Source organism: Streptosporangium sp. NPDC001681 (assembly GCF_040298085.1).
Classification (GTDB): Bacteria; Actinomycetota; Actinomycetes; order Streptosporangiales; family Streptosporangiaceae; genus Streptosporangium.
Map to the genome: position 1 here is coordinate 1 of NZ_JBEOZN010000016.1, position 56,113 is coordinate 56,113.

The window sequence follows — 56,113 nt, forward strand, 5'->3', positions numbered from 1 at the left end:
TATCTCCGGGCTTTCGATCACCTCTGCGACCCTGCTCTGAGCCCTGACAAATCAGATTCCTTTCTCAGGGAAATAGCCGTTACGCTCTAATTAGCCCGGGGACGAGAACGGGTCAGAGCGGCAGGTGCACCAGGGTCGCGGGCCGGTCGCGGGTGGCGCCGGTGGCGTCGTCGGGGCGGTGCAGGCAGAGCAGGCCCGTGGCGACCCGGACGACCGGCTCGAACATCCCCGGCGTGCGATGCACCTCCCGCGCTCCGCCCGGGGTGATGTGCAGCAGCCTGCTGCGGCCCGCGTCCTGCATGGTCATCCACATCGAGTCACCGTCGGCGACCAGCCTCGGCCGCTCCCAGCGGTGGCGGGAGGTGAGGTGGCCGGCCAGGGTCGCCGACTGCTTGCCCATCAGGAACTCCAGCGTCTGGGAACGCTGGTCGAAGATCCCGACCGACCAGCCCCTGACGGGGCTCACCTGGTCGGTGCCGACCGCGTAGATCTCGTTGCCCGCGGAGAACCAGCGCAGCGCGCCGCCCCGGGGACGCGGCATGACCAGCCTGGTCCTGCCGTCCGCGGTGTCGGCCTCCAGCCCCGCCGAGCCGGAGGTGAACCACCGGCCCCGGTGCAGGACCACCTGGTGCAGCCAGCCGCGCCCCGGCTCGCGCACCGTCGGGCGCACCACGCCGCCGGGGTCGACCAGGCACAGCACCTGCCATGGCCGAAAGTCCTGGTGCCGGTTCTGGAACATCGGCTTGTTGCTGCTGAACTGCCCGAGCACCACGGTGCAGCCCGGCGCGCCCACCGAGGAGGACGGCTCGGTGCCGCTGGGCGCCTCCTGGTCGAGCAGCCGGCGCAGCCTGTTGTCCTCGTTCAGGAACCACTGGGCGTAGGGACCCAGCTCGCGCGGCTGGGGGGCCTGGAAGGCGAAACCGCCGCCCAGGTCGAGCTCGATCATGGCCAGCTGGCCGGTCTCCCCCCAGGGCAGGCCCATCGAGGTGTCGACACCGACGACCTGGCGGGAGTGGAAGAAGACCCACGCCGTACGGCCGTGGGCGATCACGGTGGGGTTGCCCCACATCTGCAGCGGGTGGGTGGCGCGGATGGCGAGGTCGCGGGTGAGGGCGCGGACCAGCACCTGCGCGGGCCCGACCTGCTCCACCGCCACGACGCCCTCGCTGGAGGCGGCCCACTCCACGAGCCTGCCGAAGCCGAGCTCCCGGTCGTAGCGGCCCTCGATCCCGTCGAGTCTGCGCAGCAGGTGGCCGTGCTCGAAGGCCTGGTGGACGAAGACCTGGCCCGCCTCGATGCGCGCCTCCAGCACGCCGTCCATCACCTTCTCGATCCCCTGGACGCTGGGGCCGTCCCCGCCCGCCGCGCCCCCTCGGCCCGCGGGCCGGCCACCGAGCCCCCGGTGTCCTCCGGTGGCGTCGTCGCCGGGACCGGTGAGCACCCGGTGGCCGCCGGTGGCACCGCCCTCGGGACCGGTGAAGGTCCGGTGTCCACCGGTCGGAACAGCCATCGGCGCACCGGGCACACTGGGCGTGTGGTGGCCCACCGCCGGTCCGGCCGCCACCGGGCCGGTGAAGGCCCGCTGCCCCGTTCCGGCGACGCCGGGAGCGCCGGGAGCACTGGGGGCGCTGGGGGCCTGTCCCGTGCCGGAAACACCCGCCGCACCGGCGGGCACCCGGTGGCCGCCGGTGGGGGGGCGGCCCGCACCGGGCTCGTGGTGCTCGACCTTGAGCTTCCAGGCCAGCTGCGCGGCGCCGTAGGCGACCACGATCTTCGGGTCGTCGTAGGTCCGCACCCGGTCGCCGAAGCGCTCGCGTACGGCCTTCTGGACCAGCGGCATCCGGCTGGGGCCGCCGGTCATGAACACCGCGGCCAGTTCGCCGGGCTCGACCCCCGCGCCGCGGATCGTCTCGTCCAGGATGTCGACCGTCTTGACGATCTCCTCGCCGATGAGATCCTCCAGATCGGCCCTGGTGATGTGCACGTCCTCGTTGATGCCGACCACGTAGTGCGAGGAGGTGTCGAACTTCGACAGCGTCTCCTTGGCCTCCCTGGCCATCTTGAGCAGGTCCGCGGCGTAGCTGACGTAGCGGCGCTCGGGGTTGGTGGTCACCTGCTGCCACCAGTCGGCGTCGAGCCGCTCGATCTGGGCTCCGAGGAACGCGAAGACCTGTTCGTCGAACCCCTCGCCGCCAATCTCGTCGCTGCCGCCCGGCTCGCCGACGACCGCGAAGTCACCGCCGTCCACGGTGAGCACCGCGGCGTCGAACGTACCGCCGCCGAGGTCGTAGACGGCCAGCCGCGACCCGCCGTCCGCCCGCCCGGCGGAGGCGAAGTAGCGGGCCGAGGCGACGGGCTCGTCGATGAGCACGATCCGCACGCCGCTGACGACCTTCCTGGCCGCCGCCAGCAGCACCGCCTTACGGTCGGCGTCCCAGGCCACCGGGTGGGTCAGCGCGATGCAGTCGGGATCGGCGCCGTCGAAGCGCCGCCGTCCCTCGCTGACGAACAGCTCCAGCAGCGCCGCCATGGTGTCGGCCACGTCCACCGGGACACCGCCGAGCAGCATCCGGCCCCGGCCGACGTAGCGCTTGGGGTTGCGCTCGACCCGCTCGGGGCTGATCGCGATGCCCCGCTGGGCGATCCTGCCCGCCACGAGCGTCCCCCGCTCGTCCAGCATGACGGCGGAGGGGATGCGCCGCTCTCCCTCGACCTCCAGGACGTCGAAGCGCCCTTCGGCCGCTATCACCCCGGCGGAGAAACTCGTCCCCAGATCGACACCGAGGCACCACTGCGCCATGTCCCACTCCTCGTAGATCCAGACCTCATCATGCCCCATCTCGCGACCACGGCCAGGGCGCGGGCGGGGGCGCCGGCCGATCCGGGAAGGGGAGCGGCGGCCACCGAGGTGGGCGTGGAGGGGCGGGACACATCCTCTCGCGTCCGCGGTCGCCATGGCGAACGGTCGGCGGTCGACATCGTCCCCGTACCGGAGGAAGGTGAGGGGCTCCCGGTGCCGAGGTGTGCTCACGCCACCTCGGCTTCGGGTGGCCGGCGGATCAGCCGACGCCGGACCCGCCGTCGGGATGGCTCTCCGGGCGGGCGGCCATCGCCGCCAGGACGCGCGCGAAGTCCGGCGGGGGCGCGACCACCAGCCGGGTCTGTCCGTCCTGGCTGACCAGGTCGGCCCTGATCAGGGAGAGGCGGCCACCGTGCCACCAGTAGACCTGCGGGCTGAGCGCCTCGTCACGCAGATCGAACTCCCGCTGGGCGAACAGCCGGAGCCGCTCGATCGCGCGGACCACGCCAATGCCCTCGACCGGATGGACGATCAGCGTCGCCGGGTCGGGCAGCGCGACGAGGACCCCGTCGGAGGGGACGGGCAGGTAGTCGCCCAGCCTGCGCAGGTGGGCGGCGGCGCCGGCGGTGGGTCCGGTCAGCCTGCGGACCGCCACGCCACCGAGGTCGCCCTCCGTGACCGAGAGCCGCTCGTCCTGGCGGGCGTTCTCCAGGGCCACATCGAGCGCCTGGGCGGCGGTGATCGGCCAGCAGCCGACCTCCTCGGGGCGGACCGGGCGACCGGCGGGGCCGTAGCCGATGGTGAGCACCTCGACCAGGTCGGCGGTGAGGTGACGGCCGACCACGCGGGCCGAGTCGAGGTCGTCGTCGAGCTGGATGCGGGTCCGCAGCATCGGGCGCACCTGCTCCAGGTCGCAGGCGTCGAGCGGCTCGTCCGCCGTGGCCAGGACGTGGGCCAGGTGCTCGGAGACGAGCACCGGCCAGTCCTCGCGGGAGCGCCTCAGCGCCTCGGCGCGCAGCCCCGCCAGTCGCACCACGACCCGGCGCGGGCCGGTGAGCGTCAGGACGGCGCCGCCGGGGTCGAAGGCGCAGGCATAACCGAGACTGTCCGCGACCAGGGCGAGCAAGGAGTCGAGATCGACCTCTTCGATCGGGCGCGGTAGCGCCTCGGTTCGCCGGTCACGGTGCCGCCGGAACAGTCTCACGCGTGCGCCCCCTCTGCCGGTTTCCTCCTAGGTTCGCACCTAGAGTGCCTTGTCGACGCCCCCTGTTGAGTAGGTCAGAGAGCACGATTTTGCATCAATAGCACCAAGTGCCCCAAGCAATACTGAAAATTGTGGCGCTCCATGCCCTACCGGCAGCCCCGCGATGACGGGTACCCCGAGCGGCGCGAGCAGCTCCTCCAGCACCGGGTAGGGGTCACCGCAGTCGACCCAGGAGCCCAGGACGAACCCGGCCGCTCCGTCGAGCGCCCCCGACTGCAGCAGCTGGGTGAGCATCCTGTCGATCCGGTACGGCGCCTCGTCGACGTCCTCGAGCAGGACGATCCGCCCCCGGGCCGACAGCGCGTACGGCGTGCCGCAGAGTGCGGCCAGCAGGCTGAGGTTACCGCCGGTGACCGGTGCCGTGACCGCACCGGGAACGATCACCCGGTCACCGGTGATCGGCGGCGGCGTCCCGGCGAGGGCGGCCGTGAAGTTCTCGAAGGTGCGCGGCTCGGGCCCTTCCGGGTCGCTGATCGTGGCACAGGCCGGCATCGGCCCGAACCAGGAGGCGACGCCCAGCTCCACGGCGAACGCGCTGTGCAGCGCGGTGACGTCGCTGGAGCCGACGAGCGCCTTGGGGTCGGCGGCCCGCATCGCCTCCCAGTCCAGCAGGCCGAGGAGCCGGGTGGCACCGTAGCCGCCGCGGGCGCAGAACACCGCGCTCACCGCGGGGTCGCACCAGGCGTCCTGCAGGTCGCGGGCGCGATCGGCGTCGGAGCCCGCCAGGTAGCGGTCCCTGTCGAGGACGTGGGCCCCGATGACGACCTTCAGGCCGAGCCCCTCCAGGACGCGGACGCCACGCGCCAGCCTTGCGAGATCGGGAGGTCCCGACGGGGCGACCACCGCCACGGTGTCACCCGGGCATGGCGAGGGCGGGACCGGTATGCCGGCCGGTTCGTTCACTCCCCAAACGGTGCCACACTGGGCTTTCATATGCGACCTCCGCCTCACATCCTGGTGGTCAACGGCATCAAGGTCCGCCACCCGGTGTTCGTGCTCGCCGCCCCGCACTCCGGCGCGGACCTGCTGGCCCGTGCCCTGAAACGCTCCCCCGGGTTCCACGTCACCATGGGACGTGCGGCGGTGGCGCACGTCGTCTACGCCTTCGCCCGGCGCCCCTCGATCGCGGGGCGGGGCATGGGCGCGACCCGCGTGCTCCGCGACGCCATGGCCGAGTCCTGGCAGATCGTCCCCGGCGTCTGCGAGGAGTGCCCGGCCCCGTGCCGGGAAGCGGGCGGCGTGACCGGAGCGGGCCCCTGCGTGGTCTCGGGTTCGGTGGCCCGCTTCGGCGATGCCAGCCCCGACCTGCTCTACAGCGCCTCGGTGCTGTTGCAGGCCTTTCCGGACGCCCGTTTCGTCCAGTTGATCAGGGACGGCCGGGACGTGGCCGCCGACATGCTGGCCGACCCCGCCTCCCTGACCTGGTTCAAGCCGGCCATGCTGAGCGACGAGACGGAGTTCCCCAACCCCTTCCTCGGCGTCAGCTCCGGCGAGCACCGCGAACGCTGGAAGGCGATGCCCACGGCGGGAAAGTGCGCGCTGCGCTGGCGCAGCGCGGTCCGGCTCGCGGCCTCGCTCCACCAGGAGCTGCCCCGCGAGCAGTTGCTGACCCTGCGCTACGAGGACCTGGTCTCCTCCCCTGCCGAGGCCATGGGCGAGCTCTCCCGCTTTCTGGAGACGCGGGTCCCCAAGATCGCCCTGCTGGGCCGGAACATGCCGAAAGTCGGCGTCTGGCGCACCCGCCTGCGCGGCCAGGACGCCGAACTGGTGGCCAAGGTCGCCCGCGAGGAGCTCACCCGCCTGGGCTACGTCCCCTCATCCTGACGCCGGCCCGCGTTCCCCTCCGTCAACCGGTCACCAGTTGGCGACCTCGAACATCGCACCTGGACGGATGTCCCCGGGCGGGGCCGGCCGCCGGGCGGGAGCGCTCGGCAGCGCGTCCAGGATCGCCTCCCAGGTGCCGTCCCGGCACCAGCGGCGATGCCGGTTGTAGACCGTCTTCCACTTGCCGTAGGCCTCGGGCAGCTTCCGCCAGGGGCAGCCGGTCCTGGTCCGGAAGAACACTCCGTCGATGATCGTGCGGTGATCGGCCCACCGGTTCCCCTGCCTGGCGTGAGCGGGCAGTAACGGCGCCAGCCGTGTCCACTCGTCGTCGGTCAGGTCATCACGTCTAAGCCGGTCTTCCACGCCCCCATGATCTACACCATCCGCGCTGGAAGAGCCACTCGAAGGCGTGCCGCCGGCACCGCTGACGCGGTCAGGACGCCTGACTGAACTGAGTCCGGTAGAGCTCGGCGTAGACCGCCCCCCTGCTCAGCAGTTCCTCGTGCCGGCCCCGCTCGACGATGCGGCCGTCCTGGACCACCAGGATCTGGTCGGCCTCGCGGATCGTGGACAGCCGGTGGGCGATGACCAGCGAGGTGCGCCCGGCCAGCGCGACCTTCAGCGCCTGCTGGACGGCGGCCTCGGACTCGGAGTCCAGATGCGCGGTGGCCTCGTCGAGGACGACCACCCGGGGCGCCTTGAGCAGCAACCTCGCCAGGGCCAGCCGCTGCTTCTCGCCGCCGGACAGCCGGTGCCCCCGGTCGCCCACCACGGTCTCCAGCCCCTCGGGCAGGTCCAGCACCAGCTCGGCGATCTGGGCGGCCCGCAGCGCCTCCCAGATCTCCTCCTCACTCGCCTCGGGCCTGGCGTAGCGGAGGTTGGCCCCGATGGTGTCGTGGAACAGGTGGGCGTCCTGCATGACGACCCCCACGGTGTCGCGCAGCGAGGCCAGGGTGGCGTCGCGCACGTCCAGGCCGTTGATCCGTACCGCGCCCTCGCTGACGTCGTAGAGGCGCGAGACCAGGCCCGTGATGGTGGTCTTCCCCGCTCCCGAGGGGCCGACCAGGGCGACCATCTGGCCGGGGCGGGCGGTGAAGGTGACGCCGCGCAGCACCTCGTGACCCGGCCCGGTGTCGGGACGGGCCACCGCCTCCAGCGAGGCCAGCGACACCTCCGAGGCCGTGGGGTACCTGAACCGGACGTCGTCGAACTCCACGGAGACCGGCCCCTCGGGAAGGGGCTTGGCATCGGGCCGCTCGGCGACCATGGGCCGCAGGTCGAGCACCTCGAAGACCCTGTCGAAGCTGACCAGCGCGGTCATCACGTCCACGTGCACGTTCGACAGGCTCGTCAGCGGGCCGTACAGGCGCATCAGGAGGGCGGCGAGGGCCACCAGGGTGCCGAGCTCGAAGACGCCGGAGACGGCCAGCAGGCCGCCCAGGCCGTACACCAGGGCGGTGGCCAGCGCCGCCACCAGGCCGAGCGCGACCCGGAAGACCGTCCCGTACATGCCCACGGTGACGCCGACGTCGCGCACCCGCCCCGCCTTGCCGCCGAAGGTGGCCGCCTCGTCGGCCGGGCGGCCGTACAGCTTGGCGACCATCGCGCCGGCGACGTTGAACCGCTCGGTCATCATGGAGCTCATCTCGGCGTCGAGCTCCATCTGCTCACGGGTGAGCCCGGACATCTTCCTGCCGACCCACTTGGCGGGGAGGACGAAGATCGGCAGCAGCACGAGGGCGACGAGGGTGATCTGCCACGAGAGCACCAGCATGGCGCCGAGAACCAGCACCAGCATGACCACGTTGGCCACGACCGACGACAGCGTGCTGGTCAGGGCACGCTGGGCTCCGATGACGTCGGTGTTGAGCCGGGAGACCAGGGCGCCGGTCTGGGTGCGGGTGAAGAAGGCCACGGGCATGCGCTGGACGTGGTCGAAGACCTCGGTGCGCAGGTTGTAGATGAGACCCTCGCCGATCCGCGCGGAGAACCAGCGCTGGGCCAGGGTGAGCACCGCGTCCGCGACCGCCAGGCCCGCGATGACCAGCGCGAGGGCGATCACCACCCCCTGGCGCCTGGCGACGATGCCGTCGTCGATGATCGCCTTCATCAGCAGCGGGTTGGCGATCACGATGACCGAGCCGACCACGACCAACGCGAGGAAGGCGGCGATATGCCGCGAGAAGGGCCTGGCGTAGCGGGCGATACGCCGGACCGTGCCCGGCGTCAGACGCTCCTTGGTCACCGAGCTGTCCCGCCGGAGTGAACGCATCATCTGGGGGCCGAAGCCCCCACCCATCATCGCCATCTGGCCTCCTCTCCCGATGCGAGCACCGGAAGAGGCGCGCTCATTCCCCCGTCAGCTTGAGGCGAACACCGGTGGCTCGCCCGGGAGAAGAGCGGCTTCTCGCCTCCCCCGCCGAGACGGGCCCCGGCCGCTTCGCAGCCGGGAGCCGTGGCGGGGAGGCGATTCACCTGCCCGGCGGTCTCCTCGCCGAACATGACGGACCGTTTGGCAGCTCGATGACCTACCCGAAAATCGCCTTGATGCGCGCCTCCTGTTCGCGCGCCTCGGCCGCGGCCTGCTCCTCCAGCGTGCGCCCCGAAGCACCCTGGAGCAGCCGCTTGGTCGCCGTCGCGGCGTCGCGGTTGGTCGCCAGCAGCGCGGCGGTCAGGTCGCGCACGGCCTCCGTCAACTCCCCCGGTGCGACGACCAGTTCGGCCAGGCCGATCCTGGCCGCCTCCTGCGCCCCCACGACGCGGGCGGTCAGGCAGATCTCGATGGCCCGGGACAGGCCCACCAGATCGACCAGCGGCTTGGTGCCGGTCAGGTCGGGAACCAGCCCGAGAGCCGGCTCCTTCATGCACAGTTTGGCGTCGTCCGCCAGGACCCGCAGGTCGCAGGCGAGCGCCAGCTGGAACCCCGCACCGACCGCGTGGCCCTGCACGGCCGCCACGGAGACGATGTCGGGACGTCTCAGCCAGAGAAAACCCCGCTGGGCCGCCGCCACCCGGTCGACGAAAGCCGTCTCGTCGAGTGTCGCCAGGGACGTGAACGCCCCCTGCCCTGGCACCCCCTCCGGGGTGAACATCCTCAGATCGATCCCCGCCGAGAAGGACGGCCCCTCACCTCTGATCACGACGACCCTCACCTGCTGCGGCAGGTTGTCACCGATATGAGCCAGAGCCGACCAGGTAGCGAACGTCTGAGCGTTCCGCTTCTCCGGACGGTCCAGCGTGATCGTCGCGATCTCGCCGTCCACCTCGTAGCGCAGACCGACCTCCTTCAGAGAGATCTCCTCCGCACTCCCCCCGAACGCAACTTCCACCATCGCCCGTTCTCCCACCTTCCGTTTCCGCCTCGCCCGAGCCTATCGACCCTCCAGAATGAGGTTCTATAGGCTCGGGCGGGAACGGCTTCGGCGTGTGGGGGACGAGCGGCTGCGGTCGCGCGTTCCGAGGCGGAGTCAGCGCTTGGACTTGCCTCGGGTGGCGCCACCGCGCCCGCGCAGAGTCACACCGGACTCGCTCAGGATGCGGTGGATGAACCCGTACGACCTGCCGGTCGAAGCGGCCAGAGCGCGGATGCTTTCACCCGCGCTGTAGCGCTTCTTGAGATCGGAGGCCAGTTTTTCACGGTCGGCCCCGGTAACCCGGGTGCCCTTCTTGAGAGTCTCGGCCACGAGTACCTCCTGTAGTGCCAGACTTCCGCAGCGTTACACACGCCATGATCAGTCATTTCAGCGAGATCGGCTACCTACTCCACGGGAAAAGATCCGTACCCGCTCAAATTAAGATCAGGCAAGTGCCACAAGATCGGAAAATTCGTCGCTCCATGCGTCTTCAACTCCGTCAGGTAGCAAGATCACCCTATCGGGTCGTAGAGCCTCTACAGCACCCTCATCATGCGTGACGAGCACAATCGCCCCAGAATAGGACTTTAGTGCCGAAAGAACCTGTTCCCGACTGGCTGGATCGAGGTTGTTCGTGGGCTCGTCGAGGAGGAGGACATTGGCCGCCGACAGCACCAGCGTGGCCAGCGCCAGCCGCGTCTTCTCCCCGCCCGACAGCACCCCCGCGGGCTTGTCCACGTCGTCGCCGGTGAACAGGAACGAGCCCAGAACCTTGCGCAACTCCACGTCGGGGAGCTCTCCCCCGGCCGAGCGCATGTTCTCCAGCACGCTACGGCCGGGGTCGATCGTCTCGTGCTCCTGCGCGTAGTAGCCCAGCTTGAGCCCGTGGCCGGCCTTGACCGCCCCGGTGTCGGGCTCCTCGACACCCCCCAGAATGCGCAGCAGGGTGGTCTTCCCCGCGCCGTTCAGACCCAGGATCACGACCCGGCTGCCCCTGTCCACGGCGGCGTCGACGTCCGTGAAGACCTCCAGGGAGCCGTACGACTTCGACAGCCCCTCCGCCATGATCGGGGTGCGCCCGCACGGAGCCGGCTGGGGGAAGCGCAGCTTGGCGACCTTGTCGCCGCGCCGCTCCACCTCCAGGCCGGAGAGCAGGCGCTCGGCACGGCGCTGCATGTCCTGCGCGGCCTTGGCCTTGGTGGCCTTGGCACGCATCTTGTCGGCCTGCGACATCAGGGCGGAGGCCTGCTTCTCGGCGTTGGCGCGCTCGCGCTTCCTGCGCTTCTCGTCGGTCTCCCGCTGGGCCAGATAGGCCTTCCAGCCGACGTTGTAGGTGTCGATCACCGCACGGTTGGCGTCGAGGTGCAGGACGCGGTTTACCGTCGCTTCAAGAAGCCCCACGTCGTGGCTAATAATGATCAAGCCGCCCTGGTGAGATCGTAAAAAATCACGAAGCCACCCGATTGAGTCGGCATCTAGGTGGTTTGTCGGCTCGTCAAGAAGGAGAGTCTCTGCCCCGCTGAAGAGAATTCGAGCCAGCTCCACCCGCCTGCGCTGCCCGCCGGAGAGCGTCTCCAGCGGCTGGCCGAGCACCCGGTCCGGCAGCCCCAGGCTGGAGGCGATGGAGGCGGCCTCCGACTCGGCGGCGTACCCGCCCAGCACGTGCAGCCGGTCCTCCAGGCGCCCGTAGGCGCGCACGGCGCGGTCTCTGGTGCGATCGTCCGCCGAGGACATGCCCAGCTCGGCCTCGCGCAGCTCACGCAGCACCTCGTCGAGCCCGCGAGCCGACAGGATACGGTCGCGGGCGAGCACGTGCAGGTCACCGGTGCGCGGGTCCTGCGGCAGGTAACCCACCTCCCCGCTGATGGAGACCGTGCCCGAAGCCGCCGCCCCCTCTCCCGCGAGCACCCGGGTCAGCGTGGTCTTCCCGGCCCCGTTGCGGCCGACGAGCCCGATCTTGTCGCCGGGGTTCACCCGGAACGACGCGCCCTCGATGAGCAGGCGGGCCCCGGCCCGCAGTTCGATGTCAGAAGCTACGATCATGGTTGGAGAACACTCCCAGCAGGAAATACACAGGCTCACTTCACTGTGGCCGAACCCGCCGCGCCCTGTGTCTCCCGGCTCTCGGCTCGGCCGTCTCGCCTTCATCGGGACGACGGTCAATCGGGAGTGCGCATACCGATCAGTGTACGGCGCGGCAAGGGCCCGGCTCTCCTCGATTACGTGGGATCGCTCACCCTGATGCGGACCGCGCGGAACTGGGCGGGGGTGTCCCGCAGGACCACCAGCCTCGGATCGGGAACCGTCAGGAAGGGCTCGGCCTCCAGCGCGAAGACCGGGGCGAGCCTGCGGTCCGAGCGCAGCGCGTCGACCGCGCGCCGGTCTCCACCGAGCACGACCGCCTCCAGCTCGTCCACCCGCGGCCCCAGGACGCGCAGCGCCACCTCGGCCGCCGCCTCGTGCGCCTGATCCACCTGCTTCTCCCTGCGCCGGGCGAAGCGCCGCTGTGACCAGCCGCCCGCCGCGCTGCGCCCGTGCACCGGCCGCGAGCCGACCTTGGAGGAGAGCAGTTCCTCTCCCTGGAAGATCCCCGCCGCGTGTCCCCCCAGCCGCACCAGCAGCACCCCGACCCTGCGCTCGGTGCGCACGTGGGTGACCAGACGCGCCAGCGGGCCGCCCCCGGCCTGGACGAGCGGCGGAAACGGCACCTGGCACTCGGCGACCGCGCCGTCCGCGCCGTCGAGGCGTACGACGGAGGCCGAGGCCGTCACCCGCGGCGGCCCGTGCCTGTCGACGAAACCGTCGATCCAGCGGTTCAGGCGGTCGGGCGCCACCGAGACCCAGCGGCCTCCCCCCTTGGCCGGTCGCGACGTCATGAAACGCGACACTACCGGCTGACCTCGCAGAACACACGATCACGCTGGACAAATCCAACGGATGGCGAAATATCAGTGAACATCCCTGCACGTTGCTTCTATGGCGCCAAAGGAGCCCCCATCCTTTTGAACGTGACGACCAGAGCGCACGTCAACCCGCAGGACCCCACAGCGGCCCCCGCGGGCCTCACGCCTGTCGTCGACCTCGACACCGGAGGCGTCATCGCGCTCCAGGCGGGAGGCGCGGGCCGGGGGAACATCTCCACCACGATCCAGACCGTGCACGACGCCGCCGCCGGCGAGACCCTGCTGCCGCTGGTGCTGACCCTGCCGACGGCCGCGGTGATCGGCGGCACGGCCGCGCTCGCGCCGCTCCACGAGGCCCTCCGCGCGTCCGGGCGGCGTCCCCGCGAGGTGATCCTCACCGTGCGGGGTGACTTCGCCCAGTTCGAACGCCGCTCCCTGATCGTCGGCCTGGACGGCCTGCGCGCCATCGGCTACCTCATCGCGGTGGGCGACCTGGGCACCGGGCACATCCCGCTGGACCTTCTCGCCGACGCGGCACCGTACCTGGCGGTGATCTCCCCGGACCTGATCGCCCAGGTGCCCCGCGACCCGCGCCGCACCGCCATCGGCGAGGGTCTGGCCCGGCTCGCCCGGGAAGCGGGCGCGCACGTGCTGGCCCCCGGCGTACGCGACGAGGCACAGCTCTCCGCGCTCCGCGGCTGGGGGGTCCGGCTCGCGCAGGGCCCGCTGCTGGCCCCCGGCCCGTCCGGCCGGGTGCGCGTACCACTCCCGGTCGTCGAACAGGAGCCGTCCCGCTTCACGCTCGGCCCACGCGTCCAGGAGTTCCTGCTGCCCGCGGTGACCCTCCCCTACGAGGCCACCGCCGAAGCCGCGATCGACGCCTTCGGCAGTGAGCCGTCCATCACCAGCGTGGTCCTCGTCGACGAGTACCAGCGCCCCAAGGGCAGCCTCGACCGCAGCCGTTTCCTGCTGTCGATCTCCGGCCGGTTCGGCCACGCCCTGCACGGCAAAAAGCCCGCCGGACGGCTGGCCGACCCCGCCCGCGCGGTCCCCAGGACGACCACCGCCATCGCGGCCATGCAGGTCGCGGGCCGCGACGCCGAGCGCGTCTACGACGACCTGGTGGTCACCGACGAGGTCGGCCGCTGCATGGGCATCGTGCGGGTCTCCGACCTGATCCGCCAGGTCGCGTCCATGCGGCACTGAGGCACGGACACCCGAGGCCGGAGGGTCTTCGCGCCGGCGCCATCGCCTTTACGATGTAGATTCATAACAGCGGCCACCGGCTCCGCGACGGCGGGCCACGGGATCATCGCCGCTCCGGAACGGGCAGGCCGGGTGGCGGACCCCATCACTACGCTTCGGTGACGTATGGTACGAGTTAGGTTCACCTAACTTTGACTCCCCCGGAGTGGCATATGGCAGACGAGAAAGCCGCACGCAAGGTGACGAGCGGCCGGGTCCAGCGGGTCGAGCGGCTCACCCCGCACATGATCCGGGTGGTGCTCGGCGGCCCTGGGCTCGCCGGTTTCCGCGCGGACGAGTACACCGACCACTACGTGAAGCTGCTGTTCGCCCCGGCGGGGGTGAGCTACCCGCAGCCGTTCGACCTGGAGGCGATCCGCCGCGACCTGCCCCGCGAGCAGTGGCCCACCACCCGCACCTACACCGTCCGCCGCTGGGACGCCGACGCGGGCGAGCTGACGATCGACTTCGTCCACCACGGCGACAGCGGCCTCGCCGGGCCGTGGGCCGACCGGGTCCAGCCGGGTGAGGAGATCTGTTTCTTCGGTCCGGGCGGGGCCTACGCCCCCGACCCGGAGGCCGGCTGGCACCTGTTCGCGGGGGACGAGAGCGCGCTGCCGGCCATCGCCGCCTCCCTGGAACGCCTCCCCGCCGGGGCGCGGGCCTGGGCCTTCATCGAGGTCGAGGACGCCGGGGAGGAGCAGCGACTCGACTCACCGGGCGACGTGAAGATCGTCTGGCTGCACCGCACGGGTGGCCCGTTCGGTGCGCGGCTCGTCCAAGCGGTCCGCGAGCTGGACTTCCCCGACGACGCCGTGCACGCCTTCGTCCACGGCGAGGCGGGCTTCGTCCGCGAGCTCAGACGCCACCTGCGCGCCGAGCGCGGCATCCCGCTGTCTCAGCTGTCCATTTCGGGCTACTGGCGCCTGGGCCGCGACGACGAGGCCTGGCGCTCCACCAAGCGCGAGTGGAACGAGCAGATCGAGGCCGAGGAGGCCGCGACGCTCTCCTCGTGAACCCGGCTCAGAGCCAGCCCTGGGTGCGGGCGCGCTCGACGGCCTCGATGCGGTTGCGGGCGTGCGTCTTGCGGATGGCCGAGGAGAGGTAGTTGCGGACCGTACCCTCCGACAGGTGCAGGCGCGCGGCGATGTCGGCGATGCTGGTACCGCCCGAGGCGGCGACCAGGACGTCACGCTCGCGGGGCGACAGCGGGTTGGGGCCGGCACTGAGCGCGGCGGCGGCCAGGCCCGGGTCGATGACGCGCTCGCCGCCGCGGACCCGCCGGACGGCGGCGGCCAGCTCCCTGGCCGGGCTGTCCTTGACCAGGAAGGCCATCGCGCCCACCTCCATCGCCCTGCGCAGATAGCCGGGGCGGCCGAAGGTGGTCAGGATCATGATCCGGCAGCCGGGCAGCGCCTCGCGGATCCGCGAGGCGGCGGTGATGCCGTCGTCGCCGGGCATCTCGACGTCGAGCAGCGCGACATCCGGCCGGGTCCGCAGGGCCACGGCGAGCGCCTCCCCGGCGTCGGCGGCCTCTCCCACCACCTCGATGTCGGGCTCCAGGCCGAGGAGCGAGGCCAGGGCGCCCCGCACCATCGCCTGGTCCTCCACCAGCAGCACCCGGATCATCGAACCCCTCTCGTCGTCGGCGGGCGAAGGGGCTCGGCATGCGGCACCGTGACCCTGAGCGCGAAGCCGGTCGGCCGCGGCCCGGCGGACACCGTGCCGCCGGCCGCCCGCACCCGCTCGGTGAGCCCGGTCAGCCCGCTGCCCGGCCCGTACGAGGCCGCGCCGCGCCCATCGTCCACGATCTTCAGGGCCGCGACCTCCTCGTCCATGGTCACCTCGATCTCGCACCGGGTCGCCCGCGCGTGCCGGATGACGTTGGTGACGCCCTCCCGCACCGCCCAGCCCAGCAGTTCGTCCAGCGCGTCCGGCAGCGGGGTGCCCGCGAGCCGGATCGTCAGCCTCGTCCCGGCGGCCTCCAGAGCGGCGCGGGCACCGTCCAGCTCGCCGGAGAGGCCACGCTGGCGGTAGCCGGTGACGGCGTCGCGCACCTCGACCAGCGCCTGCCTGGCCACCGACTCGATGTCGCGGATCTCCGCCACGGTCCGTTCCGAGCCGCTCTCCGCCAGCCGCCCGGCCAGCTCGCTCTTCAGCACGATCAGTGACAGGCTGTGGCCGAGCAGGTCGTGCAGGTCCCTGGCGATGCGCAGCCGCTCCTCGCTCGCGGCCAGCCGCGCCACCTCCTCCTGCGCCTGGCGGAGCCTCGCCACCAGCATCCGGGTGTTGCGCACCCCCATGAACAGGACGCCGAGCGTGATGACCTGGAAGACGAGCACCAGGGTGGTACCGGGGTCGTGCTCCTTCAGCAGGCCGATCAGCGCGACGGCGAGGCCCATCGCGAGGATGCCGGCCACCGAGAACCGGGGACGCAGCGCCATGCCGTAGATCACGGCCAGGTAGATCGGCAGGGTCAGCCAGCCGCCGCCGAAGGCCACCGCCAGGCCGACCCCCAGGAGCGTGGTCATCCCCAGCAACCAGTACGTCAGGCGGGTCGGGTCGCCGAAGTTCCTCGGGCTCAGCACCGTGGCGATGTAGAGGGCGACGAAGACGGCCAGGCCGGCGCCTCCCCAGACGGCCCTGTCCCCGGACACCTCGCCGGTGACGATCTCCAGGACCGGGAAGCACAGGTAGACCAGGCCGATGGAGATCCCCGACAGACGCCGGAGGCGGGACGGGCGCTCGCCCGTCCCGCCGAAGGTGAGCGCGGAGACGCGCATCATGCGCGCGCGAGTGCCCTGCGGTAGGCGAACACCGCGGCGGTGCCGAGCAGCGCGGCCCAGGCCACGACGATCACCACGGCGGACGTCGGCACCGCGCCGTCGGCGACGAGGTGCTGGCCGATGTCGGCGTAGGAGAAGGAGGGCATCGCGTGCACGACACTTTTCATGGCCTCGGGCATGATCTCCACAGGGAACCACAGCCCGCCCAGGATCGCCAGCCCGAATGTGCTGATCATCGCGGCCGACTGCGCGGCGTCCGCGGGCAGCAGCGAACCGAGGAGCAGACCGAGCGCGGCGAACGGCACGGCGCCGATCCACAGGGCCGGGATCAGCGCGAGCCACTCCCCCACCGGCAGCCGGACGCCCTGGGTGAGGACCGCGGCCAGGCAGACCAGCACCATGGACGGCAGCACCAGCAGCAGCGAGGCGATCAGCTTGGTGACGATGATCGCCCAGCCGGGCAGCGGGGTGACCTGGAGCTGGCGGAGCCAGCCGGACTGCCGCTCCTGCGCCCACGGCACGGCGGTGCTCATCAGACAGGCCGCGATCGCCCCGTACGCGGCCATGGAGACCATGAGGACGACGGCGGCCCGTACCCCGCCGGAATCCGTCTGGGCGCCCCAGATGCCGGAGAAGATCAGGTAGAACACCACGGGGAAGCCCACCACGAAGATGATGTAGCGCTTGTTGCGCAGCATCCTCAGGACCTCGATTTTGACGTAGTTCGGCATCAGGACTCCCGGGTGAGGGCGAGGAAGGCGTCTTCGAGGTCGGCGCCGATGATCCTGAGGTCGCGGATCTCCAGCGAGGTGCCCCGGTACAGGGCCGCCACGGTGGCGTCGGGGTCGGCGGTGCGCAGCGTGGCGACGCCCTGGGAGATCTCCGCGGCGGAGACGCCCGGCAGGCCGTCCAGCCCCGCGACCGGCTGCCCGCCCAGGGTGAAGCGGACGACATGGTCACCGATCCCCGACTTGATCTGGGCGGCGGTGCCGTCGGCCACGACCCGGCCCCGGGTGATCACGATGACCCGGTCGGAGTTCTCGTCGGCCTCCTCCAGGTAGTGGGTGGCGAACAGGACCGTCCGGCCCTCGGCGGCGTAGTCGCGCATGCTCTTCCAGAACCGCAGCCGCGACTCCACGTCCATGGCCGCGGTGGGCTCGTCCAGCACCAGCAGTTTGGGCGCGCCCGCGATGGCCAGGGCGAACCTGACCCGCTGCGCCTGCCCGCCGGACAGCTTGTCGGCGCGCCGCCGCGCCAGTTCCGTGAGGTCGGCCACCCGCAGGATCTCGTCGAGACCGAGTGGCTCCGGGTAGAGCCGCCGGACGAAGTCGACCAGTTCCCTGACCGTGAGCTCACCGATGAGCTCACCGCTCTGCAGCATGGCCCCGATCTCGCCCCGGGCGACGGCCGCCTCGGGGGAGCCTCCCAGGATCTCGACGCGGCCCCCGCTCGGGCGGATCAGGCCGAGCATCATGTTGATCGAGGTTGACTTGCCGGCCCCGTTGGGGCCGAGCAGGGCGACGGTCCGGCCCGCCTCGACTGCGAGGTTCAGGCCGTCGACGGCGAGCACGTTGCCGTAGCTCTTGCTCACGTCTGTGAGGGCGATGGCGTCCATGCCCCAACGCTAGGAGCGCCCGGCGGGAATCCTCAGTGCCGCTTCTCCGGGTTTGGAGATGACATTTGTCAGATATGCGGACACCGCCGCGGGCCGGACCGGTGGCGCGGAGGGGCGCGGACGACGGGTCAGATCCGGCAGGCGAAGATGGCGGTCACCAGGATGGCCTTGGCGCCGATCTCCCAGAGCTGGTCCATGACCTGCTGGTGCCCCTTGCGCGGGACCATGGCCCGGACCGCGACCCAGCCCTCCCGGTGCAGCGGAGAGACCGTGGGGCCCTCCATGCCGGGGGTGAGGGCGATGGCCTCCTCGATCCGCTCGGCGCGGATGTCGTAGTCCATCATCACGTAGTCACGTGCCATCAGCACGCCCTGCAGGCGGCGGACGAGCTGCTGCAGGCCCTGGGCCTCCACGGCGCCGGTCCGCTTGATCAGCACGCCCTCGGAGCGGGCGATCGGCTCACCGAACACCTCCAGGCCGATGTTGCGCAGCGTGGTGCCGGTCTCCACCACGTCGGCCACGGCGTCGGCCACGCCCAGCCGGATGGCGGTCTCGACGGCGCCGTCCAGCTTGATCACCCGGGCGTCGACGCCCTGTTCGGCCAGGTAGGACTCCAGCAGGCCCGCGTAGGAGGTGGCGACACGCTTGCCCTTGAGGTCGGCGACGGAGGCGAAGTCCCCCGGATTCGCGGCGAAGCGGAAGGTGGAGCGGCCGAAGCCGAGCGGGATGATCTCCTCGACCTGCGCCCCGGAGTCGTGGAGCATGTCGCGGCCGGTGATCCCGGCGTCCAGGGTGCCCTCGCCGACGTAGACGGCGATGTCCTTGGGCCGCAGGAAGAACAGCTCGCAGGAGTTCTCCGGGTCGACGACCACGAGTTCCTTGCTGTCCTTGCGGGCGCGGTATCCGGCTTCCTTGAGTATCGTCTGGGCGGCCTCGGTGAGGGCGCCCTTGTTGGGTACGGCGAGACGGAGCATGGCTGGGTTCCTTACGTGTGGACGGGATCTGCCTACGAGACCGGGAGCCGGGCGCACCGGCTCACAGATGCTTGTAGACCTCGTCCAGTCCGATCCCCCTGGCGATCATGAGGACCTGCACGTGGTAGAGGAGCTGGGAGATCTCCTCGGCCGCCCGCTCCTTCGACTCGTGCTCGGCCGCCATCCAGCTCTCGGCGGCCTCCTCCACGACCTTCTTGCCGATGGCATGGACTCCGGCGTCCAGCGCGGCCACGGTGCCCGAGCCCGCGGGCCGGGTGCACGCCTTGTCGGACAGCTCGGCGTACAGCTCTTCGAAGGTCTTCATGATCTCTCTCGGCGTCGTCGGATGTGCGCGTCAAGCCTAACGGGCTCGCCGACCCCGGCGTGTGCGGGTCCACCCTCGCCGGACGCGAGCCGCCGGGTGATCTCCGGAGGTCACCGCTCCATTTGACCGTCCCGTGACCGGGCCGCCCATCGGGGCGGCCCGGGGGGCGTTCAGTCGTTGACGCAGCGGAGCACCGGGCGGGTGACGAGGGCGGCCGGATCGGGCGAGCCCGTCACGTGCAGGGTGACGCTCTCACCGGGAAGCAGGGTCAGCAGCATGTCATCCACCCAGGAGGCCGGATCGAGGCGATCGGGGAACAGCGCCAGCTCGCGCAGGAGAGTGCGGGCGGTGACGGTGACATCCAGACCGCCGGCCGCGGGGACGACCTCGGTGTCGTAAGCGGCCACCGGGAAGGCGACCCGCGGGTCCTCGACGAAGAAGCGAAGCACCCGATGCTCGCCCAGCCCTACCGAGAGCAACTCGGCACACGGGTCCCCGGGGACGGCCACCGAGTCCGGCAGCCCGACCCTGGCCACCGAACGCGCCGCCACCTCGATTGCGACCCTCTCCTTGGCCAGCACCTCCCCGCCCAGGCCGAGCCGCGACAACTCCAGCTCACCCACCCACGGCTGCGGGCCGTCGTTGACCACGGCCACCACGCCGTCGCAGACGGTGAGCAGGCGATCGGCGTAGACACGGCGCAGCGCGTACCACAGCGGCTTGCGCCGCCCGGCGCCGTCGACGGCCGACCAGGAGGTGACCGGCCAGCAGTCGTTGAGCTGCCAGACGATCGTGCCCGCGCAGTACGGCGCCAGCGCCCGGAAGCGCTCGATGCCGAAAGCCACCGCCCTGGCCTGGTTGAGCTGGGTCAGGTAGTGCCAGTCGTCGAAGGTCTCGGGCCGGGGCAGGTGCTCACCCAGGCCACGCAGCAGCTTGGCGTTGCCCTCGTGCGCCTTTTGATGGTGCGACACCCCCGGCGAGGTGGGAGTGAGCGGATCATCGCTGACCGCCCCGCGCAGCGTGGCGTGGGCGGGCGGTCCCTGGAAGCCGAACTCGGCCACGAAGCGGGGGCGATAGTCGCCGTAGCGGGTGTAGTCCTCGCGGTTCCACACGTCCCAGATGTGCACGGTGCCGCGCGCGGGATCGTTGGGCGGCAGGTCGGGGTCACCGGAGTACGGGCTGCCCGGCCAGTAGGGGCGGGTGGGGTCGAGTTCGGCCAGCAGCGAGGGCAGCAGATCGTAGTAGAAGCCCGCCCCCCAGCTCTTCTCCCCCAGCTCCTCGCGCCAGCCCCAGTCGGCCTGGCCCTCGATGTTCTCGTTGTTGCCGCACCACAGCACCAGCGAGGGGCGCCAGGACAGCCGGATGATGTTCTGGCGCGCCTCGGCCTCCACCTCGCTCGCCAACGGCTCCTCCTCCGGATAGGCCGCGCAGGCGAACGGGAAGTCCTGCCAGATGAGCAGGCCCAGCTCATCGGCCAGGTCGTAGAAGTCCTCGCTTTCGTACAGGCCGCCGCCCCAGACCCGCAGCAGGTTGACCCCCGCCCCGGCCGCCTGGCCGAAGCGCTCGGCCAGCCGCTCGCGGGTGACCCTGGCCGAAAAGCAGTCATCAGGGATCCAGTTGACGCCGCGCACGAAGACCGGCACGTCGTTGACCACGATCGTGAACCCCTCGCCCGTCCGGTCCAGACGGACGTCACGAAAACCGATCCGGCCCCTCCAGGTCCCCTCCCCCAGGCCGACGGTCAGGTCGTAGCGGTGCTGCGCGCCGTACCCGCGCGGCCACCACAGCCGCGGCTCCGGCACCCGCAACTCCAGGACCGCCTCGCACTCGCCTGCGGCCAGGTGCACCTCGCGCTCGACACCCGCGACCGAGGCCCGCACGGTCACCGGGGCGTCCGTGGCGCGCTCGAGCGTGACGTGCACCTCCACGCGCCCGTCCCCGTGCACCAGCGGCCGGACCGAGGCGAGCCGGGCCCCGCTCCAGGAGTGCAGCCCGATCGGCCGCCAGATGCCGGAGGTGACCACGGCCGGCCCCCAGTCCCAGCCGAAGTTGCAGGCCATCTTGCGGATGAACTGATACGGCGCCGCATAGGCGCCGGGCCGATCGCCCAGCTCGGCCCGGCGCGCCTCGGCGTAGGCCTGCGGGGAGGCGAACCGGATCCGCAGCGTGTTCTCGCCCTCGCGCAGCAGTTCCCGCACCGCGAAGCGGTAGGAGCGGTGCTGGTTGGCCGTGGCCGCGACCCGCACCCCGTTGAGCTCGACCGTGGCGATGGTGTCCAGGCCCTCGCAGACCAGGTCGGTGCGGTCGTGGGAGTCGGCGCTCCAGGTGAAGACCGTCTCATACTCCCAGTCGGAGCGGCCTATCCAGGTCAGCCGGTTCTCGTTGTCGTCCAGGTACGGGTCCTCGATGAGCCCGGCGGCCAGCAGATCGGTGTGCACGCAGCCGGGCACCGTGGCGGGGACGCGGGAGATCCCGCCACCCACCTGGCGCAGGGTCCAGCCCTCGTGCAGTGCCCTAACCGTCGTCAACTCACGCTCCTTGTCAGTGTGGTGCCGCCCCGCCGGACGAGGTGCCCCGGTTCCTCCTCCACCAGCGTGGAGGGTCCTGCTGAGACGTCCTCGGCGGGGACGGCGGGATCGCCGCCGTCCCACCGGGCGGTGAGCCTCGGCACCGACGACAGCAGCTTGATCGTGTACGGGTGGAGGGGGTTGCCGAACACCGCGGCGGTGGGACCGGACTCCACCACCTGCCCCCGGTACAGGACCACGGCCCGCTCGCTGATGTAGTTGCCCAGCGACAGGTCGTGGGTGACGAACAGCACCCCGAGGCCGCGCGACTTCAGGTCGGCGAGCAGGTTGAGGACGTCGATCCTGGTGGAGGCGTCGAGCATGCTGGTGATCTCGTCGGCGACGAGGTACCTGAGGTCGAGCAGCAGCGCCCTGGCGATCAGCAGGCGCTGCAGCTGGCCACCGCTGAGCTGGTGCGGATACCGGCCCAGGACCTGCCCGGGGTCGAGGCCGACGTCCTTGAGCGACTTCTCGATCCTGCCCTCCCACTCGGAGGCCGCGACGCCGGGAAAGTACTCGTCCTTGATCATCTTGACTACCCGGTCGGCCTTGAAGACCGGGTTGTAGCAGCTGAACGGGTCCTGGAAGACGCCCTGCACGTGCCGGTAGTACGCCTTTCCCGGCCGCGCGGGGGCTCCGTCGAGGGTGATCCTGCCCCGCGTCGGGGTGAGCAGCCCGAGGACCGTCTTCCCGAGGGTCGTCTTGCCGCTGCCGCTCTCGCCGATGAGGGAGACCACCTCCCCCGGCGCGAGGTCGAGGCTCACGTCGTCGACGGCGGTGAGGGTCGCGGTGCCGAAGGCACCCACCCGGTAGGTCTTGGTGACCCCTTCGAGACTCAGCATTACGCCTTCCAACAAGCGACGTGGTGGCCGGGGGCGACCTCGATGGGCGGGGGGTCCTCGGCGCACCTGTCGAAGGCCAGCGGGCAGCGGTCCCTGAACCGGCAGCCCTGCGGCGGATCGAGCAGCGAGGGCGGCCGCCCGGGGATGCCGGAGAGCCTGCGCTCCGCGTGGCGGACCCCGACCTCGGGCAGCGAGGAGATCAGCATCCGGGTGTACGGGTGGCGCGGCTCGCTGACGATCACGCTCGCGGGGGCCTTCTCGGCCAGCTTCCCCGCGTACATGACCATGATCGTGTCGGCGATCTGGTAGGTCAGCGAGATGTCGTGGGTGACGAAGATCATGCTGCGCACGAAGCCCCGCTCCCGAAACTCCACGAGGGTCCTGGCCACGGCCTTCTGGGTCGACACGTCCAGCGCGGAGGTGATCTCGTCGGCGATGAGCAGGGAGGGGTCGAGCAGCGTGGAGATGACCATCACCATCCGCTGCTTCATCCCGCCGGACAGCTCGATCGGGTAGCGCCCCAGGATGTCCCTGGGCAGCTCCACCAGGTCCAGCCGGCGTTCCAGCTCGGCTGTGTCCACGCTCTCGCCCCGGGAGGCGAGCAGCTCGGTGATCATCCTGCCGATCCTGCGGGTGGGGTTCATCGCGCTCATGGAGTACTGCGGGATGAGCGACACCCGCTTGAAGCGGAAGGGGTTCATCCGCCGGTCGTCGCCGATGGGCAGTTCCTCGCCGTCCAGCGAGACGGTGCCCCCGGCCAGCCGCATCCGGCCGTCCATCCTGATCAGGCTCTTGCCGAGGGTGGTCTTGCCGCAGCCGGACTCGCCGGCCAGGCCGAGGATCTCGCCGTCGCCGACGCCGAAGCTGACGCCGTCCAGCGCCTTCACCTCGCCGCGCAGAGTCCTGTAGTGGACCCTGAGGTCGTCCACACGCAGAGTCATCTACAGCTCCCGCAGTTTCGGGTTGAAGACCTCGTCCAGGCCGACGTTCATCACGTACAGGGCGCCGACGATGGCGGTGATCCCGGCTCCCGGCGGGATGAACCACCACCACATGCCCAGGTGCAGGGCGCTCCAGCGGGCCGCGTTGTTGAGCATCAGGCCGAGCGAGACACCCTCGCTGGGGCCGAGCCCGATGAAGTCCAGCGAGGCGGCGATCAGGATGGACCCGCCGAACAGCAGGATGAAGGTCATGAAGAGGTACGAGCTCATGTTGGGCGCGATCTCCCTGGCGATGATCTTCCAGGTGCGCACGCCGCTGAGCCTGGCCAGGTCCACGAAGTCGCGCGAGCGCAGCGAGAACGTCTGGGCCCTGATGGCCCTGGCCGCCCACGGCCAGGAGGTGAGTCCGATGAAGAGCGCCTGCACGCCGACGCTGCGGACCCCGAGGTAGGCGTTGACGATCAGCAGCACCGCCAGCGCGGGCAGGACCAGGACGATGTTGGTGAGCATGTTCAGCACCTCGTCGACCAGGCCGCCCCGGTATCCGGCGGTGAAGCCGATCGCCATCCCGATAATCGCGGCCAGCCCGCCGCCGAGCACCCCCACGATGAAGGTGACGCGCAGGCCGTAGACGAACTGGGCGAAGATGTCCTGGCCGAACATGGTGGTGCCGAACCAGCGCTCGGCCGAGGGCGGCGAGGCCGGGGTGGCGACGTAGGCGTTCGGGTCGCCCCCCACGATCAGCGGGGCGGCGGCGGCCAGGACGAGCAGCGGGACCAGCACGACCAGTCCGGCCAGCAGCTTCCCGTTGCGCAGCGCGAAGTACAGACCCTCGTTGCGCCTGGTGGGCACGGCCGTCATGACGCCCCGCCTCCTTCGGCCGCGGGCCGGTTCGCGGAGATGCCGGTCATGCCGCCTCCCCTCCTATCCCGGTCCTGGTACGCGGGTCGACCAGGACGTAGACGATGTCGATGATGAAGTTGGCGACCAGCACGCCCACCACGATGAACAGGAAGGTCCCCTGCAGCAGGAAGAAGTCCTGGTTCTGGATCGCCTTGAGGATCAGGTGGCCGAGCCCCGGATAGGAGAAGACGATCTCGGTGACCAGGGCTCCGGCCACGAGCACGCCGAGTTGCAGGGCCAGGCCGGTGATCTGCGGCAGTACCGCGTTCCTGAAGGCATAGCGCCGGATGAGCCGCCGCGAGGCCCCCAGCGAGGACAGGTAGGTGGAGTAGTCGGCCTCCAGCTCATAGATGATCATGTTGCGCATGCCGATCGCCCAGCCCCCGAACGCGACGAGGAAGAGCGAGACGAACGGCAGGAACCAGTGCAGCGCCAGGTTGCCGACGAACTCCCACGACCAGTTGGGCCGCATGGCGAAGCTGTAGCCGCCGGAGACGGGGAAGATCCCCGCCACGATGCCCAGCCCCCAGGCCAGCAGGATCGCCAGCCACATGTAGGGCGTCGCGGTGAGCACGTACCCGATCGGCAGCGCGGTGTTGTCCAGCCACTTGCGCCTGGCGGCGAAGGCGCCGAACCTGTTGCCCGCCCACCAGCTGAGCAGGATGGACGGGATGAGCAGTGCCAGCGTGTACGGCACCGCCCGGATGATGATGTCGGTCACCGGGGTGGGGAACAGCCAGATGCTGGTCCCCAGATCACCCCGGAACAGCGCGGCCCAGAAGTTGCCGTACTGCTCCCAGAGCGGCAGGTCGAGCCCGAACAGGCTCGTGTAGTGGGCGCGCATCGCCTCAACGGCGGCGGGCTGTGACACGTTGGCCCTGGCCAGCATGCTCTGGACCGGGTCTCCCGGCATGAAGCGCGGGATCATCCAGTTGATCGTGACGGCCACGAGGAAGGTGAGCCCGTACACGAGCAGCTTCCGGCCGAAATAGCGTCGCACGCGATCCTCCCGAATCGGCGAGATGAGTCCCTCCCCGCGCCGCGCGCGGGGAGGGGACGAGAATCGCGGGGGATCAGCCGCCGGCGGGCTTCAACTCGGTCAGGGTCAGCACCCCGCCCAGCTCCAGCCAGTTACGCCACATGGTCGGCGGGCTCTTGGGCGTCGCGGGGGCTGCGGAGGGCCAGTTGGTCCAGACCGCGTTGCTGGTCTGCGCCCACAGGCCGTTGTACCAGAGCGGGATCACCGGCAGATCGTCGAGCTGGATCTTCTGGATCTCCGAGACGACCTGCTTCATGCCCTCGACGTCGTCGGCCTTCTTGCCGTCGAGACCCTGGACCAGGTCCCAGACCTTCTTGTTCTCGTAGCGGCCGAAGTTGACGGTGTTCTGCTGCTTGTTGATCGGCAGCCGGAACATGTAGTCGTAGTACATCCAGGGGGTGTTGGACAGCTGCCGCTCGTTGTTGAGCAGCAGGTCGAACTTGCCGGATGCGCGCTGGTCGACCAGCGCGTTGTAGTCGGGGAACTCGGGGGTGAGGTCGATCCCGGCCGCCTTGGCGCCCTCGGCGATGACCCGGCTCGCCTCCATCCAGTCGGTCCAGCCGGCCGGAACTATGATCTTCAGCGAGACCTTGGAGCCGTCCTTGTTCTCCACGAACCCGTCGCCGTCGCCGTCCTTGTATCCGGCGTCGGCCAGCAGCTTCTTCGCCTTCTTGGTGTCGAAGGAGAAGCCCTTCTCGCTCACCACGGCCTGGTCGACGTACTTGTCCCACTGGGGCAGCAGCCCGGTGGGGCCGGCCGCCTTGACCAGGTTGCCGTAGACACCCTCGACGATCTTCTTGGTGTCGATGGAGTTGGCGATCGCCTTGCGGAAGGCGGGGTCGTCCAGCGGCTTCTTCGTGGTGTTGGGCACCAGGAAGGCCGTGTTGGCCGAGAGCATGTACGGCGGCTCCGGATAGTAGGTCTTGATACCGAAGTCGCCCTGGACCAGGTTGGCCACGCCGGGCAGGAAGTTGTTGCTGAGGTCCAGGCCCTTCTGCAGCAGCAGGCCCATCGCCACCTCATTGCTGGAGTTGACGATGTCGACGACGTACTTGGGCCTGACCTCCTTGCCCAGCGCCGCGGTGGCCCACCAGCCGTCGCGCTTGACCCAGGCCATGCGGTCCTGGTCGTGGCTGTGGTAGGCGTACGGCCCGGTGCCGACCGGCTTCTCGTTGACGCCGTTCAGCACCTCGTCCTCGGAGAGACCTTCCCAGATGTGCTTGGGGACGATCGCGTTGCTGTAGACCCAGTTGGCCCACTGCTGGTAGTTGGCCTTGGAGAAGGTGAACCTGACGGTGCCCGGGTCGACCGCCTCGACCTTCTCCAGCCAGTCCCACAGGTTGGCGTAGGGGATGGTCTTCATCTTGCCGAGCTCGACGGTGAAGACCACGTCGTCGGCGGTGAAGGGCTTGCCGTCGGCCCAGGTGACCCCCTGCCTGAGCTTGAGGTCGTAGGTCTTGTCGTCCGTCCAGGTGCCGCTCTCGGCCAGCCAGGGCGTGAACTTGTCGGTCTGGGGGTCGTACAGGAAGAGCGTCTCGTAGACGAGCCCCTTGGTGCCGGTGGCCGAGTCCCAGGTCCGCAGCGGATTCCAGTTGGCCGGCGGGCCCCACTGGGTGCCGCTGGTGTACAGGGTCTCGTTGCGGGGGAACGCGGCGTTCGCCGCCCCCGCCCCCGCCGAGGGGGCCGCGGCGCCCGACCCCTGCGGCGCCTCGCTCGGAGCGGACGGCGTCGTCGAGCCTCCCGTGCACCCGGCCGCGGCCATGCAGGCCGCCACCCCGAGGATCGCGAACCTTCGTCGAATCCGCATCTATGTTCTCCTCTCCAACATGGGAGCGCTCCCAAATAACTAAACGCGACCGCATGCGTTTGCTGAGCCGGATAAGTATCGTGACCGTAAAGTCCACGTGTCGGCACTGTCAATAGGCGACTGGACCGGTTCAGCTGAAATCGCGGAGGAGATCATGAAACGACCGACGATCGCGGACGTCGCCAGACGGGCCGGGGTGTCCAAGGGGGCCGTCTCGTACGCGCTCAACGGGCAGCCCGGCGTGTCGGAGAGCACCCGGGCCAGGATCCTGGCGATCGCCGAGGAGATCGGCTGGCGCCCCAACAGCGCGGCCCGCGCCCTGAACGGCGCGCGGTCCCACACCGTCGGCCTGGCCATCTGCCGCCCGGCGCGCACGCTCGGCGTGGAACCGTTCTTCATGGAGCTCATCAGCGGCATCGAGGGCGAACTCTCGGCCCGCTCGTACGCGCTCATGTTGCAGGTGGTCTCCGACCACGGGCAGGAGGTCGCGGTCTACCGCCGCTGGTGGGGTGAGGGCCGCGTCGACGGCGCCATCCTGGTCGACCTGCACGTGGGCGACCCCCGCATCCCCGAGTTCGAGTCACTCGGCCTGCCGGCCGTGGTGATCGGCCATCCGTCGGAGGCCGGGTCGCTGCCGCCCATCTGGTCCGACGACGGCGGTGCCGTCCACGAGACCGTGGAGTATCTCGTCGCGCTCGGCCACCGCAGGATCGCCAGGGTCGCCGGGCTGCCGCGCCTGGCCCACACCGCGCTGCGCGACCACGCCTTCGCCGAGGCCTGCGACGGCGTCGCCGAGCACGTGACCGTGCACACCGACTACACCGGTGAGGAGGGCGCCCGCGCCACCCGGCGCCTGCTGAGCTCCCCCTCCCGGCCCACCGCGATCGTCTACGACAACGACATCATGGCCGTCGCCGGGCTGTCCGCCGCCCAGGACCTGTGCCTGGACGTGCCCCGCGACCTGTCCATCGTCGCCTGGGACGACTCACCACTCTCCCGGGTCGTCCGCCCCCCGCTCACCGCCCTGAGCCGCGACATCTCCGCCTACGGCGCCCACGCCGCCCGCCATCTCCTCGCCCTCGTCTCCGGCGAGAGCCCCGGCCCCTACCAGGACGAGGCCGCCCGCCTCACCCCCAGGGGCAGCACCGCTCCCCCGCCCGGGCGGGTCCGGTGACGGCGGCCCTTCCACCGGGGCCGGACCGGAACGCGGAGCGGCGGCGGTCCCGGCGGGCCGGGCCGTTCCAGACGAAGGGCCGGCACGGCGGATGCCGTACCGGCCCTTCAGGGTGCCACGAGATGATCAGCGGCCGTAGCGGCTGCCGCCACGCGGGGCGGAGCCGCGGCCGTCGGCGCGGAACTCGCCGCCGCGGAAACCGCCGCCCTGACGGTCACCGCGGAAGGGCTCGCGCTCGCCCGCGGGACGCTCGGAGCGGTAACCACCACCGGCCGAGGCCGGACGGTCGGCGCGGAACGGCTCGCGCCGCTCGCCGCGGTAGCCACCGCCGGTGGAACGCTCGGAGCGGAAGCCGCCGCCGGCCGGGCGCTCACCGCGGTCGGCGCGGTAGCCACCGCCCGCGGGACGCTCGGAGCGGTAACCACCGCCGGCCGGGCGCTCGGAACGGTACTGGCCGCCGCCACGGGAGTCGTCACCGAAGGAACGCTCGCGGGGCTGCTGGCCCTCACCGTGGGCGGGACGCTCGGAGCGGAAACGACGCGGGCCACGCCCGCCACCGTTGCCGCCGAAGCCGCCGCGCCCCTGGCGCTGCCTGCTGGCCGGAGCCGAGGGCTCCCAGACCGGGATCGGCTCGCCGCTGGGGGTACGCGCACCGGCGACCTCCTCCAGGCGCGGGTGGCCCGGGGTGACCCTGGCGCGGAACGGCTTGATGCCCGCGCGGCGGGTCATCGCGTCGGTGGAGCGGCGCTCGTTGGGGAGCACCAGCGTCATGACGGTGCCCTTCTCCCCGGCGCGGGCGGTGCGGCCGCCGCGGTGCAGGTAGCTCTTGTGGTCCTGGGGCGGGTCGACGTGCAGCACGAGGCTGATGTTGTCGACGTGGATGCCGCGGGCCGCGACGTCCGTGCAGACCAGGACGTTGATCGTGCCTTCCTTGAACTCGGCCAGGATGCGGGTGCGCTGGTTCTGGCGCTTGCCGCCGTGCAGGCCGCCGGCCTTGATGCCGACCTGGGCGAGCTGCTTGCACAGCCGGTCCACACCGTGCTGGGTGCGCACGAAGATGATGGTCCGGCCCTCACGGTTGGCGATCTCGGCGGTCACCGGGAACTTGTCGTCGCGGTGCACCTCCAGCAGGTGGTGCTCCATGGTGTCGACCGAGGAGGCGGCCGGGGCCATGGAGTGGGTCACCGGGTTGGTGAGGAAGCGGCGGACGAGCTTGTCCACGTCACCGTCGAGGGTCGCGGAGAAGAGCAGGCGCTGGCTGTCGGCCGGGGTCTGCTGCAGGATCGCGCTGACGACCGGGAAGAAGCCGAGGTCGCACATGTGGTCGGCCTCGTCGAGGATCGTCACCTGGACCTCGTCCAGCATGCACTCACCCTGCTGCATGAGGTCGGTCAGGCGGCCGGGGGTGGCCACGACGACCTCGACACCGCGGCGCAGCGCCTCGATCTGGCGGCCCATGGACATGCCGCCGACGACGGTCTTCATCCGCAGCGACAGGCCGCGGCCGAGGGGCTCCAGCGCGTCGGTCACCTGCATGGCGAGCTCGCGGGTCGGCACCAGCACGACGGCCAGCGGGTGGCCGGGACGCGCCTTGGCCCCGGCGATGCGGGTCATCATGGGCAGGCCGAAGGCGAGCGTCTTGCCCGAGCCGGTCTGGCCGCGGCCGAGGACGTCGTGGCCGGCGAGGATGTCAGGGATCGTGGCCCGCTGGATGGGGAAGGGACTGTCGATGCCCGCACGGGAGAGACCGGTCACCAGCGGCTTCGGCAGACCGAGAAGGGTGAACTCGGACGTGCCTGCGGGGGCCTGGGAGATTTCGGTGATTTCGGTAATTTCGGGCAGAACAGCGTCAAGCATGGTCACGAAGACTCGTGCCTTTCGATAGAAGAACGGGGCACGTCACTTCTGCGAAAGGACGAGCCTGGAACGCGCGGCCTGAGGCCGCGCTTGATCAACACCCACATGGGGGCGGTGGTGCGGTGCAAGTCGAGGCGCACCGCACGGGGCGGGTCTAGCTTACCCGCACGCAGTCAAACCACGATCAAGCATACCCGGCGTTCGCAGTGCCGAGTTCGGTCGGGGCGTCCGGCGTGAGCCGGTCGCTTGTCCGTCGATTGGAGCCAACACTCCCGGCCGGGCTTTTCTTCCCGGCCTCCGTGATCCTCTCACACAATTGGGTACGGCCCGAACCCGGGGGGGTGCGAGCCGTACCGGCGACCGCGTCTCAGACGTTGAAGCCGAGCATCCGGAGCTGCTCGCGGCCCTCATCGGTGATCTTGTCCGGGCCCCACGGCGGGAGCCAGACCCAGTTGATCTTCACGTCGGAGACCATGCCCTCCAGGGCCGAGTGCGCCTGGTCCTCGATGACGTCGGTCAGCGGGCAGGCCGCACTGGTCAGCGTCATGTCGATGGTGGCGACCGGCATGGCGTCCCCCTCGCCCCCCTCCGCGGGGTCGAGGTGGAGCCCGTAGATCAGGCCCAGGTCGACGACGTTGATGCCGAGTTCGGGGTCCACGACGTCCTTGAGGGCCTCCATGACCTCGTCATGGGTGGTGTCCCCGTCGTACGCCGTGGTCGGCGTCTCAACAGCCTTGCTCATTTCGTGCTCCTCACGACCGCGTCCTTGTAGGCCATCCAGGCCAGTAGCGCGCACTTCACCCGGGCGGGGAACTTCGCGACCCCGGCGAAGGCCACGGCATCGCCCAGCAGGTCCTCGTCCGCCTCGATCTTTCCTCTGCCCTGCATGAGCCGGGTGAACTCCTCCACGACGCCGAGCGAGTCGTCGACGGTCGAGCCGGTGGCCAGCTCGTGCAGCACCGAGGCCGCGGCCTGGCTGATGGAGCAGCCCTGCCCGTCGTAGGAGACGTCCTCGACCTTGCCGCCGTCGCCCAGTTTCACCCGCATGGTGATCTCGTCGCCGCACGTCGGGTTCACATGGTGGACCTCGGCGTCGTACGGGTCGCGAAGACCCCTCCCCTGCGGGTGTTTGTAGTGCTCCAGGATCAGCTCCTGGTACATGGACTCGGCGATCATAGGGTCGTGCTCACCTTCTCGTTCGCTGCGCCGTACGCTCGCGCGTCGCCGGACGCCGTGCCGTGGGCGTGTGGCGCCCGCCGTTCGCTCGCCCGCCGGCTCGACTGCTCGGGCATGACTAGGCGAACACCTTCCGCACGTGGTGGAGGCCGCGGACCAGAGCATCGATCTCGGCCGTTGTGTTGTACAGGTAGAAGGACGCCCTCGTGGTCGCGGGAATCCCGAATCGCAGATGGAGCGGACGGGCGCAGTGGTGCCCCACGCGCACCGCCACGCCGAAGTTGTCATCCAGGATCTGCCCGACGTCGTGCGGGTGAATCCCCTCCAGCGTGAACGAGACGGTGCCGCCGCGGTCGGCGAGGTCCAGCGGGCCGATCACCTTCAGGCCCGGGACCTCTCCCAGCGCACCGAGCGCGTAGGCGGTGAGCTCGTGCTCGTGCCGGACGACGGCGTCCATCCCGATCTCGGACAGGTAGTCGACCGCGGCGCCGAGGCCGACCGCCTCGACGATCGGCGGCGTACCCGCCTCGAACTTGTGCGGCGCGGGCGCGTAGGTCGAGCGGTCCATCCAGACCGCCTCGATCATCTCGCCGCCGCCCAGGAAGGGGGGCATGGCCGAAAGCAACTCACCGCGGGCCCACAGCACGCCGATCCCCGAGGGGCCGACGACCTTGTGGCCGGTGAAGGCCAGGAAGTCGACCCCCAGCGCGGCCACGTCCACCTGCTGGTGAGGCACCGACTGCGAGGCGTCGAGCATCATCAGCGCGCCGACCTCGCGGACCCTGGCGAGCACCGGGGCGACCGGGTTGACCGTGCCCAGCACGTTCGACTGGTGCACGATCGAGACGATCTTCGTGCGCTCGGTGACGAGCTCGTCGAGGTTCGACAGGTCCAGGCGACCGGAGTCGGTGACGGAGAACCAGCGCAGCGTCGCACCCGTGCGCTGCGCGAGCATCTGCCACGGCACGATGTTGGAGTGGTGCTCCATCTCGGAGATGACGATCTCGTCTCCGGGGCCGAGCCGGAAGCGCGGGTCCTCACCGATGGGGTTGCCGAAGGCGTACGCCACCAGGTTGAGCGCCTCGGAGGCGTTCTTGGTGAAGACGATCTCGTCGCGGTCGGGCGCGCCGACGAAGGCGGCGACCTTGTCCCTGGCGTTCTCGTACGCCTCGGTGGACTCGGCGCCCAGCGCGTGCATGGCGCGGCCGACGTTGGCGTAGTGCATCGCCAGGTGCTCGCGCATCGCCTCGACCACCTGGGTCGGCTTCTGCGCGGAGTTGCCCGAGTCGAGATAGATCAGCGGCCTGCCGCCGGGAAGCTCTCGGGAGAGGACCGGGAAGTCCTTCCTGATCCTCTCCACGTCAAGGCCGGTGTCCACCATCAGGCCGACGCCTTCGTGTAGGCCTCGTAACCCTCGTTCTCAAGCCGCTCGGCGAGTTCGGGGCCGCCCTGCTCCACGATCCGCCCCGCGGAGAAGACGTGGACGAAGTCCGGCTTCACATAACGCAGGATGCGGGTGTAGTGGGTGATGAGCAGCACACCGGTCTCGCCGTTCGAGCGGAAGCGGTTGATCCCCTCGGAGACCACGCGCAGCGCGTCGACGTCGAGGCCGGAGTCGGTCTCGTCGAGCACCGCGATCTTCGGCTTGAGCAGCTCCAGCTGGAGGATCTCGTGGCGCTTCTTCTCACCGCCGGAGAAGCCCTCGTTGACATTGCGCTGGGCGAAGGCCGCGTCGATGGACAGGGCGTCCATGCCGGACTTGAGGTCCTTGGCGAACTGGCGGAGCTTGGGAGCCTCGCCGCGGACGGAGGTGACCGCGGTGCGCAGGAAGTTGGAGACGCTGACACCGGGGACCTCGACCGGGTACTGCATGGCGAGGAACAGCCCGGCGCGGGCGCGCTCGTCGACGGTCAGCTCCAGCAGGTCGACCCCGTCGAGCAGGACCTGGCCACCGGTGACCGTGTACTTGGGGTGACCGGCGATCGCGTACGCGAGCGTGGACTTGCCCGAGCCGTTGGGGCCCATGATGGCGTGGGTCTCGCCGGCCCGCACGGTCAGGTTGACGCCGCGCAGGATCTCCTTGTCGGCGACGCTGACGTGCAGGTCGCGGATCTCCAGGGTGGAACCCGAGGGAACTCGGCTCGTGTCAGACACTTTTATGACTCCTTCGAGAGCGAGACGAGGACGTCATCGCCGTCGATCTTGACTCGGTAGACGGGGACGGGCTTGCTGGCGGGCGGACCGGTGGGCTTGCCCGACCGCAGGTCGAAGCACGAACCGTGCAGCCAGCACTCCAGGGTGCCGTCGTAGACCTCACCCTCGCTGAGTTTCACCTCCGCGTGGGAGCACACGTCGTGCAGCGCGTAGACCTCATCGCCCCGGCGGACCAGGGCGACGGGGGTCTCGCCCACCTCAATGCCGATCACGCCCTCGTCGGGGATGTCGGCGAGCTTGCAGACCTTCTCGAACGTCACTTCTCAAGCTCCGCCTCGACCCGGGCGAGCACCCGCTCGCGAAGCTCAGAGACCTCGATCTTCTCCACCAACTGCGCGAAGAAGCCCCTGATCACGAGGCGACGCGCGTCCTCGTAGGGGATCCCGCGGGCCTGCAGGTAGAAGAGGTGCTCGTCGTCGAGGCGGCCGGAGGTGCTGGCGTGGCCGGCACCGGTGACCTCTCCGGTGAGGATCTCCAGGTTGGGCACCGAGTCGGCGCGGGCGCCGTCGGTGAGCAGCAGGTTGCGGTTGAGCTCGTAGGTGTCGGTGCCCTCGGCCTCGACCCGGATGATGACGTCGCCGATCCAGACCGCGTGGGCGTCCTGGCCCTGCAGCGCTCCGCGGTAGTCGACGTTGCTCCGGCAGCCGGGCCGGGAGTGGTCGACGAGCAGGCGGTGCTCCAGGTGCTGGCCGGCGTCGACGAAGTAGAGGCCGTTCAGCTCGGCGTCACCGCCGGGCCCGGAGTAGGAGACCGAGGGGGAGAGCCGGACCAGGTCGCCTCCGAGGGTGACCACGAAGCTGCGGAAGGTCGCGTCCTTGGCGAGCAGGGCGTGGTGGTGGGAGACGTGCACGGCGTCGTCCGCCCAGTCCTGCAGGCTGATGACCTTGAGCGTGGCGCCCTCGCCCACGACGAACTCGACGTTGTCGGCGTAGAGCGCGCTGCCCTGATGGTCGAGGACGACCACGGCCTCGGCCATCGGCTCCAGCTTCACGACCGTGTGGCCGTAGGCGGCGCCCCGGCCGGACCCGGTGAGGGTGACCACCGTCGGGGTGGAGGCGACGGCCTCGCGCGCCACCGTGATCACGGTGGCCTTCTCGAAGGAGGCGTAGGCCTGGGCGCTGACCCGGTCGGCGGGCACATAGGCCCGGCCGAGCCGCGCGTCGTCACGGCCGACGGTCTCCACGGTGACCTCGGGGGCGGCGTCGACGTGCACGACCACGTTCGCGGAGGCCGCGACGCCCTCGTGCAGGCCCTTGAGCCGGGAGAGCGGGGTGAAGCGCCACTCCTCCTCCCGGCCGGTCGGGACCGCGAAGTCCGCCACGTCGTACGAGGCCTTCTCGTGGAGCGTCGACAGGGGTTTGGCGGTGTCGAGACCCATCAGCCGACGGCTCCTTCCATCTGCAGTTCGATCAGGCGGTTCAGCTCCAGGGCGTACTCCATCGGGAGCTCGCGGGCGATCGGCTCGACGAAGCCCCGGACGATCATCGCCATGGCCTCGTCCTCGCCCATGCCGCGGCTCATCAGGTAGAAGAGCTGGTCGTCGGAGACCTTGGAGACGGTGGCCTCGTGCCCCATGGAGACGTCGTCCTCGCGCACGTCCACGTAGGGGTAGGTGTCGGAGCGGCTGATCTGGTCGACGAGCAGCGCGTCGCACTTGACGGTGCTGGCACTGCCGTACGCGCCCTCCTCGATCTGGACCAGACCGCGGTAGGAGGTGCGGCCGCCGCCCCTGGCGACGGACTTGGAGATCACCGAGGAGCTGGTGTTCGGTGCGAGGTGCACCATCTTGGAACCGGCGTCCTGGTGCTGGCCCTCACCGGCGAAGGCGACGCTGAGGGTCTCGCCCTTGGCGTGCTCGCCCATGAGGTAGACGGCCGGGTACTTCATGGTGACCTTGGAACCGATGTTGCCGTCGATCCACTCCATGGTCGCGCCCTCGTACGCCACGGCGCGCTTGGTGACCAGGTTGTAGACGTTGTTCGACCAGTTCTGGATGGTCGTGTAGCGGCAGCGCGCACCCTTCTTCACGACGATCTCCACGACCGCGCTGTGCAGCGAGTCCGAGGAGTAGATCGGCGCGGTACAGCCCTCGACGTAGTGGACGTAGGAGTTCTCGTCCACGATGATCAGGGTCCGCTCGAACTGGCCCATGTTCTCGGTGTTGATCCGGAAGTAGGCCTGGAGCGGGATCTCCACGTTGACGTTCGGCGGCACGTAGATGAAGCTGCCGCCGCTCCAGGTCGCCGTGTTCAGCGCGGCGAACTTGTTGTCGCCGACGGGGATCACGGTCCCGAAGTACTCCTTGAAGATCTCCTCGTGCTCCTTGAGGGCGGTGTCGGTGTCGACGAAGATGACACCCTTCTCCTCAAGGTCCTCACGGATCTTGTGGTAGACCACCTCGGACTCGTACTGGGCGGCGACGCCGGCGACCAGGCGCTGCTTCTCCGCCTCGGGGATGCCGAGCTTGTCGTAGGTGCTCTTGATGTCGTCGGGCAGGTCCTCCCATGAGGCGGCCTGCTTCTCGGTCGAGCGCACGAAGTACTTGATGTTGTCGAAGTCGATCCCGCTGAGGTCGGAGCCCCAGTTCGGCATGGGCTTCTTACCGAACAGGCGCAGCCCCTTCAGGCGAAGGTCCAGCATCCACTCCGGCTCGTTCTTCAGCGCGGAGATATTGCGGACGACCTCTTCGGACAGGCCGCGCCGGGCCGTCGCTCCCGCGGCGTCCGAGTCGGCCCAGCCGAACTTGTAATTCCCGAGGCCTTCCAGCTCCGGGCGGTCGGTGACAGTCACCTTCCGGTCTCCTTGCTCGATATGTCGATCGTTTCGTGGGTTGCTGGTGATCGCACCGGCGTGGATGCCGGGGCGTTCGCCGCGCGCTCCCTCGCGCCCGGCCCGGAGTCCCGGTGGGGACTCACGTGCGTGGTGCACACGCCGTCGCCGTGGGCGATGGTCGCGAGCCGCTGCACGGGAGTGTCGAGGATGCGTGCGAACGCCTCCGTCTCGGCCTCGCACAGCTGCGGGAACTCCGCGGCCACGTGCGCCACCGGGCAGTGGTGCTGACACAGCTGTTCACCGCCGAGGCTGGCCTTGCTCGCCGAGGCGGCGTAGCCGTCGGCCGACAGCGCCTCGGCCAGGACGCGCACCCGCTGGTCGGCGGGGACCTCGCGCATCTCCGGCCGCAGGCGGGCGACCAGGCCGGCCACCTGTGATCGGGCGAACTCCTCGACGGCCTCCTCGCCCACGCGCTCTGCCAGGAAACGCAGCGCGCTCCCGGCGAGACCATCGTAGGCGTGCTCGAAGGCGCTCCGGCCGGCGTCCGTTATGGCGAACAGCTTGGCAGGCCGGCCACGCCCGCGCTGGCCCCGTGGCCTGGCGGTGCGCGCCTCGGCCATCCCCTCGGCCAGCAGTGCGTCCAGGTGCCTGCGGACCGCGGCGGGAGTGAGGCCCAGCCGCTCGCCGAGAGCGGCGGCGGTGACGGGCCCGTGCTCCAGGATGAGCCGGGCGACACGCGCTCGCGTGCTGCGCTCGGCGGACACGGCGGAGGGCCGCACGGTGGCGGCTCCCTCGGTGCCCTGCGTCCCGGTCACGTATTTCACAACATCAGTGTGCCGTAATTGCTTCCCAAGTTACAAACCAATGTTCAGCCGCCTCAAATGCGATTTGTCACGCAGGCAAGGCTTACCTAACCCGCGGAAACATTCCGCGCGCCTCCTCGCAGCCCGGTGAAGGCCAGGAGCGAGACGAGGGTGAAACCGGCCAGCACGACGGCCATCGGCAGCGCCGAGCCCTCGCCTCCCAGGCCCACCAGCGGTGCGGCGAGCGCGCCGAGCGCGAACTGCAGCACACCTGTCAGCGCGGCGGCACTCCCGGCGATCTGCGGGGGCTGGCCGGCCAGGGCGAGCGCGGCGCTGCCGGGCATGACGAAGCCCGCACCACACATGATCACGAACAGTGCGGCGACCAGCACCGGCAGGGGCAGGTGGAACAGCGCCGTGGCGAGCAGCGTCACGGCTCCGGCCACGCTCGTGAACAGTCCGATCAGGATCAGCCGGGCCGGGGCGATCCGGCGCCCCGCGAGGCGCCCGCCGATCTGCGCGGTGACGGTCAGCCCCAGGGCGTTCAGCCCGAACACCAGGGAGAAGGTCTGCGCCGAGGTCTCGTAGACCTCCTGAAGCACGAAGGGCGATCCGGAGATGTAGGCGAACATGCCCGCGAAGCCCAGCCCTCCGGCCAGGGCGGGGGCCATGAAGGACCGATCGCCGAACAGGTGCCGGAAGGTGACGAGGGTGTGCCGCAGCCCCCCGCCCTCACGCTGGTCCGCGGGGAGCGTCTCGCGCACCCCGGACAGCGCGGCGGCCAGCAGCAGCAGGCCGGTGACGCTCAGCGCGACGAAGACGCCCCGCCAGGAGGTGTGGTTGAGCAGCTGCGCGCCCGCGAGCGGGGCCAGGATCGGCGCGAGGCCGGTCACCAGCATGAGGGTGGCGAAGATGCGGGCGATGGCCGCCCCCTCGTACAGGTCCCGGACGACCGCGCGGACGATCACCAGCGCGGCGCCGCCCGCGATGCCCTGGAGCAGGCGCAACCCGACCAGCCCGTACACCGAGGGCGAGAAGGCGCACAGCAGCGAGGCGACGGCGTAGGCGAGGATGCCGAGCAGCAGCGGCCCCCGCCGGCCGCGCACGTCGCTGAGCGGGCCGGCGACGACCTGCCCGACGGAGACCCCGATGAGGCAGGCGGTGAGGGTGAGCTGCACCTGTGCCTGCCCGGTGCCCAGGTCGGCGGCGATGGCCGGGAAGGCCGGCAGATACATGTCGATCGACAGGGGGCCGATCGCGGAGAGCGCACCCAGGATGATCAGCAACAGTCTGCGCCGCGTGCCCGGCACCACGTCCGACTCGCCGACGACGGCGGTCATATCCGTACTCCCCTTTTGATCGCAGGCCACGATGGGCCCGCAGGGGCCGAAGCGTCCCAACCATCAACAGGTCATCCGAATTCCTGGATTTAGGAAATTTCCCAGAAAGAATCTCAAAGCACTGACCAGCAAAAGCCCTCTGGAAGCACCCGGCGCCGCAGGGCCGGAACTCCTGGCCGGTATGGAACGGCCCGGACGCGTGGTCCGGGAACATGACCGGCGGCCGCGGTCCCTAAACTCGTGGCCATGGAATCCCCAGCCGTCGAGATCGTCGACCTGGTCAAGAGATACGGCGGAACGACCGCTATCGACGGCCTGACCTTCAACGCCGCCCGAGGCGCGGTCACCGCCGTGCTGGGCCCCAACGGGGCCGGCAAGACCTCCACGCTGGAGATCTGCGAGGGATTCCGCCGGGCCGACGGCGGCAGGGTGAGGGTGCTCGGACTCGATCCGTCCAGGCCGGAGCTGCGGGCCAGGGTCGGGGTGATGCTCCAGGCGGGCGGCGTTCCCCCGGCGACCCGCTGTGGGCAGTGGCTGCGGCTGATGGCCCGCTTCCACGCCCACCCGCTCGATCCCGCGGCGCTGCTGGAACGGCTGGGGCTGACCGAGCACGCCCGCACCCCGTACCGGAGGCTCTCCGGCGGCCAGCAGCAGCGCGTGTCGCTGGCCGGAGCGGTCATCGGCCGTCCCGAGCTGGTCTTTCTCGACGAGCCGACCGCGGGCCTGGACCCGCAGGCCAGGCACGCCTGCTGGGAGCTGGTACGCGATCTGCGCGCGAGCGGGGTCTCGGTGGTGCTCACCACCCACCACATGGACGAGGCGGAGAAGCTCTCCGACCAGATCGTGATCATCGACCGCGGCCGGGTGGTCGCCGAGGGCACCCCCTCCTCCCTCACCGGTGCCGAGCGGCAACTGCGCTTCCGCGCCCGCCCCGGGCTCTGCCTGGACGAGTTGCTCGCCGCGCTGCCCGTCGGCAGCTCGGCCAAGGAGTCACCGGCGGGGCACTACATCATCGAGGGTCAGGTCGTGCCCGGCCTGCTGGCCACCGTGACGACCTGGTGCGCCGCCGAGGGCGTGAGCACCGACGACCTCAGCATCGAGCGGCGTACCCTGGAAGACGTCTTCCTGGAGCTGACCGGGCGCGAGCTCCGGTGACGCTCCCGGCACCCACCCCCTCAGCACGCATGGATCCGGGCGCGGCCCGAGCCAGACCACAGGAGAGCCGCTTGACCACCCTGGACCTCACCCCGGCCCCCGGAGCCGCGCCGCTGCGCCGGATGGTGGCGGCCCAGACGGGCGCGGAGATCCAGGCCATGCTCCGCAACGGCGAGCAGCTGCTGCTCACGATGATCATCCCGGTGCTGCTGCTCGTCGGCCTCTCGGTCGCCCCGATCATCGACGTGGGCGGCGGTTCCCGCATCGACTTCATGGCCCCCGGAGTGCTCGCGCTGGCCGTGATGTCCACCGCCTTCACCGGGCAGGCCATCGCGACGGGCTTCGAACGCCGCTACGGCGTGCTGAAGCGGCTGGGCGCGACCCCGCTGTCGCGGACCGGGCTGATGCTGGCCAAGACGCTCGCGGTGATCGCCGTGGAGGTCATCCAGGTCACGGTCATCTGCGGGGTGGCGCTCGCCCTGGGCTGGCGCCCGGCGGGCTCGCCGCTCGCGGTGCTGCTGCTGGTCGTGCTGGGCACCGCCGCGTTCAGCGGGCTCGGCCTGCTGATGGCCGGCACGCTGCGCGCCGAGGCCACGCTCGCCGCGGCGAACCTGGTCTACCTGGTCCTGCTCGCCTGCGGCGGGATCGCCTTCCCGCTGACCAGGTTCCCCGAGTCGGTACGGCCGGTGCTGGAGTCGCTGCCGATCTCCGCGCTGAGCGGAGGGCTCCGCGCGGTCCTGAGCGAGGGGGCGGGACCGCCTCTCACCGCGCTGGCGGTCCTCGCGGCGTGGGCCGCGGTGTCGCTCTTCCTGACCTCGCGAACCTTCCGCTGGGAATGAGGTGACCCCCTCCGGTTCATGGGGCCCGTCCCATGATGGCCGGCCTCTTTCCTGAGCCCGTCTCGCATCGCGGACGCCGCTGAAAACGGAAGCCCCCGGCAAGTAAGGTGCCATTAACCATTTTGCGCCTGGCACAAGGAGTGTCGTGACCGCCGAAGCCCTGCCCGGGCCCGCCGAGCCCCGCAGACCGGGAGCGCTGCTGAGGGCCGCCTCCGACGCCATCCCGCCCTCCGGGCTGGTGCTGCTGGCCATCCTGTCGGTGCAGGTGGGCGCGGGTTTCGCCAAGGACCTGTTCGCCCAGCTGCCACCGAGCGCGGTGGTGTTCCTGCGGATCGCGACGGGTGCGCTGATCATGGGGATGATCGCCAGGCCCCGGCTGAAGGGACTGACCCGGGCGGACCTCGCGGCGGGCGCGGCCTTCGGCCTGACGCTTGGCGTGATGAACCTGTCGTTCTACGAGGCGCTGGCCCGGCTGCCCATGGGCATCGCGGTGGCGATCGAGTTCCTCGGGCCGCTCGGTGTCGCGGTGGCGGCCTCGCGCCGCCGCCTCGACCTGCTCTGGGTCGTGCTCGCCGCCTCCGGCGTGGTGCTACTGGCCCCGTGGGGCACCTCGGCCTCCAGGATCAGCTGGGCCGGAATCGCCTTCGCCCTGGTCGCGGGGGCCTGCTGGGCCGGCTACATCCTGCTGGCGGCCTCGGTCGGCCGGCGCTTCCCCGGGGCCACCGGCCTCTCCCTGGCGATGATCATCTCCTGCGTGCTGACCGCCCCCTTCGGGATCATCTCGGGCGGCGCCGACCTGCTCCGGCCCGAACTGCTGCTGATCGGTGTCGGGGTGGGCCTGCTGTCGTCGGTCATCCCCTACTCGATAGAGCTGGAGGCGCTGCGCAGGATGCCCAAGCGGGTCTTCGGCATCCTGATGAGCCTGGAGCCTGCGGCGGCCGCGCTGGTCGGCCTGCTGGTACTGGGCGAGGTGCTCCAGGTACGCGAGTGGGCCGCCATCGGCTGCGTGGTCATCGCCAGTGTCGGCGCCACCCGCGGCTCGCGCTGACCCGCGCCGCTACTCGGGGCGGCTGGCCCAGATGCCGCGTACGTGCCGGATGTGCTCGCGCATCAGCCGCTCGGTACCGCTCACGTCTCCCGCCGAGAGCAGGTCGAGCAGTGTGAGGTGCTCGCGGGCGGAGTCGACCAGGCCACCCCGTTGGTGCAGGGCGGACAGGCCGTACAGACGGGCCCGGTTGCGCAGGTCGCGGACCACCTCCACGAGGTGGGAGTTGCCCGCCAGGGCGAGCAGGTCCAGGTGGAAGCGGATGTCGGCGTCGACGTAACCGAGCAGGTCGCCGCGCTCGGCCGCGTCGACGATCGCCTGGGCCTGCGGGCGGAGCGCCTCGAAGTTCGGCGCGCCCCCGGTGCCGGCCGGTCTGCCGGCCAGTTGCGACACCGTGGGCACCTCGATCAGCCTGCGGAGCTCGGTCAGCTCGTCCAGGTCGCGCTCGGACAGCTCGGTGACCCGGAAGCCCTTGTTGCGCACCGCCTCGACCAGGCCCTCCTTCGCCAGGTCGAGCATCGCCTCGCGCACCGGGGTCGCCGAGACGCCGAACTGGGCGGCGAGGGCCGGGGCGGAGTAGACCATGCCGGGTCTCATCTCACCGGTGATCAGTGCCGCCCTGAGCGCGTGCGCCACCTGCTCCCGCAGGCTCTGCCGCTCACTCACAGCCGGCAGGTCGGGCCGGCCGTCCGCGCTAGGAGCCATACCCAACCCTCTCGTGTCGCTCGTGTCCACACCTGGTGGGCCGAGCCCGCCACCTTCACATCCTCCCAGGCCATGCGCGTGCTCCCGAACACCCGGTGCCCTCATCCGGAAGGCACGGCACCGGCTCCCTAGCCCCCGCCGAGGTAGGCCTCGGCCACCCTGGGGTCCCGGCGGAGCTCGGCGGCGGGTCCGTCGAGGACGCACTCGCCGTTCTCGATCACGTAACCACGGTGCGCGATCCCGAGGGCGGCGACGGCGTTCTGCTCGACGAGCAGCACCGAGGTGCCCTCGGCGTTGATGCCCGCGATGAGTTTCATGACCGAGGCGACGACCAGCGGTGCCAGGCCCATGGACGGCTCGTCCAGCAGCAGCAGCCGGGGTCCGGTGACCAGTGCCCTGCCGATGGCGAGCATCTGCTGCTCACCGCCCGACAGCGTGCCCCCCTGCTGGGCGCGCCGCTCGGCCAGGCGGGGCAGCAGCTCGTACACGTGCTCGATCCGCCTGCGGATCTCCGCCTGGTCGCGGACCAGATAGCCGCCCAGTTGGAGATTCTCGTGGACGCTGAGCGTGCTGAAGATCCTGCGGCCCTCGGGGACGTGCACCAGGCCGCGGGCGGTGATCCTGTGCGGTTTCCGGCCGGTGATCTCGTGGCCGTCGAAGAGCACCCTGCCGCCGCTGGGGCGCAGCAGCCCCGAGACCGCGGCCAGCGTGGTGGTCTTGCCCGCGCCGTTGTTGCCCAGCAGGGCGACGATCTCGCCCTCGGCGACGCCGAGGGACAGGCCGCGCAGGGCGTGCACGCCGCCGTAGTGGACGTCCAGCCCGTCGATGTCAAGCATGTGCGTCGCTCCCGGCCGAGTCCTCTTTCCCCGAACCGCCCTTCCCCGCGCTGTCCTTCCCCCGGGCGTCCTGCCCCGCGATCTCCTCCTCCAGCACGGTCTCCCCCAAGGCGGTCTCCCCCAGCACGGTCTCCTCCAAGACGGCGGGATCGCCGCCGAGGTATGCCTCGATGACCGCCGGGTCGCGCCGGACGTCCTCGGGGCGGCCGTCGGCGATCTCCCTGCCGAAGTTGAGCACGACCACGCGCTCGGAGACCTCCATGACCAGCCCCATGTCGTGTTCGATGAGCACGATGGCCACGCCGAGCGCCTGGATGCGCCGGATCAGGTCGAGCATCTCGGCCTTCTCGCCGTGGTTGAGCCCGGCCGCGGGCTCGTCGAGCAGCAGCAGGTCGGGCCGGCGGGCCAGGGCTCGGGCGATCTCGGTGCGGCGCTGCTCGCCGTAGGGCAGGGCTCTGGCCTGCCCGTACCGGTCGCCGCGCAGGCCGACGAAGTCCAGCCAGTGGTGTGCCTGCTCGGTGCACTCGCGTTCGGAGCGCCGGTAGCGCGGGGTGTGCAGCAGGGCGTCCAGGACGCTCTGGCGCAACCACAGGTGCGACCCGGCGCGCACGTTGTCCAGGACCGACAACTCGCCGAACAGGCGCAGGTTCTGGAAGGTCCGCGCGACGCCCAGGCCCGCGATGGCCGAGGGCCGCAGTCCGGGCAGGTCCCTTCCGCGCAGGGTGATCCGGCCCGAGGTGGGCCGGTAGAAGCCGGTGACGCAGTTGAAGGCCGACGTCTTGCCCGCCCCGTTGGGCCCGATCACCGAGACGATCTCCGCCTCGCCCACCGAGAACGACAGGCCGTCGATGGCCACCAGCCCGCCGAAGGACAGGCGCAGGTCGGCCACACTCAGCAGGCTCAAGGGACCTCCTTGGAACGGGCCGGCCAGAGCCCCTGCGGGCGCAGCAGCATGAAGGCGATGAGCAGGACGCCGAAAAGGAAGAACCGGTAGTCGGCGAGGTCACGCAGGATCTCCGGCAGGATGCTGATCACGACGGCCCCGACGACGACGCCGGGCATCGAGCCCATGCCGCCGAGGACCACGGCCATCAGCACCAGCGCCGACGACAGGAAGGTGAAGCTGCCCGGCGAGATGGCCGACAGGTGCGCGGCGAACAGCACCCCGGCCAGGCCGCCCCAGACCGCCCCCGCCACGTAGGCGGCGAGCTTGACCCGGTAGGTGTGCACGCCCATCGCCTCGGCCGCGTCCTCGTCCTCCCGGACGAAGCGCCAGGCCCGGCCCAGGCGGGAGCGGCCCAGCCTGGCCGCGCCGAGGACGGCCAGCGAGACGACGACCACGGTGAGGTAGTAGAAGGCCACCGGGCCTTCGACCAGGTGCGGGATGCCGTAGATGCCCGAGGGGCCGCCGGTGACGTCCAGGTTGTTGGCGGTGATCCGGATGATCTCACCGAAGCCGAGCGTCACGATGGCGAGGTAGTCACTGCGCAGCCGCAGCGTCGGCGCGCCGATGACGATCCCGGCGACGACCGTGACCACGATCACGGCGGGCACCGTGGCGAGCAGCGGCAACTCCAGGCGGGTGGCCAGCACCCCGCTGGTGTAGGCGCCGACCGCGAAGAAGGCGACGTAGCCCAGGTCGAGCAGGCCGCAGTAGCCGACCACGATGTTCAGCCCGGCGGCGAGCATCACCGCGATGGCCGCGCTGGTCATGACCGACAGCGCGTACGGCGTGGCGTCGACGAAGGGGGCCAGCAGCGCGACCAGCAGCCCCGCGAGCCCGGCCCGGCGGTTCTGCAGCAGCTTCGAGGCCCTGCTGGGCGGTGAGTCCGTGCCGAGACGGCGGACCTTGGTCGCGCTCACACCCGCTCCGTCACACGCTCGCCGAGCAGGCCGGTGGGCCGCACCGTCAAAAACAGGATCAGCACCCCGAAGGCGAACACGTCCCGCCACTCGCCGCCCAGCCAGAACGTGCCGAACGACTCCAGCAGCCCGAGGAGCAGGCCGCCGAGCATGGTGCCGGGGATGTTGCCGATGCCGCCGATGACCGCCGCCGTGAAGGCCTTGAGGCCGATCAGGAAGCCCATCATGAAGTCGATCTTCCCGTAGTAGGCCCCCGCCATCACGCCCGCGGCCCCCGCCAGGGCCGAGCCGACGAAGAAGGCGCGGGAGATCACCGCGTTGACGTCGATGCCCATCAGCGCGCTGGTACGCGGATCCAGCGCGATGGCCCGCATCGCCCTGCCCTCGCGGGTCCGGGTGACCAGCAGGTTGAGCCCGGCCATCAGCAGCACCGCCACGCCGATCAGGACGAGTTGCTGCGGGGTGATCCTGGCGCCGAGGACCTCCAGCGAGGTACCGCCCAGCCGCACCGGGTAGACCCGGGGGTCGGCCCCGGCCACCGCGCGCATCCCGTACTCCAGGGCGAAGGAGGCGCCGACGGCGGTGATCAGCAGGGACAGCCGCGGGGCGCGGCGTAGCGGCCGGTAGGCGATCCGCTCCAGCGCCACCCCGGCCAGGCCGGTGACGACCATGGTCGCCAGGAGCACCGCGAGCAGCAGCGGCAGGGCCATGGCGGAGGACACGCCGCCGACCGCGCCGAGGATGGCGAAGCCGGCGAACGCGCCGAGCATGTACAGGTCGCCGTGGGCGAAGTTGAGCAGCTTGATGATCCCGTAGACCATGCTGTAACCCAGGGCCACCAGGGCGTAGAACGAGCCGACGAACAGCCCGTTCCAGATGAGTTGCGTCACTTCAGGGAGTCCTGCAGGGCGAATTTGTCGCTCTTGACGACGAGGATCTGGAAGCCTCCGTTGGCCAGGGTGTGTTCGGGGGTGAACTTCAGCGGCCCGGAGAACATCGGGAAGCCGTCGATCGCCTCAAGCGCCGCGATGACCTTGGTTCCGTCGGTGCCGCCCGCCTTGGTGACCGCCTCCGCGGCCAGTCGCACCGCGTCGTAGGCCTGGTTGGAGTACGGGCCCGGCTCGGCGCCGTACTTCTTCTTGTAGGCGTCGATCCAGCCCTCGGCGCCCTCCAGGGTGTCGGGGGTCTGGGTCATCGTGGCGTAGAGGCCCTCGGCGGCCTCGGCTCCGGCGATCTCGACCAGCTTGGGAGAGACCGAGCCGTCGCCGACCATGATGGACCCCTTGTACCCGGCCTGCCGGAGCTGGCGCGCGATCAGGCCGCCCTCCTGGAAGTAACCGGTCCAGTAGACGAAGTCGGGCTTCTTGGCCAGCACGTTGGTGATGTTGGCGCTGTAGTCGCTCTCCTTCGGGGTGACCGCCTCGGTGATCGCGGCCTCGGCCCCGCCGGGGGCCTCCAGCAGGGCTTGGGTGCGCAGCGCGATGTCCTTGGAGTAACTGGTGTTGTCGTGCATCAGCGCGACGCTCTTGGACCCCTGCTTGGTGATCCACTTCTCCGCGGCCGCGGCCTGCTGGGAGCCGGTGCCGTTGATCAGGAAGACGTGCTTGAGCTTCTGGTCGACCAGCTCCTGGGAGTTGGCAGCTGGAATGATCATGGGAATGCCGGCCTTGCCGAAGATCGGCAGGGTGGGGAGCGTCGCTCCGGAGCAGTAGCCGCCCACCGAGACGTCGATTCCCTCGGTGACCAGCTTGTTGGCGCCGGCGGCGGCCGACTGGGCGTCACAGCCGTCGTCGGCGGTCTTCAGTTCCAGCTTGCGGCCGAGCACGCCGCCCTTGGCGTTGATCTCGTCGATCGCGAGCTGCGCCGCGTTGCTCATGTAGGGGCCGATGGCGGCCTCGCTGCCCGACTGCGGGATCAGCATGCCGAGGACGATCGGCTCGTCCTTTCCGGCCGCGGTCTGCCCGGCGCCGTCACCACCACCGAGCAGTCCCTGGCCACACCCGGTGACCAGGAGGCCGAGAACGGCCAGCGACGTGAAGGATTTCAGGGGGATGGCACGCATGTGCTGCTCCTCACATCTGGCGATGTGTGACATTGCACGTGCATTTCAAAGGACGCGTCAAGGCCCAAAACAAGATCGTTAGCGTTAGGACACCGCTTCTTCCGCAAGCTGCGACCCACCGGGACACAGATCGCCACCGGAGCCGGGAACGGTGACGTCTCCGCTGGTCAGACCGGGTGCGACCGACCGCGGACCGGCCGGGGGCCGACCGGCCGGGGAGCGGCGGGTCAGGCCCGGTCAATCCAGATGTCAGCAGGTCGGCGGGGTAGCGGGTCAGAGGAGGAAACCCTCGGGGAACGGGTCGCGCGGGTCGAGGAAGTACTGGGCGGTGCCGGTGACCCACGCCCGCCCGGTGATGGCGGGGACCACCGCGGGCAGGCCCGCCACCTCCGTCTCCCCGACGAGCCGCCCGACGAACCGGGTGCCGATGAACGACTCGTTCACGAAATCGGTGTCCATCGGGAGCTCGCCCCTGGCGTGCAGCTGGGCCATCCTGGCGCTGGTGCCGGTGCCGCAGGGCGAGCGGTCGAACCAGCCGGGATGGATCGCCATCGCGTGCCGCGAGTGCCTGGCGTCGGAGCCCGGTGCCGTGAACTGCACGTGATGGCAGCCCCTGATACCGGGGGCCAGCGGGTGCACCGGCTCGTCCTGCTCGTTGATCGCCCCCATGACGGCCAGCCCCGCGTCGAGGATCCGCCGGCCGTGCGAGCGCTCGAACGGCAGGCCCACGGACTCGATCGGCAGGATCGCGTAGTAGTTGCCGCCGTAGGCGAGGTCGTAGGCGACCTCACCGATGCCGGGCACCTTGACGACGCGGTCCAGCCCCGCGCTGAAGGAGGGCACGTTGGTGATGGTCACCTCGGTGGCGGCCCCGTCCTCGACCCTGACCTCGGCGACGACCAGCCCGGCCGGGGTGTCCAGCCTGATGGTGGTGACCGGCTCGGCGACCTCCACCATCCCGGTCTCGACGAGGACCGTGGCGACGCCGATGGTGCCGTGCCCGCACATGGGCAGGCAGCCCGACACCTCGATGTAGAGCACGCCGTAGTCGGCGTCGGGCCGGGTGGGCGGCTGCAGGATGGCCCCGCTCATCGCCGAGTGGCCGCGGGGCTCGTACATGAGCAGGGTCCGCAGGTGGTCCATCTCGGCCAGGAAGTGCTCGCGCCGCTCGGCCATGGTCACACCGGGGATGACCCCCACTCCCCCGGTGATCACCCGGGTGGGCATGCCCTCGGTGTGGGAGTCCACCGCGTGGAAGACCCTCTTCGTCCTCATCGACTCTCCTCGCGAGAAAGGGAAAACGGGACCGGCCTACCGCAGGCCCTCGGCCAGGGCCTTCTCGGTGGCCGCGCGGACCGCGGCCTCCTGCTCGCCGGGGAGCCCGAGCCTGGGCGGGCGGCACGGGCCGCCGTGGCGTCCGGCCAGGTCCATGGAGAGCTTGATGGCCTGCACGAACACCGGTTTGGAGTCCCAGCGGAGCAGCGGGTGCAGCGCTCGGTAGAGCGGCAGCGCGGTGGCCGTGTCCCCGGCGGCGGCCGCCCGGTAGAGGGCGACCGTCGAGGCGGGCAGCGCGTTGGGGAAGCCGGCCACCCAGCCGACCGCTCCGGCGGTGACCAGTTCGAGCAGCACGTCGTCGGCTCCGGCCAGCACGTCCAGCCCCGGGGCCAGCTCGGCGATCTCGTAGATCCGGCGGACGTCGCCGCTGAACTCCTTGACGCCCGCGATCAGGCCCTCGGAGTGCAGGGCGGCCAGCAGGCGTGGGCTGAGGTCCACCCGGGTGTCGAAGGGGTTGTTGTAGGCCACCACCGGCAGACCGGCCCTGGCCACCTCGCGGTAGTGCTCCAGCACCGTCCTGTCGTCGGCGCGGTAGGCGTTCGGCGGGAGCAGCATCACCGCGCGGCACCCGGCCTCACCGGCCTGCTCGGCCCAGCGGCGGGCCTCCAGGGCGCCGTAGGCCGCGACACCCGGCATGACGCGGTCGCCGCCGACGGCCGCGACCGCGGTCTCCACCACCGAGGCCCGTTCCTGGGAGGTCAGCGTCTGGTACTCACCCAGCGACCCGTTCGGCACGACGCCGTCACAGCCGGAGGCGACCAGCCACCGGCAGTGTTCGGCGTAGCCGTCCAGATCGACCGAGAGGTCCACGCGCAGGGGCAGCGCGGTGGCCACCGTCACGCCGTGCCAGGGTTTCACGCGGGTCGCCATGCTTCATCCTTCCGAGGGGGGTTCAAGCCGGTACGAAGTCAGGGGGCTCCGGCCCGTCCGGGTCGGGGAGGTTTCCCCGCCGGTCCGGGGAGGCCGGGGTCCGCGCGGCGAGGTCGCCGAGCCTGACGGGCTGGGCGATCGGGCGCCGGGGCGGCGCGAGATCCTCGCCGACGAGGCAGGCGACCGCGTAGCCGCACATCCGGCCCTGGCACCACCCCATCCCCGGGCGCGCCAGCAGCTTGACCGAGCGCGCGTCGACGGCGCCCATGGCCTGGGCCTCGCGTACCGCCGACAGGGGCACCTCCTCGCAGCGGCACACCAGCGTGTCGTCGCGGAGCCAGTCCTGCCAGCCCGGCCGTAGCGGGTAGGCGCCCTGCAGGGCTCGCGCGAAGGCGGCGAGCCGGTCCCTGCGCCGGGACAGGGCGGGGTCGGGCGGCGTGGGGCGGCCCAGGTCGGCGGCCGCGGCCCGGCCCGCGATCCGGCCCTCCACCTCGGCGAGCGCGGCCCCGCCGACACCGGTGGCCTCCCCCGCCGCGTAGACGCCGGGCACGCTGGTGCGCATTCCCGCGTCCACCGCGACGACCGGACCGCCGTCGGGGTCGCGGCGGGTGGCGCAGTCCAGCTGGAGGGGCAGGTCGAGCTGGGGGACGAAACCGTAGCCGCAGGCGAGGGTGTCGCAGGCGACGGTTCTCGTCGAGAGCGGCCGCCAGGCGGGGTCCAGGCTCGCCACGGTGACGTGGGTCAGCGCGGTCTCACCGTGCGCGGCGATCACCGCCTCACGACCGCGGTAGGGAACCCGGTGGCGGGCCAGGCGCGCCACGTACCCGAGGGCCTCCGCCGCCCGGCCGGCGGCGAGCAGCGGATGCCTGGCGAGCCCGAACCTGCGGTTGGCCTCGTGCACGCCGAGCACCCGGGCCCCCGCGTCCGCCAGGCCCGCGGCGACCGGGAGCAGGAAGGGGCCGGTCCCCGCGACCACGACCCTGCGGCCCGCGAGGACCAGGTCACCCTTGAGCAGTGCCTGCGCACCGCCCGCGGTGAGCACGCCCGGCAGGTCCCAGCCGGGGAACGGCAGCGGCCTGTCGTGGGCGCCGGTGGCGACCAGCAGCCCGCGCGCGGTCACCGTACGGGGCCGTTCCTCGCGGTCTCCCTCCAGGCAGCGCACGGTGATCGCCCCGCCCGCGCGCCCGACGGCCCAGACCCGCGTGCTCAGCAGTACCTCGGCGCGCTCACGGAGCGTCTCCCACTGGCGGGTGAACCTGTCCAGGCCGTGGTGGAGCGCGCCGGGCCTGGCGGCGTGGAACCCCTCGGCGGGGCGCCGGAAGTACTGGCCGCCCGGTCGTCCGGCCCCGTCGACCAGCACGACGTCCAGCCCGGCCAGGGCGGCGGTGAGCGCGCCCGCGACCCCGGCGGGACCCGCGCCGACGACGGCCAGGTCGTGGATCTGTGTCATCGGCCGCTCACCGCTCCCCTCCGGCGCCGGGAACGTCCCGCACCGGAGCGTCTCCGGTGGTGACCAGGTCTCCTGGGCGGGCCTCGGTCAGGCAGGCACGCAGGGAGGGGACCCCGTTCACCGTGACCAGGCAGTCGAAGCAGACCCCGATGCCGCAGAAGAGCCCGCGCGGGCGCCCGCCGAACCTGGTGGTGCGCCACGAGCGGATGCCCGCGCCGTGCATGGCGGCGCCGACACTCTGGCCTGGGATCACCGCGACGGGGGCGCCGTCCACGCTGATCTCGAACTCCGGCTCCGGCCGCGCCCGCACCAGGCGGTACGGCCCCCTCATCGGACACCCTGGGTCATGACGCCTCCAGCGGGAAACGGTCCGGGCGAAAGGGGGCGAGGTCCACCTCGGGGCGGAGTCCTGCCAGGAGCCGGGCGATCAGGTGGCCGGTGGCCGGTGCCAGGCCGATACCCGCGCCTTCGTGGCCACAGGCGTGGTAGAGCCCGGGGACCCGGGGATCCTCGCCGATCACCGGCAGGTGGTCGGGGCAGTAGGGACGGAAACCGCAGTAGGCCCGGATCACCCGGTAGGCCGCCAGGACGGGGAACAGTTCGACGGCCTGGCGGGCGAGGCGTTCGAGCACCGGAACGGAGACCGTGCGGTCGAAGCCGACCCGCTCGCGGCTGGCGCCGATGAGCACCGGCCCCGACGGGGTGCTCTCCACGACGGCGGACGTCTCCAGCCCCTCCGAGTCGCTGGCCACCGCGGTGACGTAGTCGGCGGTGTAGACCTTGTGCCTGATGAGCGGCCCGGCGAGTGGCTCGGTGACCAGGATGAAACCGCGCCTGGGCAGGATGGGGACGCGCACCCCGGCCAGCGCGGCGATCTCGCCGCCCCAGGTGCCCGCGGCGTTGACGACGGCTCCGGCGAGGATGTCGCCGCAGGAGGTGGTGACGCCGGTCACCCGGTCGCCGTCGCTAAGGAAGCCGGTCACCGTGACACCGGTGCGCAGCATCAGGGCGCCGTGCCCGAACCGTTCCGCGCCCCGCCGGATGAGCCTGGCCGCCGCCAGCATCGGCTGCACCTGGGCGTCGTGCGGGTAGAACACGCCACCGGCGAGCCCTTTCGCCAGGTGGGGCTCGTAGTCGCCGAGCTCTCCGGCGGCGACGGCGACGCACTCGACGCCCTGCCTGCCCGCCAGGCCGGTGAGTGCCTCAAGCACCTCGTCCGTCTCGGCGACCACCAGGCCGCCCTTGGCCTCGAACTCGAACCCACCGTCGAACCCGCTGTCGGGCCCGTCGGCGGCCAGGTCACGCCAGAGCCGGTTGGAGAGCAGCGCCAGGTCGAGTTCGGGGCCCGGCTCCTTGTCGGAGACCAGCACGTTGCCCTCGCCCGCGCCCGTCGTGCCGCCCGCCACCGCCCCCCGGTCGACGACCACCACGTCCAGCCCCGCACGGGCGGCGTAGTAGGCGCAGGCGGCGCCGACGACCCCGGCTCCGACGACCACGACGTCCGGCATGACTCACCTCGCTCCCGGGCTCGCCAGTAATATGTCACATACCTTTCCATGGATCAATGCACCGGACCGGACGTCACGGGCGTGCCACCGGCTCAGCCCACCCCTACCCGTGGACCCGTGAGGCACGCCGTCCGAGGTGAGCGGCCCCTGCCCGAGATGCCGGCAGGCGTGAAACGACCGGGGCGAAAGCCTCCGTACCGGCCCCGGCGCCAGGGGGCCACGGCGGGACCGCCCTCCTCGCCGCCTAGCATGTGAGCCGTGAAGCACCTCCTTGACCAGACCCGTCTGCGGACCGCGAAACTGACCTGGATCGTGGGGCCGCCGACCTTCCGCACCCTGCGCCGCTGGGCGCTGGCGTCGGTGGCGGCCAACGTCGGGATCACGGTGACGGGTGCCGCGGTGCGGGTCACCGGCTCCGGCCTGGGCTGCCCCACCTGGCCCAGGTGCACGCCGGACAGCTTCATCCCGGTGGCCCACGACGACATCTCACCGATCAACATGGCGATCGAGTTCGGCAACCGGCTGCTGACCTTCCTGGTGCTGGCCATCGGCCTGGCCTGCCTGCTCGCCGCCCTGCGGCTGCTGCCCCGCCGCCCCGATCTGGTCAGGCTGGCCTGGCTGCAGCCGATCGGCGTGGCCGTGCAGGGACTCTGGGGCGGCCTGGTCGTGCGCACCGCGCTCAACCCGGTCACCGTGGGCGTGCACTTCCTGGTCTCCGTCGGCATGATCGCCGCGGCGTACGCGCTGTATGTCCGGGCCGGCGAGGGCGCGGGCCCGCCGCGACGCCTGGTCAACCAGCACGTCCGCACGCTCGGTTTCGTGCTCACCGCCGCGGTGTTCATCCTGCTCGTCGTGGGCGTGGTGGTGACCGGCACCGGGCCGCACTCCGGGGACGTGATGGCCTCCCGGTTCGACTTCGACATCGAGACCGTGGCGAGGATCCACGCCGACGTCGCCTATGTGGTGGTCGGCCTCACCTTCGCGCTGGCGTTCGCGCTGCACATCACCGACGCGCCCGGGAACGCCCGGCGGGCCGCCTGGACGCTGCTCGGCGTGGAGGTGGCGCAGGGCGGAATCGGATACGTCCAGTACTTCCTGGGCGTGCCCGCGGCCCTGGTCAACCTCCACGTGCTCGGCTCGACCCTGGTCTGGGTCTGCGCGCTGCGGGTGGTGTTCACGATGCGCTCGCGCGGCCCGGCGGGCGCGACGGCCGCCGAGGGCGCGGACCAACTCGACCGGGTCCCGGCCTGACCGTCGGCTCCGCTCCCGCCGGGAAAGGCCCGCGACGGCCGCGTGGAAACCGGTCCGGAGGATCCTGACCCCCCGGACACGTTCGACTCGGCCGTCACCTGACCGCGACAATGGCCCGATGCCGCTGTCGCGAAGGTTCCTCCGGCTCTCCTACCAGGGCGCGGTGCTGCTGAGCGTCCTGGCCGTCGCACCGCTGACCTGGGTCTGGCTGGCCAGCTCCGGCCACCGGGTGATCGCGGACTCCTCACCCGGCTGGATCGCCGGGGTTCCCGAGGCGCCGGTGGCGCTGGTGCTGGGGGCGGCCGCCTTCGGGGGCACCCCTTCCCCGATGCTGGCCAGACGGCTGGACATCTCCGCCGAGCTGTACCGGGCCGGCAAGGTCAGGGCGATCCTGCTGTCGGGCGACAACGGGCGGATCGAGTACGACGAGCCGACCGTGATGCGCGACTACCTGCTCGCCCGTGGCATACCGGCCAGGGCGCTCGTCCTCGACTACGCCGGTTTCGACACCTGGGACTCGTGCGTGCGTGCCCGCGCCGTGTTCGGCGCCACCCGCCTCACCGTGGTCACCCAGCTCTTCCACCTGCCCAGAGCCGTCACCCTGTGCCGCAGGGCGGGCCTGGAGACCTTCGGCGTGGGCGACGACTCCTCCCAGCGGTGGGCCTCCACCTACGCCTACGCGGCCCGCGAGTTCGCCGCCTCCGCGAAGGGCCTCCTCGACGCCGTGGTCCTCGACTCCGCTCCCGTCTTCCCCGGGCCGCGCGAGACCTCCCTGGAGGCCGCGCTTCAGTCGGGGTGAACGCCGCGCCCGGGGGGCGGACGCCACTGAGCGGCGTCGGGGTGCCCCGAGGTCCCGGGGGCACCGCCCCACGGATACGGCGAGCCGCCCGGCGGCCGGGCGCCGGGCCCGTACCCCGGCGGGACGTTGCCGCCGCCGGGGGGCTGCGGTGGCGGTGGTGGCGGCTGCGGGGGGAACTGGGCGCGGGAGGCGGCCATGCACTCCAGCAGTGCCCGCTGCTCCTCGTTGAACGTACGCTCGTCGATCACGTGCCCCCTGGCCCGCTCGTGGAGCAGGCCCAGCTCGGTGGCCGCGAGCTGGTAGTCGCTCATCGCCCGCAGACCCGCCCTGCCGCCGTTGTTCCTGGCCCATTGCCTGGCGTGGCGGCGCCCCGGCAGGGAGGAGAGCATCGCGATGTCGTACGAGGAGACCAGCCCCGTCGCCCAGTAGGCGGGCAGGTAGGTCTGGATGAGCCCGATGATCCGCTTGCGGTCGCGGAAGATGATCCAGATCAGCACGAACAGCACGATCATCAGCAGCAGGTAGGCGATGGCCAGGCCGGCGAAGCCGACGTAGGAGGCGAAGCCGTTCCAGATGCCGTGCAGCAGCATCGCGCCGATCCACCCGGCGGCGATGACGAAGATCCGGCCAGACCCCCGGCGCTGCGCCGCGTAGGCCACCGCGACACCGATCATGGAGGTGAACAGCGGGTGGGCGAACGGTGAGAGGACTCCGCGCAGCACGACGGTCACCGCCAGGCCCTGCGCGCCCATGTCGTCGAGCGCGGCCACGTAGTAGCTGACGTTCTCGCTCATGGCGAAGCCGAGGCCGACCATGCTGGCGTAGATGATGCCGTCGGTGGGCCCGTCGAGCTCCGCGCGCCTGAACCTGAGCAGGCCCAGCAGCACCAGGCCCTTCATCGTCTCCTCGACCACCGGGGCGCCGAACGTGGCGGCGATGTTGCGCGCGTAGTCGTAGCCGAGCCCGGCGGCGTTCTCGATGTAGACGAGGCCGAGGGAGTTGACGACCCCGGCGACCAGGACCGCCACGCCCGCTCCCCAGGCGAACGCGAAGATCAGGTTGCCTCGCGGCTCGGGCTCGATCCGGTCGAGCGCCAGCACCGCGGCCAGCAGCACGGGAACGGGCGCGAGCGCGAGGATCAGGGCGATGAAGAAGTAGACGGGGTCGCCGTTCAGCACGTCGAAGGAGAGCGACACCAGGCCGCACAGTCCCGTCAGGACGAGTCCGGTGATCAGCGCGAGCGACGGGCGGTCCCTGAGCACCCACCGGGGGTCACGGCTGGCCATGAGGTAACCGTAACCGTTGGCTTCCACCCCACGAATCAAACCGGGATATCCCAGCGTGAAGGTCTACGATCGGCGCCTGGCGGCCGGCCCTCCACGCCCCGGATACGGAAACCATGCCGAGCGCTGGAACGGTCCCGGGGCCGGAGCGGTGATCCGGCTCCCGAGGTTTTCCGACGACCATGAGTTGCCCTCCCCACGACCAGGCCCGGCCCGGGCCGGCCAAGAAAACGTGTTCCCCACCCGGGAGACGTCTCCCCCTCGAACGGGACGCGGAAACGGGCAGGTGGCAGGAGAGCGTACCGGTGAGAGGGCTCAGACGAACATCGAGTCGATGGCGACGGCGAGGAACAGCAGCGCCAGGTAGGCGTTGGACCAGTGGAAGAAGCGCATCGGGCGCAGATCGACCCCTGTCTTGCCCGCGTTGACCCGGCCGAGGAGGCGGTGAACCTCCCACAGGCAGGCGGCGCCGAGGACGGCGGCGACGGCGGGATAGAGCAGGGTGGTTCCGGCCACCGGCCACAGCAGCAGCGAGCAGAGCACCGTCGCCCAGGTGTAGACGATGCTCTCCAGCACCACCCGGCGCTC

53 protein-coding genes (1 of these 53 cut by a window edge) are annotated in these 56,113 nt (G+C 71.0%); 9 read left to right on the forward strand and 44 right to left on the reverse strand.

What is annotated here, in order from left to right:
- Positions 1 to 112: 112 nt before the first annotated feature.
- The 3 genes from ABT130_RS10210 to ABT130_RS10220 all read right to left on the reverse strand — a co-directional run bounded on the left by ABT130_RS10210 (position 113) and on the right by ABT130_RS10220 (position 4,967).
- Entirely contained in the window at positions 113 to 2,839 is a 2,727-nt protein-coding gene (locus tag ABT130_RS10210; RefSeq protein WP_350954440.1) for an Hsp70 family protein, read from the reverse strand.
- A gap of 220 nt (positions 2,840 to 3,059) precedes the next feature.
- Entirely contained in the window at positions 3,060 to 4,004 is a 945-nt protein-coding gene (locus ABT130_RS10215; protein ID WP_350954442.1) for a hypothetical protein, read from the reverse strand.
- 39 nt (positions 4,005 to 4,043) lie between these two features.
- On the reverse strand, positions 4,044 to 4,967 hold the full coding sequence (locus tag ABT130_RS10220; protein WP_350954445.1) for a S66 peptidase family protein: 924 nt from the start codon (positions 4,965 to 4,967) through the stop codon (positions 4,044 to 4,046).
- Positions 4,968 to 4,997: 30 nt separating this feature from the next.
- Between ABT130_RS10220 and ABT130_RS10225 the strand changes: the two genes are divergently transcribed.
- The gene (locus tag ABT130_RS10225) at positions 4,998 to 5,888 is read left to right on the forward strand and encodes a sulfotransferase family protein (RefSeq protein ID WP_350954448.1); all 891 of its coding nucleotides are present in this window, start codon (positions 4,998 to 5,000) and stop codon (positions 5,886 to 5,888) included.
- Positions 5,889 to 5,918: 30 nt separating this feature from the next.
- On the opposite strand, the gene ABT130_RS10230 is transcribed toward ABT130_RS10225, so the two are convergent.
- The 6 genes from ABT130_RS10230 to ABT130_RS10255 all read right to left on the reverse strand — a co-directional run bounded on the left by ABT130_RS10230 (position 5,919) and on the right by ABT130_RS10255 (position 12,117).
- Positions 5,919 to 6,251 carry a transposase gene (locus tag ABT130_RS10230; protein ID WP_350919046.1) on the reverse strand — a complete coding sequence of 111 codons (333 nt, stop codon included), beginning with the start codon at positions 6,249 to 6,251 and terminating at the stop codon, positions 5,919 to 5,921.
- Positions 6,252 to 6,321: 70 nt separating this feature from the next.
- Complete coding sequence (locus ABT130_RS10235) at positions 6,322 to 8,196, reverse strand: ABC transporter ATP-binding protein (RefSeq protein ID WP_350954450.1); 1,875 nt, start codon at positions 8,194 to 8,196, stop codon at positions 6,322 to 6,324.
- 220 nt (positions 8,197 to 8,416) lie between these two features.
- The gene (locus ABT130_RS10240) at positions 8,417 to 9,220 is read right to left on the reverse strand and encodes an enoyl-CoA hydratase/isomerase family protein (RefSeq protein ID WP_350919041.1); all 804 of its coding nucleotides are present in this window, start codon (positions 9,218 to 9,220) and stop codon (positions 8,417 to 8,419) included.
- 135 nt (positions 9,221 to 9,355) lie between these two features.
- Positions 9,356 to 9,571, reverse strand: a complete 216-nt coding sequence (locus ABT130_RS10245) for a helix-turn-helix domain-containing protein (RefSeq protein WP_030904785.1) — start codon at positions 9,569 to 9,571, stop codon at positions 9,356 to 9,358.
- Positions 9,572 to 9,685: 114 nt separating this feature from the next.
- Positions 9,686 to 11,284 (reverse strand): ABC-F family ATP-binding cassette domain-containing protein, encoded by a 1,599-nt coding sequence (locus ABT130_RS10250; protein WP_350919036.1) that lies wholly within the window; start codon positions 11,282 to 11,284, stop codon positions 9,686 to 9,688.
- A 176-nt stretch (positions 11,285 to 11,460) separates the two neighbouring features.
- Positions 11,461 to 12,117 (reverse strand): acVLRF1 family peptidyl-tRNA hydrolase, encoded by a 657-nt coding sequence (locus ABT130_RS10255; RefSeq protein ID WP_350954452.1) that lies wholly within the window; start codon positions 12,115 to 12,117, stop codon positions 11,461 to 11,463.
- 132 nt (positions 12,118 to 12,249) lie between these two features.
- On the opposite strand from ABT130_RS10255, the gene ABT130_RS10260 reads away from it, so the two are divergent.
- Entirely contained in the window at positions 12,250 to 13,350 is a 1,101-nt protein-coding gene (locus ABT130_RS10260; RefSeq protein WP_350919030.1) for an EAL domain-containing protein, read from the forward strand.
- Between the two features lie 212 nt (positions 13,351 to 13,562).
- Positions 13,563 to 14,405, forward strand: coding sequence for a siderophore-interacting protein (locus tag ABT130_RS10265; protein ID WP_350954455.1), 843 nt, complete (start codon positions 13,563 to 13,565; stop codon positions 14,403 to 14,405).
- A gap of 7 nt (positions 14,406 to 14,412) precedes the next feature.
- On the opposite strand, the gene ABT130_RS10270 is transcribed toward ABT130_RS10265, so the two are convergent.
- The 12 genes from ABT130_RS10270 to ABT130_RS10325 all read right to left on the reverse strand — a co-directional run bounded on the left by ABT130_RS10270 (position 14,413) and on the right by ABT130_RS10325 (position 27,188).
- Positions 14,413 to 15,018, reverse strand: a complete 606-nt coding sequence (locus ABT130_RS10270) for a response regulator transcription factor (RefSeq protein ID WP_350919024.1) — start codon at positions 15,016 to 15,018, stop codon at positions 14,413 to 14,415.
- Positions 15,015 to 16,175: a sensor histidine kinase gene (locus ABT130_RS10275; protein WP_350954458.1), complete on the reverse strand. Its 1,161-nt coding sequence runs from the start codon at positions 16,173 to 16,175 to the stop codon at positions 15,015 to 15,017. Before ABT130_RS10275 ends, ABT130_RS10270 begins: the two co-directional genes overlap by 4 nt.
- The gene (locus ABT130_RS10280) at positions 16,172 to 16,906 is read right to left on the reverse strand and encodes an ABC transporter permease (RefSeq protein WP_350954461.1); all 735 of its coding nucleotides are present in this window, start codon (positions 16,904 to 16,906) and stop codon (positions 16,172 to 16,174) included. The genes ABT130_RS10275 and ABT130_RS10280 overlap by 4 nt, the downstream gene beginning before the upstream one ends.
- The gene (locus tag ABT130_RS10285; RefSeq protein ID WP_350954464.1) at positions 16,906 to 17,790 is read right to left on the reverse strand and encodes an ABC transporter ATP-binding protein; all 885 of its coding nucleotides are present in this window, start codon (positions 17,788 to 17,790) and stop codon (positions 16,906 to 16,908) included. The genes ABT130_RS10280 and ABT130_RS10285 overlap by 1 nt, the downstream gene beginning before the upstream one ends.
- A 128-nt stretch (positions 17,791 to 17,918) precedes the next feature.
- Positions 17,919 to 18,764, reverse strand: coding sequence for an ATP phosphoribosyltransferase (hisG, locus tag ABT130_RS10290; RefSeq protein ID WP_350919012.1), 846 nt, complete (start codon positions 18,762 to 18,764; stop codon positions 17,919 to 17,921).
- Positions 18,765 to 18,825: 61 nt separating this feature from the next.
- Entirely contained in the window at positions 18,826 to 19,089 is a 264-nt protein-coding gene (locus tag ABT130_RS10295) for a phosphoribosyl-ATP diphosphatase (protein ID WP_350954467.1), read from the reverse strand.
- Between the two features lie 170 nt (positions 19,090 to 19,259).
- Positions 19,260 to 21,617: a glycoside hydrolase family 2 protein gene (locus tag ABT130_RS10300; protein ID WP_350954470.1), complete on the reverse strand. Its 2,358-nt coding sequence runs from the start codon at positions 21,615 to 21,617 to the stop codon at positions 19,260 to 19,262.
- The gene (locus ABT130_RS10305) at positions 21,614 to 22,498 is read right to left on the reverse strand and encodes an ATP-binding cassette domain-containing protein (protein ID WP_350954473.1); all 885 of its coding nucleotides are present in this window, start codon (positions 22,496 to 22,498) and stop codon (positions 21,614 to 21,616) included. Before ABT130_RS10305 ends, ABT130_RS10300 begins: the two co-directional genes overlap by 4 nt.
- Positions 22,498 to 23,439 carry an ABC transporter ATP-binding protein gene (locus ABT130_RS10310; RefSeq protein ID WP_350954476.1) on the reverse strand — a complete coding sequence of 314 codons (942 nt, stop codon included), beginning with the start codon at positions 23,437 to 23,439 and terminating at the stop codon, positions 22,498 to 22,500. The genes ABT130_RS10305 and ABT130_RS10310 overlap by 1 nt, the downstream gene beginning before the upstream one ends.
- Positions 23,440 to 24,300: an ABC transporter permease gene (locus tag ABT130_RS10315; RefSeq protein ID WP_350954479.1), complete on the reverse strand. Its 861-nt coding sequence runs from the start codon at positions 24,298 to 24,300 to the stop codon at positions 23,440 to 23,442.
- A 46-nt stretch (positions 24,301 to 24,346) separates the two neighbouring features.
- Positions 24,347 to 25,342: an ABC transporter permease gene (locus tag ABT130_RS10320; protein WP_350918996.1), complete on the reverse strand. Its 996-nt coding sequence runs from the start codon at positions 25,340 to 25,342 to the stop codon at positions 24,347 to 24,349.
- Positions 25,343 to 25,415: 73 nt separating this feature from the next.
- Positions 25,416 to 27,188: an ABC transporter substrate-binding protein gene (locus ABT130_RS10325; RefSeq protein ID WP_350918994.1), complete on the reverse strand. Its 1,773-nt coding sequence runs from the start codon at positions 27,186 to 27,188 to the stop codon at positions 25,416 to 25,418.
- A gap of 154 nt (positions 27,189 to 27,342) precedes the next feature.
- On the opposite strand from ABT130_RS10325, the gene ABT130_RS10330 reads away from it, so the two are divergent.
- Complete coding sequence (locus ABT130_RS10330) at positions 27,343 to 28,362, forward strand: LacI family DNA-binding transcriptional regulator (protein WP_350954482.1); 1,020 nt, start codon at positions 27,343 to 27,345, stop codon at positions 28,360 to 28,362.
- A 126-nt stretch (positions 28,363 to 28,488) separates the two neighbouring features.
- Here the strand turns inward: ABT130_RS10330 and ABT130_RS10335 are convergent, their stop codons facing one another.
- The 10 genes from ABT130_RS10335 to ABT130_RS10380 all read right to left on the reverse strand — a co-directional run bounded on the left by ABT130_RS10335 (position 28,489) and on the right by ABT130_RS10380 (position 38,524).
- Entirely contained in the window at positions 28,489 to 30,219 is a 1,731-nt protein-coding gene (locus tag ABT130_RS10335) for a DEAD/DEAH box helicase (RefSeq protein WP_350918988.1), read from the reverse strand.
- Between the two features lie 367 nt (positions 30,220 to 30,586).
- Positions 30,587 to 30,961 (reverse strand): metal-sulfur cluster assembly factor, encoded by a 375-nt coding sequence (locus ABT130_RS10340; RefSeq protein ID WP_350918985.1) that lies wholly within the window; start codon positions 30,959 to 30,961, stop codon positions 30,587 to 30,589.
- Positions 30,958 to 31,395, reverse strand: coding sequence for a Fe-S cluster assembly sulfur transfer protein SufU (sufU, locus tag ABT130_RS10345; protein WP_350918982.1), 438 nt, complete (start codon positions 31,393 to 31,395; stop codon positions 30,958 to 30,960). Before sufU ends, ABT130_RS10340 begins: the two co-directional genes overlap by 4 nt.
- Positions 31,396 to 31,513: 118 nt before the next feature.
- Complete coding sequence (locus ABT130_RS10350; RefSeq protein ID WP_350954485.1) at positions 31,514 to 32,776, reverse strand: cysteine desulfurase; 1,263 nt, start codon at positions 32,774 to 32,776, stop codon at positions 31,514 to 31,516.
- Entirely contained in the window at positions 32,776 to 33,549 is a 774-nt protein-coding gene (gene sufC, locus ABT130_RS10355; RefSeq protein WP_386271258.1) for a Fe-S cluster assembly ATPase SufC, read from the reverse strand. The genes ABT130_RS10350 and sufC overlap by 1 nt, the downstream gene beginning before the upstream one ends.
- Positions 33,550 to 33,551: 2 nt before the next feature.
- On the reverse strand, positions 33,552 to 33,869 hold the full coding sequence (locus ABT130_RS10360) for a Rieske (2Fe-2S) protein (RefSeq protein WP_350918976.1): 318 nt from the start codon (positions 33,867 to 33,869) through the stop codon (positions 33,552 to 33,554).
- Complete coding sequence (gene sufD, locus ABT130_RS10365) at positions 33,866 to 34,987, reverse strand: Fe-S cluster assembly protein SufD (protein ID WP_350918973.1); 1,122 nt, start codon at positions 34,985 to 34,987, stop codon at positions 33,866 to 33,868. Before sufD ends, ABT130_RS10360 begins: the two co-directional genes overlap by 4 nt.
- Complete coding sequence (gene sufB, locus ABT130_RS10370; protein WP_343981594.1) at positions 34,987 to 36,399, reverse strand: Fe-S cluster assembly protein SufB; 1,413 nt, start codon at positions 36,397 to 36,399, stop codon at positions 34,987 to 34,989. Before sufB ends, sufD begins: the two co-directional genes overlap by 1 nt.
- The gene (locus tag ABT130_RS10375) at positions 36,396 to 37,196 is read right to left on the reverse strand and encodes a helix-turn-helix transcriptional regulator (RefSeq protein WP_451935013.1); all 801 of its coding nucleotides are present in this window, start codon (positions 37,194 to 37,196) and stop codon (positions 36,396 to 36,398) included. Before ABT130_RS10375 ends, sufB begins: the two co-directional genes overlap by 4 nt.
- Before the next feature lie 95 nt (positions 37,197 to 37,291).
- A complete protein-coding gene (locus ABT130_RS10380; RefSeq protein ID WP_350954488.1) occupies positions 37,292 to 38,524 on the reverse strand; it encodes a multidrug effflux MFS transporter in 1,233 nt (410 codons plus the stop codon).
- A 246-nt stretch (positions 38,525 to 38,770) separates the two neighbouring features.
- Here ABT130_RS10380 and ABT130_RS10385 point away from each other — a divergent pair, with 246 nt between their 5' ends.
- From ABT130_RS10385 to ABT130_RS10395, 3 genes are all read left to right on the forward strand, one after another.
- Complete coding sequence (locus ABT130_RS10385; protein WP_350918967.1) at positions 38,771 to 39,679, forward strand: ABC transporter ATP-binding protein; 909 nt, start codon at positions 38,771 to 38,773, stop codon at positions 39,677 to 39,679.
- 29 nt (positions 39,680 to 39,708) lie between these two features.
- The gene (locus ABT130_RS10390) at positions 39,709 to 40,518 is read left to right on the forward strand and encodes an ABC transporter permease (protein ID WP_350954490.1); all 810 of its coding nucleotides are present in this window, start codon (positions 39,709 to 39,711) and stop codon (positions 40,516 to 40,518) included.
- 145 nt (positions 40,519 to 40,663) lie between these two features.
- The gene (locus ABT130_RS10395; RefSeq protein WP_350954492.1) at positions 40,664 to 41,566 is read left to right on the forward strand and encodes an EamA family transporter; all 903 of its coding nucleotides are present in this window, start codon (positions 40,664 to 40,666) and stop codon (positions 41,564 to 41,566) included.
- A 9-nt stretch (positions 41,567 to 41,575) separates the two neighbouring features.
- Here ABT130_RS10395 and ABT130_RS10400 read toward each other — a convergent pair whose 3' ends face one another.
- From ABT130_RS10400 to ABT130_RS10450, 11 genes are all read right to left on the reverse strand, one after another.
- Positions 41,576 to 42,268, reverse strand: coding sequence for a GntR family transcriptional regulator (locus ABT130_RS10400; protein WP_350918958.1), 693 nt, complete (start codon positions 42,266 to 42,268; stop codon positions 41,576 to 41,578).
- 128 nt (positions 42,269 to 42,396) lie between these two features.
- Positions 42,397 to 43,104, reverse strand: a complete 708-nt coding sequence (locus ABT130_RS10405; RefSeq protein WP_350918955.1) for an ABC transporter ATP-binding protein — start codon at positions 43,102 to 43,104, stop codon at positions 42,397 to 42,399.
- Positions 43,097 to 44,008, reverse strand: a complete 912-nt coding sequence (locus ABT130_RS10410; protein WP_350954495.1) for an ABC transporter ATP-binding protein — start codon at positions 44,006 to 44,008, stop codon at positions 43,097 to 43,099. Before ABT130_RS10410 ends, ABT130_RS10405 begins: the two co-directional genes overlap by 8 nt.
- Positions 44,005 to 44,967 carry a branched-chain amino acid ABC transporter permease gene (locus tag ABT130_RS10415; protein ID WP_350918949.1) on the reverse strand — a complete coding sequence of 321 codons (963 nt, stop codon included), beginning with the start codon at positions 44,965 to 44,967 and terminating at the stop codon, positions 44,005 to 44,007. Before ABT130_RS10415 ends, ABT130_RS10410 begins: the two co-directional genes overlap by 4 nt.
- Complete coding sequence (locus tag ABT130_RS10420; RefSeq protein ID WP_350918946.1) at positions 44,964 to 45,857, reverse strand: branched-chain amino acid ABC transporter permease; 894 nt, start codon at positions 45,855 to 45,857, stop codon at positions 44,964 to 44,966. The genes ABT130_RS10415 and ABT130_RS10420 overlap by 4 nt, the downstream gene beginning before the upstream one ends.
- Complete coding sequence (locus ABT130_RS10425) at positions 45,854 to 47,029, reverse strand: branched-chain amino acid ABC transporter substrate-binding protein (RefSeq protein ID WP_350918943.1); 1,176 nt, start codon at positions 47,027 to 47,029, stop codon at positions 45,854 to 45,856. Before ABT130_RS10425 ends, ABT130_RS10420 begins: the two co-directional genes overlap by 4 nt.
- Positions 47,030 to 47,302: 273 nt before the next feature.
- On the reverse strand, positions 47,303 to 48,304 hold the full coding sequence (locus tag ABT130_RS10430) for a proline racemase family protein (protein ID WP_350954498.1): 1,002 nt from the start codon (positions 48,302 to 48,304) through the stop codon (positions 47,303 to 47,305).
- Positions 48,305 to 48,340: 36 nt separating this feature from the next.
- On the reverse strand, positions 48,341 to 49,234 hold the full coding sequence (locus ABT130_RS10435; RefSeq protein ID WP_350954501.1) for a dihydrodipicolinate synthase family protein: 894 nt from the start codon (positions 49,232 to 49,234) through the stop codon (positions 48,341 to 48,343).
- A gap of 22 nt (positions 49,235 to 49,256) precedes the next feature.
- Complete coding sequence (locus ABT130_RS10440) at positions 49,257 to 50,684, reverse strand: FAD-dependent oxidoreductase (RefSeq protein WP_350954504.1); 1,428 nt, start codon at positions 50,682 to 50,684, stop codon at positions 49,257 to 49,259.
- Positions 50,685 to 50,691: 7 nt separating this feature from the next.
- Positions 50,692 to 51,015: a (2Fe-2S)-binding protein gene (locus tag ABT130_RS10445; protein WP_350918931.1), complete on the reverse strand. Its 324-nt coding sequence runs from the start codon at positions 51,013 to 51,015 to the stop codon at positions 50,692 to 50,694.
- A 13-nt stretch (positions 51,016 to 51,028) separates the two neighbouring features.
- Positions 51,029 to 52,192 (reverse strand): NAD(P)/FAD-dependent oxidoreductase, encoded by a 1,164-nt coding sequence (locus ABT130_RS10450; RefSeq protein ID WP_350954507.1) that lies wholly within the window; start codon positions 52,190 to 52,192, stop codon positions 51,029 to 51,031.
- A gap of 258 nt (positions 52,193 to 52,450) precedes the next feature.
- Between ABT130_RS10450 and ABT130_RS10455 the strand changes: the two genes are divergently transcribed.
- Both ABT130_RS10455 and ABT130_RS10460 read left to right on the forward strand, forming a co-directional pair.
- A complete protein-coding gene (locus ABT130_RS10455) occupies positions 52,451 to 53,443 on the forward strand; it encodes a COX15/CtaA family protein (protein ID WP_350954510.1) in 993 nt (330 codons plus the stop codon).
- Between the two features lie 118 nt (positions 53,444 to 53,561).
- Positions 53,562 to 54,242 carry a SanA/YdcF family protein gene (locus ABT130_RS10460; RefSeq protein WP_350954513.1) on the forward strand — a complete coding sequence of 227 codons (681 nt, stop codon included), beginning with the start codon at positions 53,562 to 53,564 and terminating at the stop codon, positions 54,240 to 54,242.
- Here the strand turns inward: ABT130_RS10460 and ABT130_RS10465 are convergent.
- Both ABT130_RS10465 and ABT130_RS10470 read right to left on the reverse strand, forming a co-directional pair.
- A complete protein-coding gene (locus ABT130_RS10465) occupies positions 54,230 to 55,528 on the reverse strand; it encodes a PrsW family intramembrane metalloprotease (protein ID WP_350918919.1) in 1,299 nt (432 codons plus the stop codon). The two genes, ABT130_RS10460 and ABT130_RS10465, sit on opposite strands and share 13 nt — an antisense overlap.
- 312 nt (positions 55,529 to 55,840) lie before the next feature.
- A protein-coding gene (locus tag ABT130_RS10470) for a heme o synthase (protein ID WP_350954515.1) crosses the window boundary here: on the reverse strand, positions 55,841 to 56,113 show its final stretch. 681 nt of this gene lie beyond the right edge of the window; the window shows 273 of its 954 coding nt (coding positions 682–954); the start codon falls outside the window, past its right edge; the stop codon is at positions 55,841 to 55,843.

What these genes read in the sequence shown, in the direction of transcription:
- ABT130_RS10210 (WP_350954440.1), bottom strand. Translation starts at nt 2,839, where the DNA reads ATGGGGCATGATGAGGTCTGGATCTACGAGGAGTGGGACATGGCGCAG.
- ABT130_RS10225 (WP_350954448.1), top strand. Translation starts at nt 4,998, where the DNA reads ATGCGACCTCCGCCTCACATCCTGGTGGTCAACGGCATCAAGGTCCGC.
- ABT130_RS10235 (WP_350954450.1), bottom strand. Translation starts at nt 8,196, where the DNA reads ATGGCGATGATGGGTGGGGGCTTCGGCCCCCAGATGATGCGTTCACTC.
- ABT130_RS10240 (WP_350919041.1), bottom strand. Translation starts at nt 9,220, where the DNA reads ATGGTGGAAGTTGCGTTCGGGGGGAGTGCGGAGGAGATCTCTCTGAAG.
- ABT130_RS10250 (WP_350919036.1), bottom strand. Translation starts at nt 11,284, where the DNA reads ATGATCGTAGCTTCTGACATCGAACTGCGGGCCGGGGCCCGCCTGCTC.
- ABT130_RS10255 (WP_350954452.1), bottom strand. Translation starts at nt 12,117, where the DNA reads ATGACGTCGCGACCGGCCAAGGGGGGAGGCCGCTGGGTCTCGGTGGCG.
- ABT130_RS10265 (WP_350954455.1), top strand. Translation starts at nt 13,563, where the DNA reads ATGGCAGACGAGAAAGCCGCACGCAAGGTGACGAGCGGCCGGGTCCAG.
- ABT130_RS10270 (WP_350919024.1), bottom strand. Translation starts at nt 15,018, where the DNA reads ATGATCCGGGTGCTGCTGGTGGAGGACCAGGCGATGGTGCGGGGCGCC.
- ABT130_RS10275 (WP_350954458.1), bottom strand. Translation starts at nt 16,175, where the DNA reads ATGATGCGCGTCTCCGCGCTCACCTTCGGCGGGACGGGCGAGCGCCCG.
- ABT130_RS10280 (WP_350954461.1), bottom strand. Translation starts at nt 16,906, where the DNA reads ATGCCGAACTACGTCAAAATCGAGGTCCTGAGGATGCTGCGCAACAAG.
- ABT130_RS10285 (WP_350954464.1), bottom strand. Translation starts at nt 17,790, where the DNA reads ATGGACGCCATCGCCCTCACAGACGTGAGCAAGAGCTACGGCAACGTG.
- hisG (WP_350919012.1), bottom strand. Translation starts at nt 18,764, where the DNA reads ATGCTCCGTCTCGCCGTACCCAACAAGGGCGCCCTCACCGAGGCCGCC.
- ABT130_RS10295 (WP_350954467.1), bottom strand. Translation starts at nt 19,089, where the DNA reads ATGAAGACCTTCGAAGAGCTGTACGCCGAGCTGTCCGACAAGGCGTGC.
- ABT130_RS10305 (WP_350954473.1), bottom strand. Translation starts at nt 22,498, where the DNA reads ATGCTGAGTCTCGAAGGGGTCACCAAGACCTACCGGGTGGGTGCCTTC.
- ABT130_RS10310 (WP_350954476.1), bottom strand. Translation starts at nt 23,439, where the DNA reads ATGACTCTGCGTGTGGACGACCTCAGGGTCCACTACAGGACTCTGCGC.
- ABT130_RS10315 (WP_350954479.1), bottom strand. Translation starts at nt 24,300, where the DNA reads ATGACGGCCGTGCCCACCAGGCGCAACGAGGGTCTGTACTTCGCGCTG.
- ABT130_RS10325 (WP_350918994.1), bottom strand. Translation starts at nt 27,188, where the DNA reads ATGCGGATTCGACGAAGGTTCGCGATCCTCGGGGTGGCGGCCTGCATG.
- ABT130_RS10330 (WP_350954482.1), top strand. Translation starts at nt 27,343, where the DNA reads ATGAAACGACCGACGATCGCGGACGTCGCCAGACGGGCCGGGGTGTCC.
- ABT130_RS10335 (WP_350918988.1), bottom strand. Translation starts at nt 30,219, where the DNA reads ATGCTTGACGCTGTTCTGCCCGAAATTACCGAAATCACCGAAATCTCC.
- ABT130_RS10340 (WP_350918985.1), bottom strand. Translation starts at nt 30,961, where the DNA reads ATGAGCAAGGCTGTTGAGACGCCGACCACGGCGTACGACGGGGACACC.
- sufU (WP_350918982.1), bottom strand. Translation starts at nt 31,395, where the DNA reads ATGATCGCCGAGTCCATGTACCAGGAGCTGATCCTGGAGCACTACAAA.
- ABT130_RS10350 (WP_350954485.1), bottom strand. Translation starts at nt 32,776, where the DNA reads ATGGTGGACACCGGCCTTGACGTGGAGAGGATCAGGAAGGACTTCCCG.
- sufD (WP_350918973.1), bottom strand. Translation starts at nt 34,987, where the DNA reads ATGGGTCTCGACACCGCCAAACCCCTGTCGACGCTCCACGAGAAGGCC.
- ABT130_RS10380 (WP_350954488.1), bottom strand. Translation starts at nt 38,524, where the DNA reads ATGACCGCCGTCGTCGGCGAGTCGGACGTGGTGCCGGGCACGCGGCGC.
- ABT130_RS10385 (WP_350918967.1), top strand. Translation starts at nt 38,771, where the DNA reads ATGGAATCCCCAGCCGTCGAGATCGTCGACCTGGTCAAGAGATACGGC.
- ABT130_RS10390 (WP_350954490.1), top strand. Translation starts at nt 39,709, where the DNA reads ATGGATCCGGGCGCGGCCCGAGCCAGACCACAGGAGAGCCGCTTGACC.
- ABT130_RS10400 (WP_350918958.1), bottom strand. Translation starts at nt 42,268, where the DNA reads ATGGCTCCTAGCGCGGACGGCCGGCCCGACCTGCCGGCTGTGAGTGAG.
- ABT130_RS10405 (WP_350918955.1), bottom strand. Translation starts at nt 43,104, where the DNA reads ATGCTTGACATCGACGGGCTGGACGTCCACTACGGCGGCGTGCACGCC.
- ABT130_RS10425 (WP_350918943.1), bottom strand. Translation starts at nt 47,029, where the DNA reads ATGCGTGCCATCCCCCTGAAATCCTTCACGTCGCTGGCCGTTCTCGGC.
- ABT130_RS10430 (WP_350954498.1), bottom strand. Translation starts at nt 48,304, where the DNA reads ATGAGGACGAAGAGGGTCTTCCACGCGGTGGACTCCCACACCGAGGGC.
- ABT130_RS10435 (WP_350954501.1), bottom strand. Translation starts at nt 49,234, where the DNA reads ATGGCGACCCGCGTGAAACCCTGGCACGGCGTGACGGTGGCCACCGCG.
- ABT130_RS10440 (WP_350954504.1), bottom strand. Translation starts at nt 50,684, where the DNA reads ATGACACAGATCCACGACCTGGCCGTCGTCGGCGCGGGTCCCGCCGGG.
- ABT130_RS10445 (WP_350918931.1), bottom strand. Translation starts at nt 51,015, where the DNA reads ATGAGGGGGCCGTACCGCCTGGTGCGGGCGCGGCCGGAGCCGGAGTTC.
- ABT130_RS10450 (WP_350954507.1), bottom strand. Translation starts at nt 52,192, where the DNA reads ATGCCGGACGTCGTGGTCGTCGGAGCCGGGGTCGTCGGCGCCGCCTGC.
- ABT130_RS10460 (WP_350954513.1), top strand. Translation starts at nt 53,562, where the DNA reads ATGCCGCTGTCGCGAAGGTTCCTCCGGCTCTCCTACCAGGGCGCGGTG.
- ABT130_RS10465 (WP_350918919.1), bottom strand. Translation starts at nt 55,528, where the DNA reads ATGGCCAGCCGTGACCCCCGGTGGGTGCTCAGGGACCGCCCGTCGCTC.